Source organism: Nocardia arthritidis (assembly GCF_011801145.1).
Taxonomy (GTDB): domain Bacteria; phylum Actinomycetota; class Actinomycetes; order Mycobacteriales; family Mycobacteriaceae; genus Nocardia; species Nocardia arthritidis_A.
Window position 1 is genome coordinate 5275669 of the sequence record NZ_CP046172.1, and the last position, 56974, is coordinate 5332642.

Below are 56974 nucleotides of genomic sequence, written 5' to 3' on the forward strand. Positions count from 1 at the left end.
CGTCGCGCCGTCGGCGAACTCGAATCTGGCGATCCGGTTACCCTGGGTGACATCTCCGTCGCCGGGCGGCGCGGCATCGGTTTCCGTCCACAGATATGCGGACGACCCTGCGGGCTCCACCCCGATCTGGACGCCGTGGCCGAAGCCCATCAGATACATATGCCCGAGGATCTCCCCGCTCATCGACAGCTTGGTCAGGCACATATCCCCCGCCGCGCCGGAACCCGAGCCGTTCTTCAACTGCACCGCGTAGATATGCCCGTTGTCGTTGTCGAATGCGAAGGACTGCAACACCGTTCGGTCGTGCAACGCCCGCTGCCGGATCAGCATCGCCGAAGGCGCGGTGAGCTCGAAGCGCCCGTCGACGGGCGCGGCATCCGAAAGTCCGCGATCCGCGACGGTCAGCGCGACCGTCGCCGCGCCCAACTTCAACACTCCTCGGCGAGATATGGTCATCGACACGTCCATTCGGAGAGGTTCGTTTCGCTGGCCGAACAAGTCGGATCATGCCCGCCCGCTCCCCGGCGCCACCATCGTCAATCCGCCAACCCACCGCCCGATCACCTGGTCGAACGCACCAACCGGCCGCCGCGTTTGGCCGCTCGGTTCCCGGGGTATCGCGGCCCCGTGGCCCAACCCGCGGATGCTCGACTCGGTTTGCCGGCCGCCATCTCGGTGGCGCTGTTCGATCTAGACGGTGTGTTGACGAATACCGCAGTCGCGCATCGGCGCGCGTGGCGGGAGGTGTTCGACGGATTTCTGGCGCGCCGGTGCGGGGCCGGGTTCCAGCCGTTCACCGACGACGATTACCTACGGTACGTCGATGGGCGGCCGCGGGCGGACGGGGTCCGAGAGTTCCTGCGCTCCAGGAGTATTGCCCTACCGGAGGGCGAATCCGGTGACCCGCCCAGCGATTCGAGCGTGCAGGGTCTCGGTAACCGGAAGAATCGGCTGCTGCTTTCGATCATCGATCGCGAAGGCGTGCACGTGTATCCGGGTGCGGTGAAGTATTTGTCCGCGGTGCGCGCCGCGGGGCTGAAGATCGGCGTAGTGACCTCGTCGGCCAATGCGGTCGCCGTCTTGGCCGCCGCCGGTCTCACCCGATTCGTCGACGCGCGGATCGATGCGCAGGAGATCGCGCGGCGCGGACTGCGCGGCAAACCGGCGCCGGACGCGTTCCGCGCCTGCGCGGAAGCACTCGGCGTGCGACCGCCGCGAGCGGCGGTTTTCGAGGATGCCGTCGCCGGGGTCGCGGCGGGCCGGGCCGGGGATTTCGGCTTCGTGGTCGGCGTCGACCGAACCGGCGACGGTGCGCATGCCGAGGCGTTGCGCGCGGCCGGTGCGGATATGGTCGTCGCCGATCCGGCGGAGCTGGCGCGATGACCGCGGGGTTCGAGATCGCGCCGTGGCAATTGCGCTGGTGCGGAATGGATTTCGACAGGCTGCACCGCGCGGAGTCGATATTCGCACTGGCCAATGGTCATCTGGGCCTGCGCGGCACCCTGGACGAGGGTGAGCCGATCGGGCTGCCCGGCACCTACCTCAACGGATTCTACGAAACACGGCAATTGCCTTATGCGGAAACCGGATTCGGCTATCCGGAACAGGGCCAGACCGTGGTGAACGTGACCGATGGCAAGATCGTCCGGCTGCTCGTCGAGGACGAACCGATGGATATGCGCTACGGCAAGACCATCGATCACGAACGCGTGCTGGACTTCCGGTCCGGCACGATGCGGCGCATGACGGTGTGGACCTCGCCCACGGGTCGCACGGTGCGCATTCGCTCGGAGCGGCTGGTGTCGTTCACCGAACGCGCGCTTGCGGCGATCCGGTACGAGGTGCAGCCGCTCGACGCCGATCTGGAGCTGGTCGTCCAATCGGATCTGCTCGCCAACGAGCCGGTGGAGACCACGCCCGGCGACCCCAGACTCGCTGCGGCACTCGACCGCCCGCTCGTCGCGGATTTCGCCGCGGCGCACGACCTCGCCGCGGTCCTCGCCCATCACACCCGCGGTTCCGGGCTGCGGATGGCCGCCGGTATGGATCATGAACTCGACTTCGCCGGGTCCGCACGATGCGATGTGCGCGCAGGCGAGGATCTGGCCCGGGTGACGATCGCGGCCGACGTACCCGAGGGTCAGCGGCTGTGCCTGACGAAATACTGTGCGTACGGCTGGTCGAGCAGGCGCTCGACGCCCGCGTTGCGGGCCCAGGTGGATGCGGCGCTGGCCGCGGGCCTCGACACCGGCTGGGATAGGTTGCTGGCCCGCCAGCGCGCCTACCTCGACGAGTTCTGGCGCACCGCCGATATCGAGATCGATGGCGATCCGGAACTCCAACAGGCCGTGCGGTTCGCGCTGTTCCATATCCTGCAGGCGGGTGCGCGCGGTGAGACCCGCGCGATTCCGGCGAAGGGCCTCACCGGACCGGGCTACGACGGCCATTCATTCTGGGACACCGAGACTTTCGTACTTCCGGTGCTCACCTACACGGTGCCGAACGCGGCCGGGGACGCGCTGCGCTGGCGCCATGCCACGCTGGACAAGGCGCGACGGCGGGCCCGCGAACTCGGCCAGCCGGGGGCCATGTTCCCGTGGCGTTCCATCAACGGCGACGAGGGCTCCGGCTATTGGCCGACCGCGACAGCAGCCGTGCACGTCGATGCCGATATCGCCGACGCCACCGTCCGATATCTCGCCGCCACCGGTGATGAGCCGTTCGAAACCGACTGCGGCGTAGAACTTCTGGTCGAAACCGCGCGGTTGTGGGCCGGTATCGGCCACTTCGATCCCTCGGGTGATTTCCGGATCGATGGCGTGACCGGGCCCGACGAGTATTCCGCGCTGGCCGACAACAACATCTACACGAATCTGATGGCGCAGCGGAATCTGCACGAGGCCGCACAGGCCTGCGCCCGCCGTCCGGACGTGGCGGGGCGGTTGGGTGTCTCCGCCGAGGAGACCGCCCGCTGGCGCGACCAAGCGAAACGAATGTCGTTGCCCTACAACGAGGATCTCGGGGTGCACGAGCAGTCCGAGAACTTCACCCGTTACGCGCGCTGGGATTTCGCCGCGACCCCCGCCGAGAACTACCCGTTGCTGCTGCACTATCCGTATTTCGATCTGTACCGCAAACAGGTCGTCAAACAGGCCGACCTGACGCTGGCAATGTATCTGTGCCCCAACGCGTTCACCGCGGAAGAGAAGGTTCGCGACTTCGACTACTACGAGGCGGTGACCGTCCGCGATTCCTCGCTCTCGGCGGGCATCCAGGCGGTGCTCGCCGCCGAGGTCGGGCACCTGTCGCTGGCCTTCGACTACTTCACCGAGGCCGCGCTCACCGACCTGCACGACCTGCACAACAATGCGGCACACGGGCTGCACATCGCCTCGCTCGCCGGAACCTGGATCGCGTGCGTCGGCGGCTTCGGCGGCATGCGCGACAACGACGGTGAGCTGCGCTTCGCGCCTCGGCTGCCCACCGCGCTGAACCGCATCTCGTTCCGAATTGTCTGGCGCGGCAATTGCATTCGCGTCGATATCGATGCTGAGACCGCCACCTATCGGGTGTTGTCCGGCGGTGCGGTCGCGCTGCGGCACCACGGCGAGCGCCACACGATCGGCGATGCCTCGACGAGACTCCCGATTCCGCAGCGCCCGCCCCGGCCGGGCCCACGACTGCCACACGGACGCGAGCCCTACCGCAGGCCCTGAACACTTCTCGCAAATCCGGCACTCGGCGAACAACGAATGTTCAGCGATCGACTATCCACGGCCACCGGCGAAAAGGAGTACGGGATGCGCGCTGTCACCGTGTCGTCCTTCGGCGCGCCCGCCGAACTCACCGCGACCGACCGGCCGGCGCCCGGCCGCGACGAACTGCTGGTCCGGGTGGAGGCGGCCGCGCTCAACCCGGTCGACCGGCGCATCGCGAACGGCGATCTGCGCGTTCGGCTGCCGCATCGTTTTCCGCTGGTGCCGGGAACCGACGGCGCCGGTGTCGTCGTCGGAATGGGCAGCCGGGTAACGGGATTCCGCATCGGCCAACGCGTCGCGGGCAGATTCGACACCCCGCCGCTCGGACGCGGCTGCTTCGCCGAATACGCCGTGATCTCGGCGCACGGGCTCGTCGCCGCGATCCCCGATGGGCTGTCGGCGCATATCGCGGCGGCGGTTCCGGTGGCCGGGACCGCCGCGCATTGCCTGTCCCAGTGGGTGGGCACCGAAGGCCGTAAGACGGTGTTGATCGTCGGTGCGGCCGGGGGCGTCGGATCCTTTCTGGTGCAGCTGGCCGCCCTGCACGGCGGCTACGTCATCGCGACCGCACGGCGCCAGGACGTCGAACGACTGCGCGCACTGGGTGCGGCGGAGGTGGTCGAATACACCGAATCCGTTGTGCTCGACCAGGTTACGGCCGGTTACCCGGATGGCGTCGACGTCCTGATAGATCTGGTCGGCACTCCGGCACAATTCCGGGTATTCGCCCGCACCGTTCGCCCCGGCGGCGTCGCACTGAGCACGACCGCATCCGCCGACGCGACCCACCTGCACCGGCTCGACCTCGAAGGCGGCAACTTCCAGAACACCGCTAGCGCAGGAGATCTCGCCGAACTGCTCCGCGATATCGCGGGCAAACGGATCACTGCGCCGATCGAGCACGCGGTCCGTCTCGACGACGTACCCGCCCTCCTCGGGCGGGTGCGCGGCGGCCGGGGCAAGACGATCGTCACGATCTGAAGGGCCCGCTCCCGGCGAATACCTTTGTCGCGAAACGCTCGCCGATGCGCCGGTGGGTCACGGCATCCGGATGCAGGCGGTCGGGCAGCGGCAGCTCCGCGAAATCGGCTTCGCCATACAGCTCCAGACCATCGAGGTAGTGCAGGTTCGGATCATCGCCGGCGCGCCGGGCCACGATGCGAGACAGTTCATCCCTGACTCGGATCAGGGTCAGGCGGGTCGGATCGGCGGGATCGCCGGTGGCGCGGAAAAGCACCGCGCCGTCGACGATTTCGGGTTCGATCGGGCCCGGCGTGTGCTCGTGCATCGGGCACAGGATCGGCGAGACGATCAGCAGCGGCGTGTCCGGGTGGCCGTCGCGGACGGTGTCGAGGAAGCCGTGCACGGCCGAGGCGAGGGTGCGCAGGCGCATGGCGTCGGCGTTCACCAGGTTGATGCCGATGGCCAGGCTGATCGCGTCGGCCGGGGTATCGCGGATGGTGCGGGCGACGAACTGGTCGAGCAGCGCGTTGCCACGCAGTCCCAGATTGATCAGATCGACGCCCGCGGCGCGGGCGGCGATGGCGGCCCATGTCGCGGTGGGGCGTTCGGCGTTGGAGCCGTGGCTGATCGAGCTGCCGTAGTGCAGCCAGGTCCGGTCGCGGACGCGCGCGGGCTCGACCGGCGCGTCGGTGCGCAGGGCGATCAGTTCGGCGACTTCCGTATGCGGCAGCCAGATTTCGATGTCCTTGTCCCCCTCGGGCAGTCCGGCGAAGCGGACGACCCCGGGCGCGCCCACTTCGGTGGCCGTGCCGCCCGCGGCGTCGATCAGATGCACGATCCCGGTGGAAATACTTGCCGCACCGGATAATTCGCCGTCCACGACGAGTTCGTACACACCATCCGGCAGGGCGAGACCATTCGCGAAGGCGATCCGGGTCGGCAGCGCCTCCAGCTCGACAACCGTTGCGCGGGTGCGCAATGCCAGCCGCACCCCGGTGGGCTGGGCCTCGACCATGGTCAGGAAGGTGTCGTCGAATTGCCGCCGCGCCGTCGCGGGCAACCGGTGCGGCAGTACGCCGCGCGGGGTGCGCTCCAGCTCCAGCGCACCGCGCACCAGGCGTTCGTCGATCGGCGTCGCGATCAGGTCGGTCATGATGTCCTCGAATCGTTCAGAGCGTCAATTGATATGTGCGTGAGGCGGTTCCGGAGAACAGGTCGGCGAGTTCGGCGTCCGACGCTCCGGCGGCGAGCCGTTTGAAGGCGTTCCACAGGGTCGCGTAGCCGGTGCCCATCTTCTCCACGGGGAAGTTGCTTTCGAACATGCAGCGCCGCGGGCCGAAGGCATCGATACACACGTCGAACCATGGATGCCACAGGGCAGCAAGCTCTTTCGAGGTCGGCGGCACAGCGGCACCGAGGTAGTCGTACGCGGCGGCACAGCCTAGAATGCCGCCGAGCTTGCACACGACATTCGGCCTGCGGGCGAGCGCGCGAATTCCCCGCTCCCACTTCGCGAAATGCTCCGCGCGCCGGTCAGCGTACGGGCCGAAGCCGAGCGGGCCACCGCAGTGGTCCAACACCAGCCGCACCTGTGGCAGCGCGTCGGCCAGTTCAGCCGCATCATCCAACTGCGGGAAGAGCAACCAAAGGTCCAGCGCCAGATCGAATTCCGCAACCGTGCGGGCGCCCGCACGAACGTCAGGCTCGGCCAGCAGGTGCGGGCGGGCGGTGGGCGGCCCGAGCCGGATTGCCGGGCTCGGATCCCAGCTCGCGTTGTACCGCACACCGCGGAACCTGCCCTGCCCGGCGGAAATATGCGCCTCGAGCACTCGGCCGACGGCGGCCCCGAGGCCGAGGTCCGCCGCGCCGATGATCCCCGCCGCCACCCGCGTCGGACCGTGAGTCTCGGCGGTCCAGGCCGCAATATGTTCGGTCTCCCCCACCGGGCGCAGCTCCGGCGGCCCGTCGGTGCGGTAGGCGCAATGACATTCGGCGTGCACCGTGGCCGTCACCCGATGGCCGCTACCGATATCCGTCGCGAGATCCGAAGTGGTGTAACGGAATCCAAGCGAATCGCCCAGATGGTGGTGCGGATCGACGATGGGCAGTTCGGGTAGCAGGATCTCCTCCGGTTCCTGCCGGGCCAGCCAATGCTCGTCGGGCGGATAGATCCGGCCGAATCGAGTCGGTCGCGTGCTCATAAGACCCCACGGTATTTCAGCTAGAGACTCTAGGCAAATAACTTGATCACCTATACCTTAGGCTTGGGCTCATGGCACGCGCCCGTTTGAACACCGACACATTGATCCAGGCGGCGGCGGAGATGGCCGACGAGGTCGGCTTCGACAACGTCACCGTGATGGCGCTGGCCCGCCGCTTCGGCGTCAAGGACGCGAGCCTCTATTCGCATCTCAAAAACGTGCGCGACCTGCGCGAACGCCTGGCCGGATCGGCACTGACCGAACTCGCCGACCGAGCCGCCGACGCATTGGCAGGCCGCTCCGGCAAGGAGGCGCTCATCGCCTTCGCGGGCGCCTACCGCGACTACGCCAAAAAACATCCGGGCCGCTACGCCGCCTGCCTCCTCGATATCGACGCCGATTCACCCGCCGCCGCGCCCGCCCGCAGGCACGCCGAACTCACCCGCGCCCTGCTGCGCGGCTACAAACTCGCCGAACCCGATCAGACCGATGCCGTCCGATTCGTCAGCGGCGCATTCCACGGCTACGTCGGCCTCGAGAAATCCGGCGGCTTCCGCCACCACCCCCGCGACACCGACGCCTCCTGGACCCGCGCCCTCGACGCCCTCGACTCCGTCCTGCGCAACTGGCCGCCCGCCGACCCGAGCGCGCGCGAATAATCGTTTGGCCGGACGGCTCGCCGAATATAAGCTCCCGACCGTGAATTACCGGTTCTTCCTCTGATTCCCACGGGCACTGCTGCGCCGACGGCGGCGAGCAACCCACATCGATGACCCGGCACCCACCACGTGCCCCCATCGAATCAAGGTGCACCCCTGCGGTTCTCGCGTATCCGAGACACGGGTGTGCCCGGAGGAAGAACATGAACATCTCGACTCACCCTGCCCGCGAACGGGCACAGCTGAGCTGCTCGGGCATCCGTGTCGAACGCGGTGATCGCGTCGTGCTCGACGGCGTGGACATGACGGTGACGCCGCGCTCGCGGTGGGGCATCGTCGGCGAGAACGGCCGCGGCAAATCCACCCTTCTGCATGTCCTCGCCGGTGAACTGGCACCCGACGCGGGCGCCGTACACCGAGTCGGCTCGCTGAGCTTGGCCACCCAGGAAATGCCCGCCGACGACGAACGCACCATCGGCGACGCCATCGACGAACAGCTCGCCCCGGCCCGGGCGGCCCTGCACCGCCTCGATGCGGCCACCGCCGCCCTCGCCACCGAACAGCCTTGCGCGGCAGACGAATACAGTGCGGCCCTCGACCTGGTGCAGCTCCTCGACGCCTGGGACGCCGACCGGCGGGTCGATATCGCGCTGGCGGGACTCGGTGCGATCACCGATCGAGAACGACCGCTCGCGACCTTGTCGGTCGGACAGCGGTATCGGGTCCGGCTGGCCGTAATGCTCGGCGGCACAGCCGATTTCCTGCTGCTCGACGAACCGACCAACCATTTGGACCATGCCGCACTGGAATTCCTCACCACCCAACTGCGCGCCTTCCACGGCGGCGTCGTGGTGGTGAGCCACGACCGAGCGCTGCTGTCCGACGTGGCCGAGACGATCCTCGATCTGGATCCGACGCGGGACGGCGCACCGCGCGTATACGGCGGCGGCTACTCGGGCTACCGCGAAGGTCGCCGCGCCGAACTCGAGCGCTGGGAACACGAGTACAAGCAGCAGCAGACCGAGCGCGCTCGGCTGGCCGACGATCTGTCGGCCGCGCAGAACCGCCTCGTCACCGGATGGCGGCCGGACAAGGGCACCGGAAAACATCAGCGGGCCACCCGCGCCGGCGCGTTGACCAGATCCGTCCATCGCCGCCAGGACGCGCTCGACCGGCATGCGATCACGGCTCCCGTTCCGCCGCAACGCTTCGCCATGCCGGAACTCCCGTCGCGCTCGGGCGTGACGTTGATTCGCGCCGACAAGGTGACCGTCGACGAGCGGTTGCGCCGCCCCGTCGATCTCGCCATCGATTCCGGTGACCGCCTGATGATCACCGGCGGCAACGGTGCGGGCAAGTCGACGCTGCTCGCGGTGCTCACCGGAACGCTCACGCCGACAACGGGTTCGGTGCACCGCGCCCGCAAGGGTCGCCTCCGGCTGCTGCGCCAGGAGTCCGAGCTGCCGCCGCGACGCCGCGCCCGAGACGTATACGCCACGCACACAGCGCAATTGGTGGCCGATGGGCTACTGCCGGAAGGCGAAGTGGTCCCCTTCTCCACCCTAGGTCTGCTCTCCTCTCGGGATGCGAACAAACCCATCGCCGACCTGTCGATGGGCCAGCGACGCCGCCTCGACTTGGCGCTGGCCCTGGCCGCACGCCCGCATGCGCTCCTACTCGACGAGCCGACCAACCACCTGTCCATCGCACTCGTCGACGAACTCACCGACGCGCTGCACGCCACCGCCGCCGCCATCGTCGTCGCCACCCATGATCGCCAATTCCAGCGCGATGTCGGCGGCTGGCCGCGCTTGAACCTCTAGGCACAGTCGATCGGGCCATTGGGGATTACTTCCCCAATGGCTCTCGGCAAGATCGGCCCGCATCGATATCGCGCTGGTGAGGGTGAACCTTGCCGTTCGCGTATCGGTGGATGCCGAACGGGACTTGGACGGGCGGCGATCGAAATTCCTAACGTCTTCTCGCAGGCCGCGGGATATCGACTGTGGGCCAACACATCCCGCAAGCACGGGAAGGATCCTCCGATGGTCAGGGCAAGGAAGTCTTCGGTCGTCGTCGTGGCGCTGGCCGCACTGGTGTGCACCGTCGTCCGGCCGCAAATACACACGGCGGCAGCGGATGTCGTGCGGTTCCAGCATCCCGGCGTGCTGGTCGGCGATAAGCAGCTGACGTTCGTCCAGGATCGGCTGGCCGCCGGCGCCGAACCGTGGAAGTCGGCCTTCGCCGACCTACAGGCCAGCCGATATGCCGCACTCGATTGGCAGGCCAAGCCGCGCGCCACCGTCGAATGCGGCTCGAGCTCCAAACCGAACAACGGCTGCTCCGACGAACGCGACGATTCGATGGCCGCCTACACCGACGCCCTCGCGTGGGCGCTCACCAAGGACCAGCGGTACGCGGACAAGGCAATTCAGATCATGGACGCCTGGTCGGCGACCATTCGCGAACATACGAACACCAACGCGCCGTTGCAGACCGGATGGTCCGGCAACAACTGGTCCCGCGCGGCGGAGCTCATCCGCTACACCGGTGCGGGCTGGGCCGCGGCCTCGATCGATCGCTTCGCCACCATGCTGCGCGACGTCTACGCGCCGCTGCTGACCCCGGGAAGCCCACGCAAGAACGGCAATTGGGAACTGATCCAGGCCGACGCGCTGCTCGGCATCGCGGTATTCCTCGACGACAACGATCTATTCGGACAGGCAATTACACTGTGGCGCAACCGATTACCCGCATACATCTACCTGACCACCGACGGCCCGCGGCCGGTGCCGCCGCCGAACGCGGGCATCACCGACCCCGACGCGCTGATCAAATACTGGCAGGGCCAGTCGACGTTCGTCGACGGACTGGCCCAGGAGACCTGCCGCGATTTCGGCCACACCGGATGGGGTTTCGAGGCCGCGGCGCAGGCGGCCGAAACCGCGCGGCTGCAGGGCGTGGATCTGTGGTCCGAGGGCCGTGACCGCCTGGTCAAAGCGCTGGAGTTCCACACCGCCTACGACAACGGCGCGGATGTGCCGGACTGGCTGTGCGACGGCAGCGTGAAAACCGGACTCGGCCCGGCGGTGCAGCTCGCCTTCAACGAATACCACTCCCGCGAGGGCATGCCGATGCCGCAGACCGAACGATACGTGGCCGCGCACAGCCCGTTCGAGGTCAACTACTTCATCGGCTGGGAGACGCTGACCGACACCGGCGCACCCTGACGGGTGCGGGCAGACTGGAGTCTGTGCGATTCGTGATGCGACAGCGCGTATTGAGCCTCGGCCAGGACTACTGGGTCACCGACAGCGCGGGGAACCGGGTATTCCTCGTCGACGGGAAGGTGCTGACCTTCCGTCGGCGGTTCCAGCTGCGGGGTCCCGGCGGCGAGATATACGCGGTGGCGCATCGCAGACTCATCGCACTGCGCGACACCATGGTGGTCAGGTCCGGCGGACGGCACGCGGCCACCGTGCGCACGAAGCTGTTCAGTCCGGTCCGCCACAGCTTCACCATCGCCCTCGCCAACGGTGAACGGTGGGTCGCGCGCGGCGATCTCATCGAGAAGAACAACACGCTGGAGGGTCCGCAGGGCGTGGTCGCACACACCTCGCACCGGTGGTTCCGGATCCGCGACAGCTACGGCGTCGAGATCTACCACCCCGACGTCCCACTGGCGCTGGCCCTTGTCGTGTGCATCGACGAAATGGTCGCCGCCGAACGCGCTCGGGAGTAGACCCCTGCCAGGGTGCTGCCCGGTTGTGATGCCACTGGATGTGCTCACGGCCGGGCAGCTGGCCAGGAACCCGATACCGCGAGATCAGCTGCGCCACTAGCGAAACGGCTTGCGGCACAACGTGTTATGCACCATCTCGGTGAGCGTCACGATGTCGAAGACGGGTAGGCCGATGCGACTTCGGATGGCGTGGGCGTACGGGACCAGATCGGTGCATTCGATGACGAGTGCGCCCATATCCGGGTTGTGCGCGGCCAGCTCGGTCACCTCGTCGAGCACTTCGCGGCCGAGGCGTTCGGCATCGAGTTCGGTGCGGCGGCCTTCGAGGACGACCTCACGGAATTCGGGATGCTCCGACATGCCCGCGACGCGGACCGGCACGGATTCACCGCCGATCGCCGCCAGATGACGGTGGGTGAGCGACTCCTTCCTGGCGACGAGCAGACCCACCGTGCGATCCGCGGCCAGCATGCGGTGCACCATCGGCAGCTGGATCAGGCTGGAGCTGAACAGCGGAACACGCACGGCGTCGGCCAGTTGCGCCTGAAAGATGACGAGGAAGCCGCACGCGGCCGTAATCGCCGCGACGCCTTCGGATTCCAGTTTCCGCGCGGCGTCGACGAATGGGCGCAGCAGTGCCGGATCGGCCTCGGTCACCACTCGCCGCGGTGTCGCGCCCCGCACCACCTCGTACACGACCGGAAAGTCGAATGTCGCCGGATTCCGGATATGGCCCGGATTTTTGGTGAACGCGGTGTCGAGGCACAGCACACCGATCGCATCCGTCATATCAACCTCGTTTCGCATGACCGCCGCCGAAGCGGTTCGGCCGCAACGGAATCGGATCGGTGACCGGTTGCGCACCGGATAGCAGCTGCCCGACCAGTTCCCCGCCCGCGGGCGCCAGCCCCATGCCGATATGGCCGTGGCCCGCCGCGACGAGTAGATTGCCGAAATCACCGGCGCGCCCGATCAGCGGCAGGCTGTCCGGCGTGCACGGCCGAAATCCGCTCCAGGTCTCCAGGATTCGGGTTTCCTCCAGTGCGGGCAGATAGTCGCGGACAGTTCGCAGCATCGCCCGCACCCTGCGGTCGGCGGCGGCGCCGTTCATCCCGGTGAGCTCGAGCCGTCCACCGACGCGCAGGCGCTCGCCCAGCGGCACCATCGCAATCCTGCCCTCACTCAACAGCACCGGACGACTGGGCGCGCTCGCCGGGCGCTCCATGGTGACGCTGTAACCCTTCACCGGCTGCAACAGCAGGCCGATACCGGCCATCCGGGCGCAGTCGGCCGACCACGCGCCCGCGGCGACAACCACGTCCGCGGGACGGAATTCGCCCCGATTCGTTCGCAGCAGCCGGACCCGCCGCCACTCGGTCTCGAACCCGGTCACCTCGGTGTGCTCACAGATCTCGACGCCCAAATCCCGTAGCATCCGGCCGAATTCGGTGACGAACTCCGGTACGTGCAGATAGGCGCCCTCCGGGTTGTACAGGGCGCCATGGATGTCGAACCGCGTCTTCGGTTCGAGCTCGCCGAGTTCATCCGGGCCGAGTACGCGCAGCGGTATTCCGTTGTCCACCGCGCGGGGTACCGCCCGGCTCGCCTCGGCGAAACCGCGCGCGGATTTGAACGTCAGCACGATGCCCGGTGAATCCAGTTCGGCGGCAAAGTTTTCCGATGAACACAGGGCGTCGAGCAATTCGAGGCTGCGCCGCTTCATCCCGGCCAGCACCCGGAATCCGGCCGCCGCGGCCTCGGCCGAGCACGCCCGGCGGAAATGCCAGAGCCAGCGTAGTAATTCGGCATCCGCGCGCGGTTCGATATACCAGGGCGCGTCCGGGCGCAGCATGCCGAGCGCGCGCAGCGACCGCATGCCCGGCTCGGCCAACGGCGCGGCGCCGTGGCTGCCGACGAATCCGGTATTCCCGTAGGAGCACGACTGCGGCCCGCCGAGCGCGCCGCGCTCCAGCACGGTCACCGACGCACCGCCGAGGCGCAGATAGTAGGCACAGAACAGACCGGCGACCCCGCCGCCGACGACCACCACATCCGGATCGTCGCGCACGGGAGCCGGGTCTCGGTTCACCACGATTCCGGCCTACACGGTGACGACGAAGAAGTTCGTCGGCAGGTTGACCACCACCCGCTCGTAGATCTGGGCCATCAGCGCGATACCCGGCTCGGCGAAGGTGCCCTCGGGCGGTTCGGCGAAGCGGATGACCGAGCGCCCGGCGTCGAAAAGCTGTGCGCCGTGGCCGAAATCGCCGACGATCGCGGTCCCCGGCTCGACAAGGCGGGTGCGCACGATGAACACCCCGTTCTGCTCGAGATCCTCCATCAGCCGACCGCTTCCCATGGCCAGGTAGTAGTCGACGGGGTTGATGATCAGGCCGTCGGCGGTGCCGCCCATCTGCTCTACCTCGTTGCAGGCGCGCAGGATCGTCGAGGCGAACGGCCCCGGCGCGGTCATCCGTTCGATACCGGGCATATTCAGCAGCCCGCCCTCGCCGCTGATGATGGTGTGATTCTCGGCAGTGCACAGCCGGACGATCAATCGATAGTTGATGAAGTTCTCGAAGGTTTCCGGATCCGTCCACAGCTCGGGCGGCACCCTGACCCACGCCGTGGTGGTGAGCAGTTCCGGGATCGGCGACTTGTGGAATCCGCTGGCCAGCTCGCGCCGCACCTCCGCGCCGGCGATCGGCGCGTCACCCGCGCTCTCGTGCCAGTAGAAGTGGCGTGGATCACGGGACAGGTCAATGGTTTTCAGCATATTGCGGGCCGGGTTGCGCGGTTTGCGCCGCGAGCTCGTGAGCGAATCGGTGATGGTCACGTCGTACTCGACGGCCGCGTCGAGCCCTTGTTCCGCACAGCATTCGGCGAATACCCGGCCCGGCGACCGCTCGTTCTTCCGGTCGGCGACCACCTGCGCCAGAGTCTGCTTGATACCCTCTGTTTTCAACATCTTGCCTCCTGAGAAATCCGGCGCCGCTTGCTATTTCGCCGGCGCGTAGGACGAGCCGAGCACGCTCGCGCCGCCGTCGATCAGTTGCACCGTTCCGGTGATGTACGCGGCCCGTTCACTGGCCAAAAAGGCGGCGAGGGCGGCGATTTCGTCCGGCCGCGCGATCCGCCCCACCGCGGTGTGCGCGTCGAGCGCGGCCAATTCCGCATCGATCGCGCCGTCCGCGGATCGCTGTGCCAGGACCCGTTCCAGCAACGGGGTGCGGGTGGAACTCGGCGCGAGCACGTTGACGGTCACGCCGTCGCGCCCGGCCGCAGCGGCGAGGGATTGGGCGAACCGTGTGATCGCCGCCCTGGTCACGCCGGACAGCGCCAGCCCGCCGATCGGTACCGCCGCCGTTTCCGATGCGACGAAAAGCACACGGCCCCAGCCCTTTTCCCGCAAATAGGGCAGTGCCGCCAGCGCCAGTTCGACGGCGGGCATCAGCACCTCGTCGACCGCCGCCCGGTAGGTCGCCGGGTCGAAGGCCACCGCGCTGCCGGTGGGCGGGGTGCCGCCGCTCACCGCGACGATATGCAGCCCGCCGAATTCGGCGGCCACCTCCTCGACCCAGCGCCGGGCCGCGACGCCATCGGTGATGTCGACGCTCGTGGCATGCACCCGGCCCAACGCCTTCTCCCGCACGACGCGCTCGGCCGCCGCCAGCCGGTCCGGATCGCGCGCGCCGATGGCGACGTGCGCGCCCTCGGCCGCCAACTCCCTGGCGATCGCCAGACCTATACCGCTCGAACCGCCGGCCACCAGCGCGACCTTGTTCGTCAGACCGAGATCCACCGCTAGGCTCTTCCGTTGCGGTCGGTGTAGCCGTATCGCCGCAGCAGTGGCCAGGACAGCGTGGCCACCGTCGTCCGCGCGGATTTCGGCAGCGCGGTCCGCCAGGTATCGTCCGTCGGCCGGATGACGGTGACGCCGGTGTTGAAGCGGTCCGGATTGCCGGTCACCGTGTGGTTCGCGCGCAGTTCGATCGTTCGATCGGTCAGCGGATTCGCCGACGGGTCGGTTTCGCACAGCCGCAACAGGTCGTCCACCGTCCCCGCCGGATCGGCGATGAAATCCTCGTACCGCAGGAACATCGACCGCTCCGGATGGCGGCGGGTGATCGCATGCGAGGCCAGATTGAATCCGCTCCAGTAGCCGGTGCTCTTGGCCGGTGACATGGTGTACACGTATTCCTTTGGCCTGCTCCATGATTGGGCGACGGCACGGGGATCGCGCACCAGATGGACGTAGTACGGGACGATGCCGTCGAGGTATCCGAGCAGCGCCGCCTCGCCCGGGATCTTCGTGGTGTCGACGATCACCCGCGATTCGCTGCGCTCCGCGATGGCCCGATAGACCCGCGTCATCAGGTCGGCATGCGCGCGGATTTCTTCGTTGTGCAGGCCGCGGCCGAGTACCTGCCAGGTGTGCCGGGTCCGGACATTGCCGAGCTGCCGCCGGATCACCACATCGGCATGGGCCTGCATGCTGAACCCGGCGGGCCTGCCGATCGGCAGGATGGTGGACCAGAACGGGCATTCAACCAATTTCCGCCCGCAGCCGCAACTTTCGTTCGCGCCGCGACCCGCCGCGTTCTTCCAGAGGAAATGCAGTTCGCCGACGTGGAAGAAGTCCGGGATCTCGTTGAGGATATTGCCCATGATGGTGCTGCCGTTGCGGCACCACCCGGTAATGCACAGAACCTTGAGTGGTGCGTTCGTCATCTGCCGACTTCCTGTTCGAGCGATTGCCGGATCGTGCGGGCCAGCGCCGTTGCGAGCAGCGCGCAACCCGCGCCGACGACGAAGACCGCCGGATAACCGAATCCGCTCGCGATCGCGCCGGTCACCGGACCCCACACGAACAGGCCCAGATCCCAGAACGAGGTGTAGGCGCCAAGGGCCGCACCCTGTTTCGACTTCTCCGTATTGTTCATGACGATCAGCGCGAGCGACGGATGCAGCAGCGAGAATCCGGCTCCCATGACGACCGCGCCGAGCACCGCCACCGGAAGGTTCGGCGCCCAGGCGATGATCAGCAGTCCGGCGGCCTCGCCGACACCGGACCAGGACGCCACCCGCCGCGGCCCGAGCTGGTCCGGCAGCCGCCCGATGACCAACCGGGTGCCCGCGTACACCGCGCTGAAGATGCTCAAAACAACCGCGCCGGAACCTATTCCGCGCAGCTGTAGTTCGCGGATGACGAAGGCGGCCAACCCGACGTAGCCCGCGGCCGCGAGGCAGAGTGCGACACCGGGCAATACCGCGGGCCGCACCAGCAACCCGCCGCCACCGCCGGACGATTCGGCGCGTGCGGGCACCGGCACCACGCTTACGAGTACTAGACCGACCAAAGGCATTGTGGCACAAAAGCTCCACACCGCATCGATGCCGAAATGCCGCAGCGCGGCCCCGAGCGCGGTGCCCGCCGAGATACCACCCCACATGGCGACGCCGTACAACCCGATCAGCTGGCCGCGGCGTTCGTGCGGTGCGAGCGTGACCGTCCACACGGCGCCCGCGGTGAAAAGCGCCGCCTCGCCGACGCCGACCAGCAGGCGCACCGCGATCAGCCCGATGAATCCCAGCGGCACAAAGTAGAGCAGTCCGCCCGCCGCGATGGCCATGGCGCCGGACCGCATCACGAAGCGATGCCCGTACCGGTCCGCGAGCCCGCCGAAAACCGGCCGGGTGAGCAGCGCGGTGAGCGCGGTCGCCGTCACCGCGAGCCCGACCGCGAGATCGCCCGCGCCGAACTGATCCCTGACATAACCGGGCAGCACCGGAATCGCCGCCGACAGACCGAGATAGCCGCAGAACAATCCGCCGTACACCCCGGCGAGCGCCAGACGCGGGTACGCGCCGGTCCCGGAGGAGACCGTCATCGTTGCCCGGCCCACGAGTTCGCTTCGGCGCCAAGGTCTTCCGGGTCCGGTAGCGCGGCGGCCACCTTGCCGACCGCGGCGACGAGATGATCGCAATCCGCCCGCGACAAGGTGGACGAGAGCGGAATATCAACGGCCCCTTGCAGATAGCGGGTCGTACTCGGCAGGAGTTCCTTGACCGCCGCGGTATCCGTCCCGCCGAACAGGAACCGCCAATTCCAGAACGCCCGGATATTGCGATCGGAATCCGAGCCGAGGTTGCGCGCCTCGATCCCCTCGTGGCACAGCGCTCGCGCGAACCACTCCGCGTGGCCGCCGGGGACCTGGAAGATGAACGCCTCGCCCAGATACGCGCCGGGCGCGACCGGGCGGCGGATCCGGATTCCGTCCAGATCGGCCAGCGCCGAGGCGACGTAGTCGTAGTTCTCCCGGAAGGCGGCGAGGCGGATCGGCAGCCGTCCCAGTTCGGAGCGCAGCAGGGCGGCCCGGATCTCATCCATCCGGAAGCTGTACAGCGGCAGCTCCAGATCGGTCACCAGCGGCGGCTCGCGGTCCGGGAAGTGCCGCCGCAACCGGCCCTCGTACGCGCCGGAAAGCACTGTGGCACGGGCGAAAAGGGTGCTGTCGTCGGTGATCAGGAACCCGCCCTCGCCGCTGTTGAGCGACTTGTCCGACTGGGTGCTGAACGCACCGGCCACACCGAAGGTCCCGAGTTTGCGGCCGTCGAGTTCCGCGCCGAGCGCGGGCACCGCGTCCTCGAAGACCGGCACACCCATCTCCTCGGCGAACCGCGTCAGCGCGGCCATATCCCCGGCGAATCCGCGCATGTGCACCACCACGATCGCCCGCACCGCCGGTGTCCACCGGCGACGCAGATCGGCCACGTCGAGGTGCAGGTTCTCGTCGACGTCGACGAGGAACGGCTTACATCCGGCGAGCATGATGGAGCTCGGCGTCGCGGCGAAAGTGAAACCGGGACAGGCGATCAGGCTGCCCGGCTCGATTCCCGCCGCCATGATCGCCAGCGCGAGGGCGGTGGTGCCGCTCGAGGTGGCCAGCGCGTGGCGGCAGCCGAAATAGCGGCACAGCTCCGCCTCGAACATGCCGCATTCGGTCTCGTCCGGCGGGCGATAGTCGTATCGGAAATAGAGGTGGCTGCGGATCGCACGCAGCGCCGCCGCCTCATCGTCGGGGTGGACGCACACCGCACCCCTGTCGTACGTCGGCCAGGCGGTCAGCCGAACCGGATTTCCGCCGTAGATAGCCAAAGGTGAACCGTGGGCCGACCGTGTGCCGGGAAGAACCGGAGCCGATGCCGAATGGTGACTCTCGTTGTCCGCCATCGTATTCCTTGCCGAAAATGCCGGTCCGGGGACCGGCGGGTAACGCTCGATTCGAGCCACGCTACGCCAACATCCCGCCATCCGTGCCCGGAATGTCCGAACCCATTTTTGGGGGCACGGCGAACGCCTCGGCACACATGGGATGAGTGCCGGGCGGCGGGCCTTCTTGTGGGACAAACGATTCCCGTCTGCTATAACGAATATGGCCGTGCCGCAGGCGATTTACTCGTCTCGCTGCTTGCTGTCCTCGAAAACTGTAATGCGCGAGTCGGTTTCGAGTCCGCGAGCAGTTCGCTCAGCGGACCGGCCCCGGGAAGCGGTTCAGCACCGAAACCACCGCCGGTGATACGCCATCGGGTTGCCCGAACGCTTCGACCGAAACCCGCACGCCGGACGGCCCGAACGCCGATAATGGACTGGCGGGGGTTCGATGAGGATGCGGGGAGTTTCCATGCGCGGCATCGTTATTGCTCGGGTCATCGCGCTCGCCGGTGTGGCGGGTTTGGTCGCGTGCGGCGGCGGCACGACACCCAGGACCACGGCGCCCAGCAGCAGCGTCACCACACCGAACCAGGCGCCGGCTATCGCCGGTGAGCCGTTCGGTCAGGTGGGCGGGGCCGAAGTGCTCCGCTACACATTGACCAACGGTCGCGGCATGCGGGTGCGAATCCTCAACTACGGCGGCATCATTCAGTCGCTGGAGGTACCCGACCGCAACGGCCACACCGACAATGTGGTGCTCGGCTTCCCGACGCTGGCCGACTATGTCGCCAAGAACGGCTCGGGCGGGCCCTACTTCGGTGCGATCGTCGGGCGTTACGGAAACCGGATCGCCAAGGGCGCCTTCACGCTCGACGGCACCGAATACCACTTGCCGATCAACAACAACGGCAACAGCCTGCACGGCGGCACCAGTGGTTTCGATCAGAAGGTCTGGCAGGCGAGTATCCAGCAGGGCGGCGACACCGTCGGCCTGAAATTGCAATACATCAGTCCCGCAGGGGAAATGGGTTATCCGGGCACGCTGACCACGACCGTCACCTACACCCTCGACCAGAACAACCGGCTGAATATCGACTACCAGGCGACCACCGATGCGCCGACCGTGCTCAACCTGACCAATCACACCTATTGGAATCTCGCGGGTGAGGACACCCTCGGCATCTACGCGCATAAACTCATGCTCAACGCCGACAATTACACCCCGACCGACGCCACCCAGATCCCGACGGGACAGATCGCCCCGGTCAAGGGAACGCCGATGGACTTCACCACGCCCACCGAAATCGGCGCGCGAATCACCACAGACGATCCACAGCTGATGATCGGCCAAGGCTACGACCACAATTGGGTGATCAACCGCACCGACGACACCTCACTGGTCAAGGCGGCCGAAGTAGTGGATCCGGCCTCGGGCCGCACCCTCACCGTCCGCACCACCCAACCCGGAATCCAGTTCTACTCGGGCAATTTCCTGGACGGAAAATTCATCGGCACCGGTAATCACGCCTATCGGCAAGGCGCGGGACTGGCACTGGAAACCCAGCACTTCCCCGACTCCCCCAACCACCCCGAATTCCCGACCACGAGACTCGATCCGGGCCGAACCTATCATCAGACAACCGTTTTCGAGCTCGGCAGGGGCTAGCTCAGCAACCCTCTTGATCCGGTCCGTCGCCCGGCATGACCGTAACGGATACCTCGGCCGCGCAGCCAGCGACCTTCAGCTCTGCGGCATGCCGCTCGGACACCTGACGACCCCCGATGATCCGGACGTGATACCCGCCCGGATACGACCGGTGCGGCGTGCTGATCACGGTGACCGAACCGTCGGGGAATCGCCCGTCATTGTCGGCGCGCCGGGTGTCCCACCGGTAGGTGAACTCGTGGCCGGATACGTTGTAGCCCCATTCGATCGGGGTGCCCGAGGTCAGCTTCGGGTAGGGCCGCACCAGCGCGTCGAGATTGGATTCGCGCACATTGCCCGGAGTTCGCGGCAGATGTGCGTCGATCACGATCGCCTGGTCGTCCGGGTTCTTGGCGACGGTCGCCGGATCGCCGCCCAAATACGTCCAGTTGAACCAGCCGACGCGGTCCTGGTCGAACAGATCGAGATTGCGCACCAGCGCGCCTCGATCGCCGGTCGCGCCGAATTCGGTGACCACCGGCGGGATTCCGACCGCGTCGGTGTAGACCGCGGCTTGGTTGATATCCGATTCCCACTGCGGATCGCAGCCCCCGCTTCCGCCGCCCTGCAACGCCTGGACCACGCAATACACATTGAATCCGTATGCGGTGCCCGCCACCGGCGGCGCGCCGAGATCCGCCGCGGTGCCGTAGTTCGTCGTGATCACGCCCGACAGCCAGATCGGGGTATCCGGATCGACCGATCGGATGGCGACGCCGACATCGCGGTCGAATGCGCGTAGCGAATCGATGATCGGCGGCGGGCACGCGTTGGCCAAACAGGGCAGGAAGGCCCCGCCCGCCGGCGGCTGATTGAGCGGACCGTAGCCGATAACTCCCAGTTTGCCCTTGAAATAGGCCGCCACGTGCTGCCACATCTGTATGAATCGCGTCTGGATGCCGACGCCATCGGGTCCGGGCGCATTGCCGAAGAAGTTCTGGGTCGCGTTCCAGAACGCCGGATTGCCCAGGTTCGCGGCCACCAGATCGTGCGAGGTGTCGGGTGCGCCGTCGGTGATCGTCGCCCAGGCCGGTGCGCCCTCCCCGCCGATCACGCTCGACCAAAGGTCTTGGTGGAATTCGATTTCCACGCCTATGCCATACCGATGCAGCGTGGCGACGGTGTCCGCGATATCGGCGAGATACCCGTCGTCGTATTGTCCGGGCCGCGGTTCCACCGCCTCCCAGACAATCGGCATGCGCACCGCGTCGAAGCCCTCGTCGGCCAGCAGTTCGGCATCGGGTTCGCCGAATCCGGTGGCCGACGGCGTATATGGCGGCTTCTTGTTCGCCACGTTCTCGCCGTGGAATACGACGACGCGTCCGGCGGCGTCGGTGAACCATTTCCCGGCGGTGCGGACCGCTCCGGCCACCGCCGGATCCGCGGCGCCGTGCCCGCTCGACAGGAATGTCGCGGCCACGGCGACGACCACACCGAGCACTGTCCTGCGAACCACCCGGGGCTGCGACATTCCGACAAGATACAACGCGCCTTCGCCCGGAATCGATATGCGGCGGTGATCCGATAATTTCGTCGCAGCTCGCGAATTTCCCCCGCTATCCGGTGAAATGAAGTACATCACACCGAAACGGCGTGCCCGAGGATTAACCTCGTTCGGCATGAGCACTCGTCTTCTGCTCGTGCTGACCACAGCGCTGCTGGCCGGTGCGCTGATCGCGCCGCGGGCGAATGCGGATGATTATGTCGAGCGCGTTTACGCCAACGCCGCGGGCGCTCGGCACTACTACCTGCATCTGCCGCCCGGCGATGCCACCGGGAAACCGTTGATGATCTTCCTACCCGGCTGTATCGATCCGGTCGAGGAGAATCGGCCCGCGGTCCTTCCGCTGATTCCGCAGTCCGATCAGATGGGATTCGTGCTCGCGTATCCGCTGCAGGATCAGGCCGCGAATCCGGGCTGGTGCTGGAATCCGTGGAATCCGGACGACAATCGGCGCGACAGCGGCGAGCCATCGATAATCGCCGGAATCACCACCTCGCTGATCGACGAATTCAAGCTCGACAGGTCGCGCGTCTACGTCGGCGGATATTCGGCGGGCGGCGCGATGTCGACGGTCATGGCCGCGGCCTATCCCGACCTGTACGCGGCGGCCGCGCCGTTGGCGGGTACGCCGTACCAGCTGACCGGGGACGGCGGCGCGATCATCGCCCAGATGGGCCCGCGGGCACGGGCGGTGCCGACATTCTTCATGCAGAGCCTGTTCGACGAGGCGAGCATCTATCCGGTGGGCCGGATCAACCTGTCCCAGTGGCTGCAGGCCGACAATATGATCGATCCGGGATCCGTTACGCCCCAACCGACTTCGACAGAATTCAGCGGCCCGCCGCAGGGTGTGCCCATTCCCGCCGTCGTCGAGCGCTACCGGAGTCCGGCCGGGTGCGAACTGGCCCAGTTCTGGACGCTCACACTGTCCGAACATCAGCTCGGCGCGCTGCTGGTGCAGCAGCCGTGGGGCGACCAGTTCCGTCGGGACATGATGACCTTCCTGCTCTCGCATTCGATGACGCAACCGCACCATCCGTGCGGCTGACCGGACCGGTCAGCGGGCCGCGCGGCGTCTGCGCTTGGTGGCGCGCCGGAACAGCCAGCTCGACAGTCCGGTGACGGCCAGCGCCAGCGGCGTCAGGCCGAACGCCAACCAAATGAGCCGCCACCAACCGTTCACCAGCCAGCCGAAGTGTGCGGGCTCGAAAACTTTGGCGTAGAACGTATTTGCCAGCGGCCGGTCGCGACCGGCATCGACCACCTTCAGATCGGCGGCGTCGGTGGCATTGATGTAGACCAGGACATCGCCGCTGTAGAACGCGCGGTGTTCGTAAGGCGAGTACGCGCCCGCGATCGCCGCGCGGTAGTACGGTGTGGCTTCGGTGGGCAGCATCAGATACGCCAGCCGTCCCGGGGCCGCGCGCAGCGCGATCTCACCGGCGTCGGTGATCGACACCGGAGCGCCGCGATCGGTCGCGCGTGGTGTGAAAACATCTTGCGGCCGTTCGAGATTCGTATCGCCACCGGTCGCGCCGAGCCAGGCCCGTTCGACGGCGGGCCATTCGATCGCGGTCCCGGTGATGCCCCACATCAGCAGGAACGGCACGCTGATGATTCCGATCACATCGTGCAGATCGCGGTCGCGGGCGAATCGGCCCTTGCGCAACCGGACCCGGAATCCGTGCCGCAGACGCCGGATCGATGGCCACCAGATGATGGCGCCGGATACCGCCAGCAGCACCAACAGCAGCCCCATGATGCCGAGAATCACTGCGGCCCAGGTGATACCGATCAGCGGCGGCTGGTCGTTCATGATGGGCAGCGCACCGGAGTAGCGCGGACAACCGAATGCGCAGTCGTGCAGGTTGATCAGCCAGCCGAGCACACCGTCGGTCAGCCGCACCCGGCCGTTGAGCAGGCCGGTGCCGGGATCCACCGCGTAGACGGCGGTGAAATCGCTGTTGCCAACCACGATTACGCCGCCGTCCGACCCCGCCCAGCCGATATCGAAACCGGGATCCTCGGCCCGCACCAGCGCGACCGCCCGTTCGGTGTCGATCACCGGCGGCCCATCGGTGTGCCGGTAGAACGACGCGTGCCCCGCCCGGAACAGCTCCGCGTGATAGAGCAGGATCGCGCCGGACGTCGACTGGACGACCAGCACGATCCCGAGGATCAACGCGGACCAGCGATGCAGCGCTATAAGACCGCGCCGCAACGGCTTACGTGCACGCCGCGGCGACCGGACCGGCCCGCGGCCACCTGCTCGCACCTCCTCTAGAGTCATAAGGGTAGGCTAAGCTAAATGATACCCGCCTGTATATCGGCCCCGGTTTCAGCCCGCCACGAGGGCACGAGGCACCAGTGCGGCGACGACCGGTGCGAGCGTCTCGGCATAGGTGACGGTGAGGTGGTTGTCGTCGCGGTAGATCAGGTCCTTGGCGGCGATCAGCGGGCAGCGATCGGCGGTGCAGAACAATGCGGTGAGATCGGCGTAGCGCCCGCCACCCGCCTCGGTCGCCGCCACCTCGTCCGCGATACCCGCGTCGTTCACGGCCACCGATCGGGTCGGCGCACAGGCGAGTGCGTCATCGAGGTGACCGGACAGGCAGGTCGGCACGGTGGTGTGCGGATCGGGAATCGGACCGAGCACCACAACGGCCGCACCGGTCGCGCGCAACCGCGCCACCAGCCGCCGGAGGCTGTCGAGCCAGGCCGGATCGTAAGCGGTGAACCCGAAATCCGCGCCGTAGCGCCGCGACATGCTCATGACGATCAGCCGTGGACGTTCGGTGCGCAACCGATCCATGACGAGCGTGCGCCACTGCTCGCATTCGGTGTATTCGCGACCGAGGTACGGGCTGTCGATGGGTAATTCGAGCAGCGGGCAGGTGACCTTGCTCATCGTCTCCAGGCGCCAATTTCGCTGCGCGGCAATCTTTTCGAATGCCGGACTCCACATGGCCGCGTGCGAGTCGCCGACCAGGGCCACCGTGGTGGCCGATCCGGCGTCGCCCGCGACGCATTCGGGCTGACCGAGATCACGCCAGGAACGCACGCATCCGTTGTCGAATACCCTCGCCCGGTCCCCCGGCGCATCCGCCAGCGCCGGGGTGAGATTCGAAGGGACGGCCCGAGTTTCGGCCGAGGCGACGATCGCGGCCTGCACCTGCGCGATCAGCCGTGCGGCCGGATCGGCGGTGGGCGACGGTCCGACCGTCGGCGACGATTCGCCCGAGGGCGTGGGTTCGGCCGTGACAGTGAGCGCCTCCGCCGCTGCGCCACGGCCGACCGGGGCGGGTACCAGGACGAGCAGCGCTGTGCTCACCGCACCCGCGGCGACCGTCACCGCGGCGCCGCAGGCGAGACTGTGCGCCGCCGAACGCCGCAGCGGCGCCGCGAAACGAATCGGGTTCTCGATCAGCCGCAGCGTCAGGACCGCCAGCGCACCCGACAGTCCGACCGCGCCAACGGAATCCATCGGACCGAGCGGATGGCCGAGCGCCGCGGGCGCGAGAGTCAGCACCGGCCAGTGCCACAGATACCAGGAGTAGGACAACCGCCCGAGCGCCCGCATCGGCGGCAGCGCGAGCATTCGGCCGACGCCGAAATATGGTGCGCCACAACCACCGACGATGACGAGCGCGGTTCCGGCGACGGGTAGCAGCGCGGCGGTGCCCGGATACGGCGTCGCACTGCCCAGGTGTACGCAACCGAAGACGATCGAGCCGAGTCCGAGCCAACCGGCGACGGTGCTCAGCGGCGCGGGCAATCGGCGCCAGACCGGTACCGATAGCGCGATCAGCCCACCCGCCGCCAGCTCCCAGGCCCGTGCGGGCAGGGCGAAGAAGGCCCAGGGCGGCGACGTACGCGTCCAACTCAGCGAGATCGACCAGGATGCCGCCGAAATCAGCACGAGCACCGCGAAATACGGCAACGCCGTCCGCCGCGCATGCCGCCCGCCTCCGCGCCTGAGCAACCAGGCGATGCCGAGAATGACCGCGGGCCAAAGCAAATAGAACTGCTCCTCCACGCCCAGCGACCAGTAGTGCTGGAACGGCGACGGCGGCGCATCGGCATTCAGATAGTCGGTGCCGCGCACGGCCAGCCGATAGTTGCCCGCGTAGAGCGCGCTCGCGATACCGTCGCCGAGCACGGCACGGGCCCGCAACGGCGGCAACAGCGCCGCGGCCGTAATTCCCGTGACCACCAGGACAATTCCCGCGACGGGCAGCAGCCGCCGCGCCCGAGCACCGTAGAACCGCGCCAAATCAACCCGGCCGGTATCCCGCACTTCCCGCCACAGCATGCCGGTGATCAGGAATCCGGAAATCACGAAAAAGGTATCCACACCGACGAATCCGCCGCCGATTCCGGGCAGCCCCGCGTGGAACAGCACGACCGCGAGCACCGCGACCGCCCGCAACCCCTCGATATCGGACCGGAAGACCCGCTCCGGCCGAGCACCGGCCGCCCGTGACTCGGCCCGCCGAATTCCCGGCCCCCGATCCACGGCTGCCACCATGGCAAGCATGGTGTCGGCCGATTCGGTGGTACCGCAACAACTTCAAGCCTGTCTAACAGCGATTGCGGACGCCCTTACGAGCGGAGTCGTTCAGGCGGCTCCGGCGATCACCTGGACGGCCCGCGGGCCACCGTCGGCCGGACCGCGCGTACCGTCGGCGATCAAGATCGCGAAAAGGGTTGGAGTGGAATTGAACAGGGACAGGGCACTGATCGCGGCGGCGCTGGGCGTGATCCTGATGACGGGATCGGCGTTGCCCGCGCACGCGGATACGGGCGCGACGGTCACGATCGACTTCAACGCGGCGGGCATGCCGACACCGGCGACCTCGATCGGAACCTCGATTACCGGCTACGGCCAGGGCGATTACATCACCAACAGCCAGAACCACCGCGCCAGGATGGCCGCGCTCGCGCCGCGAACGCTGCGGATGGAGCTGGCCTACGCGACGCCCGGCGATCCGGCCAGCCATCTGCAATGCGGCGGCGACCACTGCGCGACCGACCAATCCGCCGACGACTGGGTGTCCGCCATGGTCGGATTGGGCGCCGCCCCGACCATCGTCCTGCCCTTGGACGGCAGGCATGCCGCGCAGCTCGACGTCACCGACGCGGTGAACATCTACAAGCATTTCGCCGCGACCGCCACCCCGGTGACGCGGTTCATCGTCGGCAATGAGCTGGACAACAGTTACAACCCGAAGCATATGGCCGCCACCGAATACAGCTCGCGGTTCAATCAGATCAACGACGCGCTCAAGGCGATCAACTCCAATATCACCATCGGTGGTCCGGCCTTGGCCTCCTACAACACCGGATACCTGGACACCTTCCTGGCCAACTCCGGCCAGCGCGCCGACTTCATCGATATCCACGATTACGGACAGGGCGGCGACACCAACTACTCCGACGCGGATCTGCTCGGCAAGGTCGTGCGCGGCTACGGCACGACCCTGGCCGATATGCGCGCCAGGATCGACGCCGCGGTGCCCGGCCGCGCGATCGGCATGCAGATCGGCGAATTCAACCTGTCCTGGTCGGGCGACCCACGCACGCTCACCCATTTCAACACCGTCTGGGGCGCGGCCGTGCTCGGCACCATCCTCGGAAAGGGCGCTGTCGCACTGCAATACGGTGACAAGAACGGGCAGCTCGGCCTCACCAGCGAGAACGGCGAAGGAGGATTCGCACGGAATCAGCCGCTGCCGATCTACCACGGGATCGGCATGTTCACCGGCGAGGGGCTGTTCCGCTCGTTCGGCGCGAGCATGATCCCCACCAAATCCGATACGGCGACCCTTTACGCATTCGCATCGACCAATCAGCGAAATATCGTGCTGGTCAACACCGCGACGACCACCCAACCGACCACCGTCAACTATCAGGGTCTGTCGGCGGGCAGCGCCGTCGAATGGCAGAGCACCGACACGAACGCCAACGCACCCCAGAACATCGGCACCATCACCATCGACGGCACCGGCCCGATATCCCTCACCCTGCCCCCGATGTCGGTGACCACCATCCTCATCGGCTGATCCGGAGTACTCAACGAAAGCGCCGCGCGATCGCCGTCGCGATCGCGTCCGGTGCGTGTTCCTGGATGAAATGCCGAGCGTTCGGCAGCTCGACTATGTCGAGATCGGTGAAGGCGGAGCGCATTCGGGGGATGCAGTCGTTCGGACGGAACACCATGTCACGCATCCCCCACACCAAAAGGGTCGGCTTATCGCCGAGTTGGGCGGGCACGTCGCGGGCGAGTTGGTCCAGCAGCGGGCGGGCGGCGCGAATCTCCTTGGGCATCACGGCAAGTCCGCGCCGGGCGGCCGCAGTTGGCTGCACGGCGCGATAGTGGTCGGCCTCGGCCGGGGTGAGCGTGTGCCCCAGCTCCCCGAGCAACACGCGCTCGATGAGGAAATTCCGCTCGAGGATCCGCCGCTGCATCGGACGACTGCTCATGACCATGCTGAAGGCCCGATTCGCGAGCGCTTCGATCGGCCAGAATACGGTGTTGCCCAACACGATTCCGCGCACACGGTCCGCGCGCTCGGTGACCGCGCCGAGACCGATCGGCCCGCCCCAATCGTGTCCCATCAGTACGAAGCCGTCCAGCCGCAGATGATCGATCAGCTCGCCGAGGACCGCGGTGTGTTCGGCGACGGTGTAACCGAAACCCGCAGGGCGCTCGGACAATCCGAAACCCAGGTAGTCGACGGCGACACACCGATACCGGTCGCGCAGCCGCCGCACGATATGGCGGTAGAGGAAACTCCACGCCGGAGCGCCGTGACAGAACAGGATCGTCGGCCCGGTCCCCTCGTCGATGTAGTGCACCCGGCCGACGGACGAGTCGAACCACCGCGACTCGAACGGATACAGGTCCCCGTCGGGAACGAAATCAATCAGCATTGGTCCCTCCTTCGGGCGCTATACTACATATGTAGTACGCGCCGGGCGTAATGGTCCCGTATCGAATCGGGCGAATGCGGCGAAGCGCCCGTAGGATCCGCGGGGTGAGGAGAGCGATCGTTGCTGTCGTGATGCTGTTGTCGGGTGCTGTCGCGGGGTGTGCGTCCCCGCAGACGAACCCGGCCGGGCACAACCCGGCCGGGCACCCTGCGTATCCGACATTCCTGTCGGCACCGGACCGGGACACGGTCGCCCTGCGCGATACCTTCCGCCCGCTGGATCCGTGCGGTTACGTCGACGACGCGGTGATACAACGGATCGGGACACCGGCATACTTCGGTGCCACGGATTTTTTCGGCGACTGTGCTGTAGTCTTCCGTACCCCTGACAGTCCCAACCGTAGCTGGATCAACGCCGGGCCCGAATTCCCCCTGCTGCCGCCGACGCCTCAGCCCGACATCGGTCGAATCTTTTCTACGGCCTACCAATCCGAAAAAGACAGCTGCCAGGCGAGCGTGACCCTCGACGAAAAGCTGCGTTTCGACGTGGACGTCAGGCATCTGCCCGATGCGTGCACGGTGGCGCGGGATCTCGCCCAAGCGGCTCGACCACCGGGCCGAGCGTCCGCTGCGAGCGACATCGCAACGCGCATACATGAACTCGCGACTCGCCACCCTCGACCCCTGCGCCGTGCTCGGCAAACTCGGGCAGGGACACCGCCCTTCGCTGATGACGCAAGACAACGACCACCCCGCGCGGACCGGAGACGTCTACTTCAGGGCGCAATGGAATGCCGATCCGTGGGTATGTGCCTTCCAGTTGGACGATGGCAACCCCTCGACGTTCCAGAACATCCAGTACAAGTTCGTCAACGACGAATACAAGTACGCCGTCAGCCACGTCGTGCAAGAGGGGCACCCGCGATGGGAAGGAAGTCGAGATCGGCGGACTGCGGGCCATCGAGAACGCCAAGGACGGCGACGCTTCTTCCTCCCTCGATGGCGTGTCTTACGGTTACTGCTCGATCGAAGTCACGGTCCCGCCGCAGCCGCCCGTGCCCGGTCTCGACCGCGACAACCCCGGGAAATTCGAGAAAATCCGGATCACGGCCAACAGCGGTTGCACCGCTGCTCGGGCCACTGCCGAAGAACTCCTGCGGCTCTACCATCAGCTCCCAGGCTGACCTGCGCAGTTGATCCGCATCCGCGAGCGGACGCCCGATATGAGTCCGCGAGACGGTCGGATCACCGAGGAACCGACCGGGCGCTACCGTTCGGAATACGGTAGCGCCCGGCCGATTTCGGCGACGGCCGCGATCAGATCACCGGCGTGAAATCGCGGCTGGCGAAATAGGTGGGGCGGGGAGCGTCCGCCGCGTACGGCGCGTCGAGGGTGTTCTCGACGCTGTTGAACACGATGAACAGGTTGGAACGCGGGAACGGCGTGATGTTGTTCGCCGAACCGTGCATGATGTTCGAGTCGAACAGCAGTGCCGCACCGGCCTTTCCGGTGAACTGCGCGATGCCGTGCCGGTGCGCGAGCTCGGTGATGTCGGCGGGCGCGGGCACACCGATCTGCTGCTCGCGCAGCGACTCCTGGTAGTGCTTCGCCGGTGTGCGGCCCTGACACGGCACGAACGTACGATGCGATCCCGGGATCAGCATGAGGCTGCCGTTGTAGGGAACGTTGTCGCACAACGCGATCGAAAGGCTCACCGCGCGCGGTGACGGCATTCCGTCCTCGGCGTGCCAGGTCTCGAAATCGGAGTGCCAGTAGAATCCGGCGCCGCGGAATCCCGGCATATAGTTCACCCGGCTCTGATGGATGTACACCTCCGAGCCCAGCACCTGCCTGGCCAGCCCGGCGATCCGCGACTCCCGCACCAGATCCGCGATCAGCGGGCTGATCCGGTGTACCTCGAAGATCGAGCGCACCTCGTCCGAAGTCTTCTCGGTGATCACCCGCTCATCTCCGCGCAGCGCGGGATCGCTTGCCAGTCGGTCGATTTCGGCGGAGACCCGATCCACTTCGCCGATGGTCAGCAGACCGTCGATGATCGCGAAGCCGTTATCGCGGAAGCCGGCCAGCTCCGGGGTTTCCACGGCGCCCCACACCGTAGGGTCGGGCCGCTCGACGGCGACGGCCCGGTCCGCGGTGCGCGTCGGATACCGATCGACGGCCGACTCCGCGAAACGATTGTCACTCATGGTCATTCGGCAGCACTCCCATTTCCGACGGCGACCAGCGGATAGACGCCGTCCTCGTCATGAACCTCCTGCCCGGTGACCGGCGGGTTGAATACGCACATCATCCGCATGCCGACGCGGACCTCCAGCCGGTGCCGCTCGTGTCCGTCCAGCAGATACATCGAGCCGGGCCGCAGCTCGTAGCGGACGTCGTTGTCGAGATCGGTCAGCGTCCCTTCGCCTTCCACCAGCCAGACCGCCTCGATGTGGTTGCGGTAGTGGAATTCGTGTACGGTGCCCGCCTCGATGGTCGTCTCGTGGAAGGAGAAGCCGACCCCGTCGCCGCCGAGCACGATTCGCTTACTGCGCCAACCGGTTCCGGCCACATCGCGCTCGGTTCCGGTGATTTCCTCGGTGCTGCGCACGATCATGTCAGCGCCCCGCTCCGATGGTGGTGGTCACGGCCGCGCTGAGGATATCGAGGCCCTCGGTGAGCTCCGCGTCGGTGATCGTCAGCGGCGGAAGCAGTTTCACCACTTCGTCGCAGGGACCCGACGTCTCCAGCAGCAGGCCGTTCTCGAATGCCCACTGGCACACCTTGCCCGCGACCGATGCGTCGTCGAAGGCCAGGCCGTGTACCAAACCCCTTCCGCGCGTGGTGATTCCGTCGGACAAATCGGCCAGACCACGCAATGCTTCGCCGACGATCGCACCCTTGCGCAACGTGTCCTGCTCCAGCCGGTCATCCGCCCAGTACTGGTCGAGGGCCGCCTGAGCGGTGACGAAGGCCGGGTTGTTGCCGCGGAAGGTGCCATTGTGCTCACCGGGCGCCCACTGGTCGAGTTCCGGCCGCATCAGCACCAGCGCGAGCGGTAAACCGTAGCCGCCGATCGACTTCGACAGCGTCACGATATCCGGTGTGATGCCCGCGGTCTCGAAGGAGAAGAACGGCCCGGTGCGACCGCAGCCCATCTGCACGTCGTCGACGATGAGCAGAATGCCTCGGGCCGAGCATAGTTGGGCGAGATGGCGCAGCCACTCCGGACGGGCCAGGTTCACCCCGCCCTCACCCTGCACGCATTCGACGATGACCGCCGCCGGGGTGTCGATGCCCGAGGACGCGTCGTCGAGGGCGCGCTCGATCCACGCCAGATCGATATCGCCGGTGTCGAAATATCCGTCGTAGGGCATCGGCGTCGCGTGCACCAGCGGCACCCCGGCGCCCGCCCGCTTGGCGGCATTGCCGGTCACCGCGAGCGAGCCGAGCGTCATCCCGTGAAATGCGTTGGTGAAGTGGACGATTCCGGTGCGTCCGGTCACCTTGCGGGCCAGTTTCAGCGCCGCCTCCACCGCATTCGTTCCGGTGGGTCCGGGGAACTGCACCTTGTAGTCGAGCCCGCGCGGCGCGAGCACCACTTCGTAGAGCGTGCGCAGGAAGTCGCGCTTGGCCACGGTGGACATATCGAGTCCGTGGGTAATGCCGTCGCGCGCAATGTATTCGAGCAGAGCCGCCTTCAGTCGCGGGTTGTTGTGCCCGTAGTTGAGCGCGCCCGCGCCGGCGAAGAAGTCGAGGTAGTCGCGGCCGTCCTCGTCGCGCAACCGCGCGCCACGGGCGGTGTCGAAGACGGTCGGCCAGGCGCGGCAGTAGCCTCGGACGTTCGATTCCAGCAGTTCGAATATCGTCACTTCAGCAGTTGTCATCGGTGTATCTCCTGTCGGTTCAACGGCGCGATCCGGTACAGCTCTTCGGCGGCATGCCGGTCGGGGAAATCGGCGGCTTCGAACAGCGGGCGCTGGGTCAGTTGCGCACCGTGGCGGCGGGCCAGCGACGTGAACATCGCGATGGACGCCCGATTGTCCGGCGAGATGGTGGTCTCGAGCTTCGAAACACCCTGGCGCACAAGGCTGCCGACCAGATGGTCGAGCATGGCCGCGCCCGCGCCGCGCCCGCGGCAGCGGTGCTCCACCGCGACCTGCCAGACGAAAAGGGTGTCCCGCGCCGCGGGCCGCAGGTAGCCGCTGACGAAACCGACTACCTCGCCGGCCATTTCCGCGACGACGGATGTGGTGCGAAAGTCGCGACACCACAGCACATATGCGTAGCTCGAGTTCAGGTCGAGCACCCGGGAATCCCGTGCGATCCGCCACATCGCCGCACCGTCCGCGGCGACCGGATGCCGGACGACCGGCCTCGTGTCGATGGAATGCGAAGGCGCGGTAGTGGAAATCGGCGCGCTCCGCGAGGATTGCTGCGTTTGCGTGCTTGATTCGTTGTGCATGACGAATCCAGGCTTGCCGACGAACTTTGAGATCATCGGGGCGAGAACATTACAGTCGTGTGACATCCGGGTCACGAGCTGCGAAATCATGTGTTCTCGGACACGAAAGGTTTGAACCATCCGGCGAATGGCTAAGGAACTCAGGGAAATTCGGGTCGATCAGTCCGGCGGGTCGAGCCGATAGCCCAGACCGCGCACCGTCACCACGATGCGCGGCTCCGACGGATCCCGCTCGATCTTCTTGCGCAACCGCCGGACATGGACGTCGACGATCCGCTCGTCGCCGAAATACTCGCCACCCCAGACACTTTCGAGCAGGGCCGGGCGGCTCACCACCCGCCCCGCATTCCCGGCCAGCTCGCACAGCAGCCGGTACTCGGTCAGCGTCAACTGCAGATCCTTCGTGCCGCGGCGTACCGTGCCGCGGTCCTGCGCCAGCTCGAGCGGCGCCGCCGGGTGCGCGTCGAGCACCAGACGCTCCCGGTCCGCCTCGCGCGGCATCGCCCGCTCGGCGCGGCGCCGCAGCGCCCGCACCCGCGCGGTGACCTCCTTGACCTCGAACGGCTCGGAGACGAAATCATCGGCGCCCGCCTCCAGCGCGGCGACGACGTCGTGTGTGTCGTCCCGGTCGGTCACCACCATGATCGGCACGTCGTGATCGCGCCGGATCTCCCGGATGCAGCTGAATCCATCCATATCCCCCAGCACCAGATCGACGAGCACCACGTCCGGCGCGCCGTTGGCCCGCAGCTGGTCGAGCGCGTCCGCCCCCGCCGCTGCCGCCGCGATCCGGTATCCCTCCCCCGCCATCGCATCCCGCAATTCGGCACGGGCCCGCCCGCCGTCCTCGACGAACAACACCCTCGCGAGCATGCCTCGACCCCAATCCCTGCCCGCACCGCGGCACGCACGGACAGCGCAACAATCAAGCCAACACCGCTCTTCGGGTTACCACCCCGGCAATCCCGCCAAACACCGGCGACCGGGCGATATCGGCCACATCGGGGCAAACGACGCGCGCGAGCGATCGGCGTGTCGCATGACACCGAGCCAACCGGATCAATCGGACCTACCATCAGCTATCAGACAGCTACAGAATCTCGCTTCACCAAGATCACCGGTGGCGGTCGGTATTCCATACGGGCCAGCACAACGCCGGGGGCGCAGGCAAACATCTCGTTCGGCTCACCCCGACAGAGGAGGCGGCACCTTGAACGTCCTCGGCGGCGCGATTATGGTCAACGTCCCCGATCCGGACGCATCGGCGGCCTTCATGATCGATCTCCTCGGCTTCACCGAGACGATCACCGACGACGGCCTGGCCGTGATCTTCAGCGCCGAGGCGGATCTGCACATCGCCTACCTGCGTGTCGGCATGCAGGACTTCAAGCCCGAATCCGTGGCCGGCCCGCTGACCAGGGGCATGATCATTGTGATGGTCGTCACCGGCGTCGACGCCGAATACGACCGGCTGCGGGCGGCGGGCGCGGAAATCGTGACGCCGCTCGACTATTCGGAGTGGGCCGAGAATTCCGGCGAACGCTACTTCCAGATGCGAGATCCGAACGGGATCATCGTCCGCCTCACCGAATGGGTTTGAACTCGGCCGGTTTCAGGACGCATACCCGCGAATGAGCGGCAGGTACACCGTGTCGACGATCTCGACGAGCACCTCGTCGGGCACGCTGGGCACGCCACGCGTGACGAATTCATTGCGCAACAAGTCGATCGGAACCGACGCCACCTGCGGGTGCCGGGCCGCAGCGGGGGCCTGCCCGCGCGCGATGGCGCGGTCGAGAATCATCAGCCAAGGCGCTTCACCGGATCGTTCGCGCAGCTGGGCCAGCAGTCCCGGCTCCGGTGCGAGTTCGGCGAGCAGGTTGCGCAGGATCTCGCCGAGGGGTGAGGCGAGATGAGAGTTGGCTCCCCGCAACAACTCCAGCGCGTCCGTGCGTAGGTCGCCGGTGTCGGGGACGATCAGCGCTGCGGCGCTGAGCTGCTTATATGCCGCGACGCCGAGTGCGGCGCGGTGCGGCCAGCGGCGGTAGATGGCGTTCTTGTTGGTGCCGGCCCGCCGGGCGACGGCGTCCATGGTCATACCCGGGTAGCCGGATTCCAGGAGTTCGTCGACGGCCGCGCGCAGGATGGCCTGTTCGAGTTCGGCACCGCGGCGGCGAGTTGATCGAGTGTCGTCGGCCATAACGGTACTCAGCGTACCTTGCGGAGCCGTCGGGGCCTCGCTATGGTCGAAATTAAGGTACTGAACGTACCTTAACCATTCAGGAGGTACCGATGCGCGCCATCGGCGTGTGCTACGACACCGGCTTCGTCCACCGCGGCAACACCACGCACGAACCGTTCGATCCGGATGCCGTGCTCCGGGATATGCGAGCCATCCACGACGACCTGCACTGCGACGCGGTCCGCATCACCGGCGGATACCTCGAGCGGCTGAAGCAGGCGGCCGCACTCGCGGCGGATGTCGGATTGGAGGTGTGGATCTGCCCGTTCGTCAACGGCGTCACACAGGACGAACTGTTCGAAATGGTCGCCGACATCGCGGAATTCGCCGAACGCCTACGGGTCCAGGGCGCGAATGTCGTGCTGGCCGTAGGCTCCGAGCTGAGCCTGTTCGTCGACGGCTTCTTCCCCGGCGACGATTTCGAACAGCGCGCCGCCGCGCTGCCCACCCCGGCGGGCCGGACGGCGATGGCGGCGCTGCCAGGGCCCTTCAACGAATTCCTCGCTCGCGCAACCGCAATCGCGCGGGCCCGCTTCCGCGGCACGCTCACCTACTGCTGTCTGCCGTTCGAGCAGGTGAACTGGGAGATTTTCGACGTACTCGCCACCGATGCCGGATACCGGTCCGCAGCGCTCGCCGACCGCTATCCCGACCTCATGCACACCTTCGTCGCTGCGGGCGCGAAACTCGGAAAGCCGGTGGCCGTAACGGAATTCGGCTGCGTCACCTACCGGGGCTCGGCGGACCGGGCCGACAAAGGCGCGGACGTCATCCAATGGGATCCCGACACCGCAACGCCGCTACGCCTCGACGGCGAATACGAGCGCGACGAGGAAGGGCAGGCCGCGCATCTGCTCGAAATGCTCGCCATCCTCGACGAATCCGGTATCGACGCCGCCTTCTGGTACTGCTTCGCCCGCTCCGACCTCGTCCACCGCGACGAGCCGGTGCTAGACCTCGATCTGGCCAGCGGCGGCCTGGTCAAGGTGTTCGACAGCGTCGGCGGCGCGGCCAAGACCTGGGAACCCAAGCTGGCCTTCGCGGCGATGGCGAACCGCCCCCGCTGACACCGCGCTCACGAAATGGCTTGGGCCAGAGCAGTTCCGGTGTAGTAGGCGCCCAGCCCGCCGATGATGGTCGCGGCCAGGTTGGCCACGGCCTGGAAGCGGGCTCGAGTGCGGGCCAGTTGCAGGGTTTCGTAGCCGAAGGTGCTGTAGGTGGTCAACGCGCCGCACAGGCCGGTGCCGACGAGTACCTGAACGTGCGGGTCCGCCGCCATGCCGCTCAGCGCGCCGAGGATCAGGCTGCCGACGATGTTGACGGTGAAGGTGCCCCACGGGAAGATCGTGTCGTGCCTGGTCTGCACCGCGCGGTCGGTGAGGTACCGCAGGGGCGCGCCGACGGCGGCGCCGAGAATCACCAGCAGCCAGTTCATTTCCGATGCTCCGTCCGGCCGACATAGCGGATGACGTCGACCTCGTCGAGGATGACCAACCCCTCGGTCACGAGCTCGTCGAGCTGCGGCAGGAATGCGCGGACGCGATCGGCGTCGTCGACGATCACGATCGCCACCGGCAGATCCTCCGACAGCGAGAGCAGCCGGGTGGTGTGGATGTGCGACGACGCGCCGAATCCCTCGACGCCGCGAAAGACGCTCGCGCCCGCCAGGCCCGCGCGGTGGGCGCGGTGCACGATCTCGCTGAACAGCGGTTTGCGATGGTAGGTGTCGCTCTCGCCGATGAACACCGTCAGGCGCAGGGCGGGTCCGGTGAGCCGGGTCATGACATCCTCCTGGTGAGCAGGCGGCGAGTGAGGGTGGCGGTGGTCCAGGTCGCGGTGAGTGCCGCGATCGGGGTCGCGGCGAGATACGCCAGCGCGGGTGCGGCGTGCCCGAGGCCGACGAGACGTTCGATATCGGCGGTGTAGGTGGAGAAAGTGGTGTAGCCGCCGAGGATGCCGGTGCCGAGGAACGGGCGCAGCAGCCGGTGACCGGCCCAGATCTCGGTGATCAGCACCATGACGATGCCCATCAGCGCGCATCCGGTGACATTGACGGCGAGGGTGGTCCACGGGAACGCGGCGCCCGCGGTCGGCCACAGCAGGCCCGCGGCGTAGCGGGCGGTCGCGCCGAGCGCGCCGCCCGCCGCCACGACCGCCACCACCGGGGCCTGTTCGCGCGACCGATTCGGCCGCGCCCGCGCGGCGAACGGAGTGCGGGTGGTGGTGTCGGGGTGCGGTGTCGGCATATCCACTCCTACTCGATCGTCGAGGCGCTGCCCCGGGCCTGCCGGGATGGTCGAGTAGGGACCGTTGGCGGCCGATCGCCGCGGTTGGGTACGGCGGGCCCCACCGCCGCGCGAGCCACCCACCGGGGTGGACCCACTGGCCGGACAGCATACGACACACCGGCTTCCGCCTGTTCGTCACCGTGCGGGTTCCGTCAGGCGACCGTTCGGCCCGGGTGGCGACCGCGCTCTGTTCGAATTGCGAGCCGCGCTGCTGCGCGCGTGGATCGCGGAGCTGGTCAGCGGGCGTAGTCGAAACGGACGCCGGATGCGAGTAGGGCGGTGGCGGACAGGCCGAACATGCGGTGGAAGTCGGCGCTGAAGTGGGAGAGGGAGGCGTAGCCCGCGTCGACGGCGCTGCGGGTGAGGTCGTGGCCCGCGGCGAAACCGGCTGCCGCGCTGAGCATTCTCGCCCATTGCCGATAGCGGCGGAAGGTTGTTCCGGTTTGCTCGGAGAAGGTGCGCAGCAGATGGGAGGTGGAGACGCCGACGATGGACGCGGCGTCGACGGCGCTCATCTCGCGGGCCGGGTCGTCGCGAATCAGCTGGGCCACCTTGGTGATTCGCGGATCTATGGCGTTCGGCGCGGGCAGGCTCGCGCGCCGCAGCACCGCTTCGACATCCAGTTCCGCGGCGACGCAGGCCTCGATCAGTTGCCGTTCGTTGCGGTGATCGAAACCGAAACCGGCCCGCGTGCATCGCATTTCGGCCATATCGCGCTCTCCGGCGAGCGGATCGATGAATAGGTACAGCATCCGTCCGCCGGGTGCGGGGATCCGGTGGGTGACCCGGGCGGGCGCATAGGCACTGCGGACACGCACCGCTCCCAGCGCGTCGGCCCGGAATTCGAACGGCCCGTCCAGGCCGACGGCCAGGCAGCCGATGGACGTGGAATGTGGATCGATGGCCAGCCCGGGCCCGACGTATCCCGCGTGCCCGTGCCGGATCCACATGACGGCCCGATCCGCACCGCACGTTTCTGAAAGCGCGACACCCTCCATCCCTGCCAGGCTAATCGCACAGGTTCGAGCGAAGGATGGTGACGTTGTCGACAACCACAGCAGCGGCCCCGCCGGGCGAAATGACCCGCGACGTGGCGGCATTGGCCCGGCTGGACCGGCGCACCACCCGCCCGGGCGAACGCGACTCGGCCGAATTACTGGCGGCGCGGTTGACGGAATCCGGTGCGGTGGCGGTCGAGGTCGCCGAGTTCCGTGGCCAATCATCCTGGGTGCCAGCGCATCTGGCACATCTCATCGGAGCGGTGGCGGCAAGTGCGCTGCCGGGAACAGCGGGACGGCTCGCGTCGGTCGCGGTCGCCGCCTCGTACGAACTGGAGGTCGGCGGCCGCTGCCAGTGGGTGCGGCGACTCCTGCCCGCGGGGCGCGGCGTATCGGTGTCGGCGCGGGTGCCCGCCGCGAACCGGCCGCGCCGCACCCTCGTGCTGATCGCGCACCACGACGCCGCGCACAACGGTCTGGTCTGGCATCCGAAAACCGTTGCGCTGAACCGGTTCCGGTCACACCGCACGGGACGTTCGGCGCCGAGTCACGCCCCGGTCCTGCTGGCGATCCTCGCCTCGGCGGTACCGCATGCCGGTGTCCGGCGCGTCGCGCGACTGGTGTTGGGCGGGCTCGGACTGGCGATGATCCAATCGATGCGCAGCCCGACCACACCCGGCGCGAACGACAATGCCACCGGTGTCGCCGCCGTGCTCGAACTCGTCCGGCGGTTGCGGGCGGCGCCGCTGGCCGACACCGAGGTGCTCATCCTGCTGCCCGGCGGTGAGGAGGCCGGGAATGTCGGCATGCTGGCGTTGACCCGGCGCGACCGATTCGACCCCGCCCATACGCTGGCGATCGGCCTCGATTCCCTCGGCAGCGGTGAGCATTTGGTGGTCGCGCGCCGCGAAGGGCTCACGGGCCGGATGGCCGAACGCGATATCACCGCGGCACAGCGCGTCGCCGCGCGGGCCGGAATCGAGTTGCCCGCGGTGACTTTCGCCAACGTCTGCGATACCACCATCGCGAAACGCGCCGGTATGCGCGCGATCTCGCTGCTGTCCTACGAACGCGGCTGGATCCGCCATCTGCACCTGAAATCCGACACCGCCGACGCCGTCGGCTGGCGCACCGTCATCGACGCCGTCGAACTCACCGAACACCTCGCCCGCGCCTGGGATCGCGGCGAGATCGATTGAGGGGCTGGAGATATGGATCAGCGAAAGACCATCGCCGTCTACGGCGCGACCGGCTACTCCGGCCGCGCGATCGCGAAGGAACTCGTGGCGATGGGTCACGACGTGCTGCTGGCCGGCCGTTCGGCGCAGGCGCTGCGGCGGCTATCGGCCGAACTCGGCGATATCGACCAGTACCCGGTCGCGCTGCACGATCGAAATGGTTTGGCGGACTTGACAGCAGGGGTCCGCACGCTGGTCAATGCCGCCGGGCCGTTCGCCGACACCTACGCCTCGGTGGCCGCCGCGGCGATCGCGGGCGGCTGCCACTATGTCGACATCAGCGGCGAACAGCAGGCCATCCGAGGCCTTTTCGACGATTACGGATCCGCCGCCGCGGCGGCCGGTGTCGCGCTGGTGCCGTCGGCCGCCTTCTACGCCGCGCTGGCGGACCTGCTGATCGCGCTGGCCGCAACCGAATTCGAGCAGGTGGACGATCTCGACATCGCCTATCACATCACCGATTGGGTGCCGAGCGGCGCGGCCTTCGAGGCACGGCTGCGCGGGCTCACGCAACCGGTGCTCCAATTCGACGACGGCCTGGTGGAACTCACCACTCAGCCAGCGGCACGGTGGGTGGACTTCCCGGCGCCGATCGGCCGCCGCCGGGTCGTCGCGTATCCGCTTCCCGACGTGCTCACGATTCCGCGGCATGTGCCGGTGCGCCGCATCCGGCCCGCCATGACGGCATCGACCGTACTGCCACCCTTCGCCGTCCGGTTCGTTCCGCAACTGTCGCGGTTGTATCGGTGGGGTACGCGGACGCCGCTGTCCCGCATCTTCGAACGGGCCGGGGCGGCCGCCACCGGCGGCGTTCGCACCCGAATCGCGAACGATCCCACGCATTTTCATATCGTCGCCCGGTTGTCCGGTGGCGGTGCGCACCGCACCGCGACGCTCTCGGGCCCGGGCATCTTCGATATCACCGGTCCCATCGCCGCACGCATCGCCGCACGCACGATCGAGGCCGATTTCACGGCGTCCGGACCGTTGGCGGCCGCACAGGTCGTCGATCCGGCGGAATTCCTGAACGCACTGCGCGACAGTGGGGTTCGCTACCGGATCGATGCACGCCGATGAACGACTACCGCGGGTTACGCATCGAACAACAGGGCCCGGTGCTGGTGGTGTGGTTCGACAATCCGCCCCGGCACTTCTTCGACGAGCGGATGAGTGTCGAGCTCGACGACCTGACCAGGCGGTTGCGACACGATCGGACGACGCGCGCGGTGGTGTTCACCGGCCACGGCGACAACTATCTGACCCACTTCGATGTGCCCGAACTGCTGCGCGGCTCCGAGCGTCTGCCTTTTCGGGTGCCGTACCCGGTGGCGAAAGCGGTTGTCGCGGACGCCATGCTGGGTCGCCTGCGACCTGCGGACCGGCTGCTGCGCCGCACCCCGGCCCGCGAATTGCTGCTGATGACAAGGACATACGCCGCGCTGCGCCGAATGGACCGGATGGACAAGGTTTTCCTCACCGCCATCAACGGTCTCGCGCTCGGTATGGGCTGTATCTTCGCGCTCGCCTGCGATATTCGGTTGATGGCCGACGATCGGCGGCTCGGCCTGCCCGAATCCGGGCTCGGCATACTCGCGGCGGCGGGCGGTACCCAGCGTCTGGTTCGGATGGTGGGCCCGGGACGCGCCCTCGAACTGCTGCTCGACGGGCGCGCGCTCGATGCGGCCGAGGCGGCCGATCTCGGCCTGATCCACCGCGCCGTACCCGCAGCCGAACTGATGCCCGAGACGTTGGCGATCGCGCGGCGTCTCGCCGACAGACCGCCGCTGATCGTCCGCGAGATCAAGCGCATGGTCTACGACGCGGGTACCCGGCCGTTCGCCGCGGCCACCCGGATGGAGGCCGCGAGCCTGCTCACCACGTTGACATCCGCCGCGGCCGGAGATCGCCTGCGCACCTACCGCGATTTCCTGGCCGCCGCCGATCCGATAACGGACGACGTTGTGCGCCAAGGTTTTTCCACCCTGCTCGACGGCGAACGACTCGAGACACCGGAGGCGTGACGACCACCGGCCACCGCACGGTGTGTATCGAGGCCCCCACCGGGTAGGCGACGCATGAACCTTGTGGTCGACACCACATTCTACTACAGTTTGTAGTATTCAGGCGATCCGTGGAGGGGAATCATGCCGGATTCACATGCCAACAAGCCGATTTCGGACCAGCACCGCCATCGGGCCCGAGGATACGTCCGCCACCTGGCCACACTCCTCGGTCCGGATACTGCCGCCGGTATGCGAGTGGCGCTGAGCCGGGACGCCGGACCGCGGCTGAGCCGCGGCTACCGCCTCGCCACCGATTCGATCCGGGAGCGATGGCGGCCGACCAGGGAGCGGATGCGGGCGTTGATGGTGTCGCCGGGCGGTCGCGTCCACTGGCGCGATGTGCCGGTACCGCCACCACCCGCTCCCGGCGGCGCGATCGTGCACCCGATCGCGGTAACCACCTGCGATCTGGATCGGCCACTGGCGCTGGGCATGTCCCCGCTGCCGTTGCCGCTGTGCCCCGGGCACGAGTGCGTCGCCGAGGTGGTGTCGATCGGCGACGGGGTGCGAACCGTCGCACCCGGCGACCGTGTCGTGGTCCCCAGCCAAATCAGTTGCGGCACTTGCACTTCCTGCGCCAAGGGATATACCGCACACTGTCTGTCCGTACCCCCGGTCTCGATGTACGGACTCGGGGTGACCACCGGCAGCTGGGGCGGGGCCATCAGCGATCTGCTCGCGGTGCCCTACGCCGACGCCATGCTGGTACCGCTGCCAGACGGCATCAGCCCGGCCGCCGCGGCCGGGCTGGGCGACAATGTCAGCGATGCCTATCGCCGCATCGCGCCGCATGCGGCGGGCCTGCTCGCCCGCGGCGACGACGCGCGGGTGCTGATCCTGTGCGAACTCGGCCGTCGCCCACCGTACGGGACCGGATTGGCCCTCTCCACCGGGCTCGTCGCCAAGGCGCTCGGCCTGCCCGACGTACACCTGGTCGACCGTCGCCCCGCACTCCGCCGCCAAGCGGAAGAGCTTGGCATACAAGCACATTCACCGGACGAGCTGACCAAGCTTCCGCTCGCGCCACTGGTCGTCGAGGCGACGGGCACCCGCTCGGGCATGGCCACCGCCATCCGGCACACCGCACCCGACGGCGACTGCACCAGCATCGGCAGCCTGCACAGCGGCATTACCATCCCGGCCTCGCTCATGTACCTGCGCGATATCTCGCTGCACATCGGCCTGCCGCCCGCCCGCACGCTCATCCCGGACGTCCTCGACCTCATGACATCGGGCCGATTCCATCCCGAACATGTCATCACCGACGAGGGCAGCCTCGACGACGCCGAAAACACCATGCGCCGCTACATCTTCGGTGACTCGGTGAAAACCGTCTTCGTCGAGTAGCCGTGCGGGCGCACGGATCCGGGAATAGTTCACCGTCCGGATCGGCTGACCTTGGTCGGACCCGAACCCGAGATCGACTGGAGGACCCACATGACGGTGCGGATCGGCTTGATACTGCCCACCTCGACGCCCGATCCAGCACGGCCGATCATCGGTGACGTGCGGGCCGCGGCGCGGCTGGCCGAGCGGATCGGCGTCGAATCGGTGTGGGCCACCGATCATCTCATCGCCAGCGCGCCGATTCTGGAGACCACCGTCGTGCTGGCGACGGCCGCGGCGGTGACCGAGCGAATCCTGGTGGGGTACAACGTGATGCTGCCCGCGTTACGCGGGGTGGCCTGGGCCGCCAAGCAGATCGCGTCGCTGCAACTGGTATCGGGAAATCGGGTGCTGCTCGGGGTCGGCACCGGGAATCCGGCGCACGGGGATATCGGCTGGCGGGCGGCGGGTGCGTCGTTCGAGGCGCGCGGGAAACTCACCGACGAGGCATTGGCCGCCTTGCCCGGGCTCGTCGAGGGCAGGCCGACTACGCTCGCCGACGGCCTGGAGGTGACGCTCTCACCCGGCGCTCCGATGCCACCGGTGCTGGTGGCGGGCACCGGGAATCGGGTGCGGCGCCGGGCCGCGGCGCACGGTGACGGGTGGATTCCGATCGCACCCGACCTGACGCGGCTGCCCGCCGAAATCGCCCGGCTGGGCGAGCTCGCGGCGGAGTTCGGCCGCCCGGCGCCCACGGTAACCGTTGTGGCACCGGCATTGTCGGACGATCCGCGCCGGGCCGCCGAGCAGTTGACGGAGTACGGGGCGGCCGGTGTCGAGCGAGTGATCCTGCGGTCGTCCGGGCCGGATTGGGAACGGAATTACGCCTTCGCCGCGGATGTCGTTGCCGCGCGGTAGATAACGGTTCGGCCCCGGCGGTCTATCCGCCGGGGCCGACTCACGCTACCGATACGAATGCCGAATTACCCTGCCATAACTCGTGATTCGCGATATCTCGTACCGATGTGGGCGTCACCGAGCAAGGCATCCACGCCGATGCCGAGCCGTCCGGTGACCGTCGATAGCGCGGTCCGCACGGTTTGCGGCACCGTAGCCGATCGCGCCTGCAGCCGCACCGGATGCGCTGCCCACCCTTCGATACCGACATGGCATAGGTAGCCGATACCGGTCGATTCCGAAATCCGTTGCGGCGTGTTGATCGTCACCCGAACCCGTCGCCCACCCACATCGAGCTCCCGCACCACGAGCACATCACCTGTCATAGCTGAACAGTATTTGCCCAGCTCTTCATGGTCGAATCCGGGTGCGCGTGTCGCTCGCGGGCGTGTTCGAATCGATACGTGACGAACCTTGGCGCGAACGCTCATCGGCCGCGGTCGCCGCCACCACTGCGCGTATGAGCAAGACTGGAACCGGCCGGAAGGGTTACCAGTCATTCACGGTGAATGTAGTACGAGGTCGGTGTTCAATTCTATTGTCTTGCAGAGCATATGCGACATTGTCGCCATCCGACGGTGATATTAAGTTACTATCTATTCTTCGTAGACTACTGGAGATCCAGCACAGTGAAGGAACCGGGTCCATGACTGCCGCTGCGAATTCGCGGGAATCCATTGCGCACGAGCCGGCGCTCACCACGGAGCGGACGCGCATCCGCATTCCGGCGGTCCACCGCTCGGCGACCAAGCGCCCGCCGCGACTGCCGGACGCGCTCGACTTCTGGCAATTCGCCGGGGCCGCCGCGAATGTCGCCATGCAGATGGCGCGGCCCGGCGTCGGCCACGGCGTCGCGGACAGCAAGGTGGAATCCGGCGCGCTGCTGGTGCATCCGTGGAAGCGCCTGCGGACTACGGCCTCGTATCTGGCGGTCGCGATCCTCGGCACCGAATCCGATAAGGAGGCGTTCCGCGAGGCCGTGAACGTGGCGCACCGCCAGGTACGGTCCGAGCCGGGCGCGCCGGTCCGGTACAACGCATTCGACCGCGACCTCCAGTTGTGGGTGGCCGCCTGCCTCTACATCGGTTTCGAGGATTCCTATCAGCTGCTGAACGGCCGGATGAGCCCGGAACAGGCCGAGGCGTTCTATCGAACATCCGCGACACTCGGCACCACGCTCCAGGTGAGTCCGGATATGTGGCCCGCGACCCGCGCCGAATTCGAAACCTACTGGAATCGCGCGGCCGAACAGGCGGTGCTCGACGACAAGGTGCGCGCCTACCTCGACGAGCTACTGCACCTGCGGATGATCCACTGGTACCTGCGGGTGCTCTTCGGCGGGTTGCTGCGATTCCTCACCGCGGGCTTCCTTGCGCCGCACTTCCGTGCGCAGCTGGGTATCGAATGGTCCGATACCGATCAGCGGCGGTTCGAACACCTTTTCCTGTTCGTCGGATTCGTGAACCGCTTCATCCCGCGCTTCATCCGCTTCTACCCGACCCACTTCCTGATCCGGGATGTGCGCCGCCGAATTCGCAAGCGCAAACCGCTCATCTGATCCGCACGGGCCGTCACTGCTGTGGCCGCGGCGCGAGCGGCGCGTCGACCTTGTTCACCAGCCACCGATCGCCCGACCGCTCCAGCCGCATCACCATCGACAGCTGCCCGGGCGCCGGTTTGCCCTTGGTGCCCAGGCTCGTGATGGTCTGCCCGATCACCACGATCGCCTCGGCGGAATCGGTGTCGCCGCCGCGAATCGCGCACTGGACCTCGTTCACCTTCGACACCACCTCGCCCTGTGCGAGCACATCGCGCAATTCCTTACTGGTCGAATCGAATTGCTTACGCCAGTCGCCGGTCGCCCCGTCGAGCACCGCGCTCACGTAGCCGTCGAGATGTTTCGCGTCGTAGTCGGCCAGGACCGGCGCGTACCGGCACGCCGCGGCGCGCGCCTGCTCCTGCGCGGACAGCAGGTCCTCGTGCTTCTTGTTCTGGAAGAACAGATATCCGGTGCTGCCGAGCGATGCCACGAGCAGCAGCGCGGCCGCGGCACCCGATGCGATGCGGGTGCGGCGGCTGAATGATGGGCGAGTTATCAAGCGGCGGAATCCTTTTCGTTCGGCAATCGGTTCTGTCCCGGTCGCCGGATCGACCTCAGGTGCCGTGTCTGCCTGGACGGCGGGGTCCGCGGCCGCCGAGTCCACCACGGCCACTGCTGGTTTCGCCGCAGCCGCTACCTCCACCGGTTCCGATTCGGCCGCCGATTGCGGCGACATCTCCGCTTCTCCTGCGGCCGAGCTCGATTCCGCCGACGCACCGTGCGTCGACTTATCGATCGCCGGATCCGTGGCGTCGGCGCGCTCGTCCTTGTTCACCATGTCGCTCATAGCTTTTCACCTCTATCGAGTGGGTGCGGGTTGGGACAGCTCGTTTCCGGTCACGCCGGGCGGCGGGCCCGATCCGTTGTCGGGCACGTCGGGGCGCGGGGCATTGGCCGAGCCGCGGATCTGCAGGGCCGGGTTGCTGGTGACGCAGTAGTTGTAGAGCCGGACCCGGGTGTCGGTGGTCTTCTCGGTGGGGACCACGGGGATGGTGTCGTATTCGCACCACGGTCGCGGCCACGGATCGACCAGCGTGTAGAACTGGCCGTCGTGTGCCGGGATGCCGAGCGCCTCCGATCCGGTGCGCAGCGCGGGGAACAGCGCGGCGATCGCGGGCGCGCGCAATTTCGCCGCCTTGGTGATCGCGACGAAGTTCGTCACCAGATCGGTGATCGGATCCTGTGTGCGCGAAACGAATTCGTTCAGCGTGGCCAACTGTCCCGGCCCGGCGTCGATCAGGTGGCGCAGTTCCCGATCGGCCGCGGTCGTCTGCTCGAACAGCACGCCGCCCGCTCTGGTGAGCGTGGCCAGGTCGGGTTGCGCGTGCGAGGTGGTTTCGGCGATCACCTCGAGGTTCGCGATGAGGGCGCGGGTCTGCGGCAGCAGGCCGTCCAGCCCGGCCATCGCCCGGCTCATCCCGGATATCATGTCGCGCAACCGATCCGGGCCGCCGGCCAGCGCACGGTCGAGCTCGTCGATGATCGTGTCGAGCCGGTCCGGGTTCATCCCGCCGATGAAATCGCTCAGATTCGCCAGCACCGATTGCACCGGTACCGGCACGGTCGTACGCGCACGCTCGACGACGGCGCCGTCGCTCAGATACGGCCCGGTTTCGGAGTCGGGGCGGAAGTCCAGATACTGTTCGCCGGCCGCGGACAGCCGCCCGACGGCGACGGTTCCGCCGACGGGAATGCGGGCCGCCGCGTCGATTTCGGCGATCGCCGTCACACCGGCGCCGGAAATCCGGAGCTCACGCACCTTCCCCACCCGGACGCCCCGGAACGTCACGTCGTTGCCCCGCGACAATCCGCCCGACGACGGCAGCTCCACCGTCACGGTGTAGCCGCGCGCCAACGGATTCCACCGCAGCACGCCGGCGGACAGGTAGGCCGTGCCGAGCACCAGCGCGACGATCAAACCGATATTCGCGACCGCTATCCGGTGGCGCACCAACCATTGCCACAGCGGCGGATTCACCGCTCGCCCCCGGGCCGAGGCGGGCTGGTCAAGCGCCCGATGACCTTTTCGATCACCTGGGCCAGACTCCCGATGAATGCTGCGGCGTCACCGAATTCGGGCCATCGGCTGCCGTTCGGATCCGTCAACGCGCCGACGCTGAGGTAGGAAACGGTCGCCGCGACGGCGAGCGTCGGACCACTCATGCTGGCCATCACCGGCGGATAGATTTCGTGTAATCCTTCGAGGGTGCCCGCCAGATCGTCGCCCATTCGGGTGAAGCCCGACATCAGCCGCTGAATGCTCTCGAACAGGCTCACCGCCTGCGGCCCGGTGCTGTCGGCGAAATCCCCGAGCGCCGCCATGGTTTCCGAAACCTTCCGCAGCAGTGTGACGATGCTCTGCGTGTTCTCGCTGAGCAGCGCCAACAGTTGCGGGAACGAGTCGGCGGCCGCGCCGAGTTCGGCCTTGCGCCTGGACAATTCGCCGCTCAGCACGTTCAGCCCGGTCAGAGTGCTGTCGATATCGGCGGTTCGCTGGTTCAATGCCGCTATGGCATCGGTCATTTCGCCGATCAGGTGGGCCAGCTGCGGAGCCCGGCCCGCGAACATCGAGTTCAGTTCCGCCGCGATTTTCGCCGCCTGGTTGATGCCGCCCCCGTTGATCAGCATGGACACCGACATCATCAGCTGCTCCACCGATGCGGCCGCCGCGGTGTGCTGAAGATCCAGTGTGTCGCCGGGCCGCAGCGGCGGACCGCCCGCACCCTCCGGCGGCAGCGTCATCGCGACGAAGATATCGCCGAGCGGCGTCGCCTGGCGCAGCTCGGCCGTGGTTCCCTGGGGAAGTGAGATGTCCTCGCGGATAAGCATTTCCACATCGGCGACGAAGTTCGTCGTGGTGATGCGGGTGACGACGCCGATATCGGTTCCGCCGATCCGGATGTGGGCGCGCTGCGGCAGATTCAGCGCATCGCGAAAGGCGGCGTGAATGGTGTATCCCGGCGCGCCGAGACCGGGTTCCGGCATCGGAACGTCCTCGACGGTTACCACGCATCCGCTCGCGCTCACCGCTACCGCGAGCACGGCGGCGACGATTCGAATTCGCTTGATCCGCAACGTCATTTGGTGATTCCCAGCAGTGCGGCGGTGAGCCCGAAGTCGGGGCCGAAATCCTGGATGCGGCCGGTGCGGCAGCCGTCGAGGCGCAGCTGGATACGCTCGCAGAACAGCGAAAGCGCCTCGCTGTCCAGCACCGTCTTGTCGAGCAGGCCGTGTAATCGCAACGCCTGGTCCTCGCGGCTCACCGCATTGGACAGGTTCTGGAACAGCAGCGGGCCGACGTCGACGATTTCGGTGAGCCCGCGCGCGTTCGCCCGCATCTGCGCGGTGACCTCGGCGAACCGGTTCATGGCCCCGGCCAGCTGATCCCCATTCTGCCCGACGAGCGTCGCGGTGTTGGTGACGAATTGGTCCAGCTGGTCCAGCACCGCCTGCAGCCCGGGCGCCTGATCGCCCATCAGCCGGACCAGTTCGGTGAGCCTGCCGCTGAAATCGCGGACGGTCTGGTCGTTTTGGGCGGTGATCTCGGTGACCTCGTTGAGTTTGACGATGGTGTCGCCGATCTGGTCCTTGTTCGCCAGGGTGACCTGGAATGCGGCGGAGAGCGCGTCGAGGGTCTGTTTCAGCTTGTCGCCGTTGCCGTTCAGCAGCGGGAACAGCACCCGGCTCGCCATCGGCCCGGTACGGTCGTCGCCTTTGAGCGCCGCGCCGAGCTGATCGAAGTTCTGCAGTATCCGGTCCAGCTCCACCGGAGTCCTGGTGTGCGCCAGCGGGATATGCGCCCCGTCCGCGAGCACCGGCCCGTTACCCGGATAGGCGGGCGCGAGCTCGATGTGCCGATTGGTGATCAACTGCGGATTCACCAGCGCCGCAATGGCATCCGCTGGGATGCGGACGTCCTTGTCGATACTCATGGTCACCTGCACGTAACTGCCCTTGGCCTCGATCGTGTCGACCCGCCCCACCGGGACGCCGAGCACGGCGACCTCGTTGCCCGCGTACAGCCCGGCGACGTTCTCGAAATCGGCGCTGATACGCAGATGTTCACCGAGATACTGTCCGGGCAGTGCCGTCAGGCTCGCGGGCAGCAGTCCGCATCCGGCGGTGAGCAGCATGCTCGCGCACAGCGCCATCATCTTCATCGCGACGCGCGCCATCAGCCGCACCCCTGTACCGCTCGGGCGAAACACAACCAGTTGTCCGGAAAGATCCACGGCGCGTATACATTTCCGTACGGACCGTCGCCGAGAACATTGTTGAACTGCCGCAGCGCCACCGGCATGATCTCGTAGAGCCGGTCGAGGTTGCGCCGGTTCTTCGTCAAACCCTCGGACATGGTGTTCAGGTCGTTGATCAGCGGGGCCAGCCGATCATTGTTCTCCAGGCCCATCTCCTGGAGCACCTTCGAGAGCGCCGCCACATTGTCCAGCAACTGTTTCAGCAGTTCCTGCCGTCGCTGCACCGCCGTCCCGATCGCGTCGCCGCGGGTGATCAGCAGCAATACGCTGTTCTGGTTGTCCGACACCAGCTGTGCGACCTGATCCATACCCTTCAGCAGGGTGTCCACCTCTTCGCGGCGATCGCTGACCACCTTCGCCAGCGCACCGATGCTGTCGAGCGCCTGCACGGCCAACTGCGGGGAATCGCCCATCTGCTGGTTGATCACGTCCAGCGCCTGCCGCAACTTCCCCGGGTCGATCCGCTCGATCCGCTCGAACGAATTCTTGTACTGCGGATCCTGAATGACCTTGCTGAGGTTGTACGGTACCGCCGTGTTCTCGATTCGAATACGGTTGCCCGGCAGGCCCTTTCCATTGCCGGGCACCAGATCGATGTGCAGCTTGCCCAATATGGTCGACATCTTGATGGCCGCGTGCGCGTCCGGCCCGAGCCGCAGATCGCGGCGGATCTTCAGCTCGGCCACCACCTTGTCGCCGTCGAGCCGGATCGAACGCACCTGGCCCACTTCGATTCCCGATACGTCGACGGTCGCGCCGGGCCGTAATCCGGCCGCCTGCGCGAATTCCGCCTGGATCGTCCGGTCGCCGACCCGCACCTGTTCGAGCACGCTCGAGCCGACCAGCAGCAGCGCGACCAGCGTCGCCGCGGTGATGCCGAGCCGCAGATATCGGTTGCCGAGAAAGCCCGGCGGCCTTCGCTTTACCGTCATCGGCACACCTCCGATTGCGAATCGCCGCCCACCTGGGAGAACAGCCCAGGCGGTAGCAGCACGCCCCACAGCGAGACGTCCAGGCGGCAGATGTAGGCATTCCCGTACGCGCCGTAGCTGGTGAAACGGGCGATGCCGTTGAGGATCGTCGGCAGCTCGACCGCGGCCCGATCCAGCGACGCGCCGTTGAGCAGCAGCAGCGCCACACCGGATGTCGCATCGCCCTGCGCCCGCGCCAGCCCCGGCTCGAGCTGGGTGATGAGGCGGGTGAGCGAATCGGTCGAACCGGCCACCCGATCGACCGAACTCTTCAGCGATTCCCCTTGGCTGTAAAGCGCTTCCACCAACGCACGGGCCTGGGTGAGCAAGGTTTCGAACTCGCCGCTGCGGCGCGCGAGGCCGGAGATCACACCGCTGAGGTTGGTCAGCACCTCGCCGAGGATCTTGTCGCGCTGCCCGAAGGTGCCCGCGAGCTCGGCGGCCTGCGTCACCAGCGCGCCGAGCGAGACCTGATTGCCCTGCAATGCCTGAATCAGCGTCTCCGACAGCGAATTCACCTGATCCGGTCGCAGCACATCGAACAGCGGCTCGAATCCGGACAGCAGCGCCGACACGTCGAACGACGGCTCGGTGCGGGCGAGCGGGATCTCGCCGTCCGGCGGCAGCGGCGTCCCCGGATCGGCGCCCGGCAGCAGTGCGATATACCGTTGTCCGATCAAATTCTGGTATCGGACAACGGCTTTCGTTGTCGAGGTGAGATGCTGGCCGTCTTGGATGCGGAACCCGACCCGCGCCTGGTAGCCGTCCCCGAAACCGATGGTGTCCACCCGGCCGACGCGCACACCGGCCATCCGCACATCGTCGCCGACCCGCAGCCCCAGCACATCGGAGAACACCGCGGAATACGATCGGGTGCCACCGGCGACCGGTCGCTGCAGCGTCGACCAAATCGTATAGGTCAATACGACGGCCACGACCGCGAACAAGCCGAATCCCACCGTCGCCCTGGCCGATTTCATCGCGGACCGCCTTCCTGGTCGTAGACGGTGACCGCGCCGCCCGCCAGCAGCGGACCGATCAGCAGCAGTTGGGTCGCCGTAGGCCGGTCGCCGACGACGGCGGCTACCGCGGCGGGCCCGCGCACTGCCGCCGGATCGCGGTCCGCGGCGGGCACGGTGATCCCCGGAATCGACGGCAGGCCAGGGATACCCGCGAGCGGAGGCTGCACAACCGGCGGAGGCGGTCCGGCCGAATCCAGCCACCCCGGTCGCAGCGATTCCGGAAACTCTTGCGGCGGTGCGGAATCCGGGACCGTAGGACCACCGCAGCGCGGGCCGCTCAGCTCGCCGTAGTGCGGGCAATCCCGAGCGGTGTATTGCTGGAAGGGCGTGAACGACACATCCATTCGCCACACCATCTGGCGGTGCGGCCCGAAATTGAATGTCGTGGCCAGCTTTCGCAGCGCGGCATTGAAGTTGGCGGCCGTATACGGGATCGCGTCCGGATCCCGCGCCAGGCTGCCGAACAGCTCATCGGTCCCCGCGACGAGGAATTTGCCCGCGTCGGGGTTGCGCGCGAACAGCGAATTCACCGCGTCGACGGCCGCATTGCCGTTCGTCAGCAGCGCCACCAGCCCGGCCCGGCGTTCGGCGAGCGTGCGCGCGGTGGTGACGGATTCCGAAAGCACCCCGACCAGATCCGGCGCCGATCGGCTCAACGCCTGTGCGGCGCGGCCGAGATCGCCGAGCAGAGTTCCGATTCCGGGAATCGAGCGCACCGCGGTGAGCCACGCATCGAGCCGCTCGACGGTCGAACCCGGTGCGCGCGCGGCGGGATCGAGGGCGGCCGCCAGGGTGGCGAGCACCCGGCCGAGCTTTTCCGGTTGGATCTTGTCGAGCACGTCGCGCAGCACGTTCAGCGTGGTCTGCAGTTGGACGGTGCCGCCGCTCGTATCCTCGGCGATCGTCGCGCCGGCCCGCAGCCTGCCCGGCGCGGGCCCGTTGTCGACCAATTCGATCGCGGTCACGCCGAAGAGGTTGTTGGGCACCACCCGCGCCGTCACATTGTCCGGAATCGAGCCCGCCAGGTGCGGATCCAGGTCGACGCTCGCGTGCTGGCGCGCCCCCTTCGCGACGACCTCCACCCCGGCCACCCGGCCGACCAGCAGGCCGCGGAATTTCACATCCGCCCGCGCGGGCAGGCCGTCACCGGTGCTGGTCAGGGCGACGGTGACCGCGACGCGTCGTTCGAAGGCGCCGGTGTATCGCAGGGTCAGCAGGCCGAGCAGCACCGCGACAACGGTAAGCATCGCCAGTCCGGCCATGCTCAGTTGACGGCCGGTCGGGCCGCGGCCACTGGGATCGAGAAGTATCGCCATACCGCTACCCCGAGATCCGGAATCCCGGATCTATTCCCCAGATCGCCAGTGTGAGAAACAGATTCGCGAAAACCATGACGACGATCACCATCTTGATCGCGCGTCCGGCCGCCATGCCGACACCCTCGGGCCCGCCGCTGGCGACGTATCCGTAATAGCACTGGATGAAGGTGGAAAGCAGCACGAACACGACGACTTTCAGCAGCGACCAGAACACGTCGGGTCCGATGAGGAACTGGAAGAAGTAATGGTCGTAGGTGCCCGCCGAGGTGCCGCCGAGGAATAGCACCGACAGTTTCGTCGCCAGATACGCTGCCGCGAGGCCGATTCCGTACAGCGGGACGATGGTCAGCGTCGCCGCGACCATGCGGGTGCTCACCAGGTATGGAAGTGGCCGGATGGCAAGCGATTCCAGCGCGTCGATCTCCTCCGCGATCCGCATCGCGCCGATCTGCGCGGTGAACCGGCATCCGGCTTGGATGGCGAACGCCAGGGTGCCGAGAATCGGCGCCAGCTCGCGCGTGGTCGCGAACCCGGAGATGGCACCGGTCAACGGGCTCATCGTGAGCAGGTTCAGCGCCGTGTACGACTCCATCCCGACGATGATTCCGCCGAAGGCGCACAGGATGAATACGACGCCGATGGTGCCGCCGCCGACGATGAGCGATCCGTTGCCCCAGCCGACATCGGCGGTCAGCCGTAGCACTTCCTTCCGATAGTGCCTGAGCGCGAAGGGAATTGCCGCCACCGCCCGGACGAAGGTGATCGTCTGGTGACCGAGCCGCTGATTGGCGTGCACCGGAACCATGGCGGCGCCCGCGACCGCGCGGAAGGGTTTCAGTGGCGGCGGGACGTACGTGCTTGCCATGCTCAGACCACCTTCGCGGGCAACAGCGTGTTGTAGAGCTGGGTGAGAATGATGTTGGTGGCGAACAGCATCAGGGCCGAGCTCACCACGGCGGAGTTCACCGAATTCGCGACGCCGCCCGGGCCGCCGCTGGTGTGCAGGCCGATATCGCAGGCGATGATCGCGGTGAGCGCACCGAAGATCGCGGCTTTGACCAGGGCGACGACGAGATCGTTCGCCACCGCGAAGGAGGCGAACGAGCCGATGAAGGATCCCGGCGTGCCCGACTGGGCGTAGACGTTGAACAGATACGCGGTGGCGAAACCGACGAAAACGACGAAGCCGCACAGCAATACGCTCACCAGCACCGCCGCGGCCAGGCGCGGGGCCACCAGGCGGCGCACCGGGTCGACACCCATCACCATCATCGCGTCGATCTCCTCGCGAATGGTCCGCGAGCCGAGGTCGGCGCAGATCGCCGACCCGACGGCGCCGGCGATCATGAGCGCCGAAACCAGCGGTGCGCCTTGGCGAATGATGCCGAGACCGGCCACCGCGCCGACGAAGGTGGTCGCACCGACCTGATTCACCAGCGCACCGACCTGGATCGAAACCACCACCGCGATCGGAACCGCGACGAACACCGTCGGGGCCGCCGACACACCGGCCATGAAGGCGCACTGCTTGATGAACTCCTGGAACGGAAACCGGCCGCGGACGATCGAAATCACCAGCTGGACAAGCGTTTCCCGGCCAAGCAGCACCTGTCTGCCGAGGGTTTCGAGCGAGCGTTGCGGGTGACGGCGCCACAAACCCATGGCAGCGCCCGCGATTCGCTCCAGCTCCCCTGTCTCCGACTCCGGATCGGATCCCGTGACGACCGCCATCTCAGCTCCCCAACCCGACGAGCCAGTGTTGCAGCGCGACGAGCAGCCCCGCGACCACCGCGAATCCGGCCGCGAGCACGGTCAGGACGGCCAGCCACAGCCCGAACCGAAGGACCGGATGCACCCGCATCCGGCCACCGAGGATCTTGACGCCGATCACCAGGACGTCGATGAACCACACCAGCGCCATCATCAGGTCATGCACACATTCGAGAAGGTGAGCACCGGCCAGCACACGATCGAACCGAGAAATGAGATCAGCACATCGATTCCGTGCATATTCCGCAGATGACTCGTGTGCGTCAGGGACCAGACCACCCCGACGAGACCGTACGGCACCGCGAGAATGATCAGCGTCCCGAGGAATTCCGAGACCTTCATCTCGTAGCTCAGCAACCGATCCAGCCTCTTCAGCATCCGCCGCCGCATCCTTTCGTCCCGAATCCGATGCCCGGCGCATCGCCGAGACACCGGAACCTGGGCCAGTATGTTACGCACGATTCTTCTATGTGTGGAGCGCTTTCGAGCAACTTTCCGAGCGATTTACTCGACTAGGTCTGCTGTAACGCCCCATAACCGATCGGTCGTTCCCCAGTAAGTTCATGTCGATTTACACGGGACTCGACTCCCCACTTCCGGACTGGGGAGTTCGCGGGCGCGGCTTTCGTGTCAGAATTCATCCGGTTGTCCACACATGGCGGGAGACCACAACCGGCGGCGAATCTTATTGCGCGGCTGGTGATTTGGTCGGCGTGCTGACGCGCGCGACGGTTCGGCGCGGGCCGCGATCGGCACTGCCGCGCTCGACGGCTACGAGGGTTTGGTGTTGCCGATGCGCATATCCGGTCCGATTACCGCATCGGCTCTGGTGATGGCGGGATTGCTGGCCGCGGCGTCGGCCCCGCGCTCCGACAGACCAGCACCCGACTCCATCGCCGCGCAGCTGGCGGCCGTGACCGCGCAGGTGGCACAGACCAGCCCGACGACCGACCAATCCATCGGCCTGCTGCCCGCCACGCCGGAACCGCCGCGGCAATTGCGCGCGATAACACCCCCGGCCAATGGTGCGCTCACCTCGGGAGCCGTACCGCTGCACGATATCTCGCTGCCGCGCGGCGGCACCCTCGGAATTCCGGAGATCGTGCTCGCCGCCTACCGCAATGCCGAACTCGCGCTGCAATCCTCGCTGCCCACCTGCGGTCTCACCTGGTACCTGCTCGCCGGCATCGGCAAGATCGAATCCGATCACGCGAGCAATGGACGCACCGACGCCGACGGCACCACCATCGGCATCATCTACGGTCCGGCACTGGACGGCACACTGCCCGGCAACGAGGTGATCAAGGCCACCGACGGTGGTTATGTGCGCGCCGTCGGGCCGATGCAATTCCTGCCCGCCACCTGGTTCCAATACGCCTCCGACGGCAACGGCGACGGCCGGGCCGATCCCAACAACGTCTTCGATGCCGCCCTCGGCGCGGGCAAATACCTCTGCTCCGGCGGCTCGGATCTGCGCGATCCGCAGCAGGAACTACAGGCGATTCTGCGCTACAACAACTCGATCGACTATGCGACACAGGTGCTGAGCTGGGCCAATGCCTACCGTACCGGCGGTGTTCCGCAACGAATGCCCATCTCCCCCAACCCAACTCGGCCCGATTCCCGGCCGGGCCGAAACATGCTGACGGGTGCGGGGTCGAGTATGGGCATACCCAAGTCGGCCACCCCGACGACGACCGCGCCACCGACTTCGCCGACCTCGCCGCCGAGTTCGCGGACCTCGCCGCCGAGTTCCCCACCGAGTCCGCCGACCGCGA

General features: G+C 67.2%; 55 protein-coding genes (2 of these 55 running past the window's edge). 19 read left to right on the plus strand and 36 right to left on the minus strand.

The genetic code is table 11. The features are described 5' to 3' along the window. Nucleotides 1-456, minus strand: the 5' end (the start) of a protein-coding gene (locus tag F5544_RS23755) for a hypothetical protein (RefSeq protein ID WP_238846610.1). Its footprint begins 498 nt before the window's first position; 456 of the gene's 954 nt are visible here — the first part of the coding sequence; its start codon is at nt 454-456; the stop codon falls past the left edge of the window. A gap of 171 nt (nt 457-627) precedes the next feature. On the opposite strand from F5544_RS23755, the gene F5544_RS46000 reads away from it, so the two are divergent. The 3 genes from F5544_RS46000 (at nt 628) to F5544_RS23770 (ending at nt 4739) form a co-directional block, all read left to right on the plus strand. Continuing rightward, a complete protein-coding gene (locus tag F5544_RS46000) occupies nt 628-1383 on the plus strand; it encodes a beta-phosphoglucomutase family hydrolase (protein WP_238846611.1) in 756 nt (251 codons plus the stop codon). Continuing rightward, nucleotides 1380-3716 carry a glycoside hydrolase family 65 protein gene (locus tag F5544_RS23765; RefSeq protein ID WP_167475241.1) on the plus strand — a complete coding sequence of 779 codons (2337 nt, stop codon included), beginning with the start codon at nt 1380-1382 and terminating at the stop codon, nt 3714-3716. The genes F5544_RS46000 and F5544_RS23765 overlap by 4 nt, the downstream gene beginning before the upstream one ends. 84 nt (nt 3717-3800) lie before the next feature. Continuing rightward, on the plus strand, nt 3801-4739 hold the full coding sequence (locus F5544_RS23770) for an NADP-dependent oxidoreductase (RefSeq protein ID WP_167475242.1): 939 nt from the start codon (nt 3801-3803) through the stop codon (nt 4737-4739). Here the strand turns inward: F5544_RS23770 and F5544_RS23775 are convergent. Next, on the minus strand, nt 4729-5874 hold the full coding sequence (locus F5544_RS23775; RefSeq protein ID WP_167475243.1) for an SGNH/GDSL hydrolase family protein: 1146 nt from the start codon (nt 5872-5874) through the stop codon (nt 4729-4731). The genes F5544_RS23770 and F5544_RS23775 overlap by 11 nt on opposite strands. A 16-nt stretch (nt 5875-5890) precedes the next feature. Further along, nucleotides 5891-6922 carry an amidohydrolase family protein gene (locus tag F5544_RS23780; protein WP_167475244.1) on the minus strand — a complete coding sequence of 344 codons (1032 nt, stop codon included), beginning with the start codon at nt 6920-6922 and terminating at the stop codon, nt 5891-5893. 71 nt (nt 6923-6993) lie between these two features. On the opposite strand from F5544_RS23780, the gene F5544_RS23785 reads away from it, so the two are divergent. The 4 genes from F5544_RS23785 to F5544_RS23800 all read left to right on the plus strand — a co-directional run bounded on the left by F5544_RS23785 (nt 6994) and on the right by F5544_RS23800 (nt 11323). Continuing rightward, the gene (locus F5544_RS23785) at nt 6994-7581 is read left to right on the plus strand and encodes a TetR/AcrR family transcriptional regulator (protein WP_167475245.1); all 588 of its coding nucleotides are present in this window, start codon (nt 6994-6996) and stop codon (nt 7579-7581) included. Between the two features lie 203 nt (nt 7582-7784). Further along, entirely contained in the window at nt 7785-9404 is a 1620-nt protein-coding gene (locus F5544_RS23790; protein WP_167475246.1) for an ATP-binding cassette domain-containing protein, read from the plus strand. Nucleotides 9405-9626: 222 nt separating this feature from the next. Next, the gene (locus F5544_RS23795) at nt 9627-10811 is read left to right on the plus strand and encodes an alginate lyase family protein (RefSeq protein ID WP_167475247.1); all 1185 of its coding nucleotides are present in this window, start codon (nt 9627-9629) and stop codon (nt 10809-10811) included. Nucleotides 10812-10834: 23 nt separating this feature from the next. Beyond that, nucleotides 10835-11323: an LURP-one-related/scramblase family protein gene (locus tag F5544_RS23800; protein ID WP_167475248.1), complete on the plus strand. Its 489-nt coding sequence runs from the start codon at nt 10835-10837 to the stop codon at nt 11321-11323. A gap of 96 nt (nt 11324-11419) precedes the next feature. On the opposite strand, the gene F5544_RS23805 is transcribed toward F5544_RS23800, so the two are convergent. Genes F5544_RS23805 through F5544_RS23835 form a run of 7 tightly spaced genes read right to left on the minus strand, consistent with a single transcriptional unit; the run spans nt 11420 to nt 18482 of the window. After that, on the minus strand, nt 11420-12112 hold the full coding sequence (locus F5544_RS23805; protein ID WP_167475249.1) for an aspartate/glutamate racemase family protein: 693 nt from the start codon (nt 12110-12112) through the stop codon (nt 11420-11422). A 1-nt stretch (nt 12113) separates the two neighbouring features. Continuing rightward, nucleotides 12114-13415: an NAD(P)/FAD-dependent oxidoreductase gene (locus tag F5544_RS23810; protein ID WP_238846612.1), complete on the minus strand. Its 1302-nt coding sequence runs from the start codon at nt 13413-13415 to the stop codon at nt 12114-12116. Between the two features lie 9 nt (nt 13416-13424). Beyond that, nucleotides 13425-14291 carry a family 3 encapsulin nanocompartment shell protein gene (locus F5544_RS23815; RefSeq protein WP_167475250.1) on the minus strand — a complete coding sequence of 289 codons (867 nt, stop codon included), beginning with the start codon at nt 14289-14291 and terminating at the stop codon, nt 13425-13427. 30 nt (nt 14292-14321) lie between these two features. Further along, nucleotides 14322-15125 (minus strand): SDR family NAD(P)-dependent oxidoreductase, encoded by an 804-nt coding sequence (locus F5544_RS23820; RefSeq protein ID WP_167475251.1) that lies wholly within the window; start codon nt 15123-15125, stop codon nt 14322-14324. 2 nt (nt 15126-15127) lie between these two features. Further along, nucleotides 15128-16054: a sulfotransferase gene (locus F5544_RS23825; protein WP_167475252.1), complete on the minus strand. Its 927-nt coding sequence runs from the start codon at nt 16052-16054 to the stop codon at nt 15128-15130. Next, a complete protein-coding gene (locus F5544_RS23830) occupies nt 16051-17214 on the minus strand; it encodes an MFS transporter (protein WP_167475253.1) in 1164 nt (387 codons plus the stop codon). Before F5544_RS23830 ends, F5544_RS23825 begins: the two co-directional genes overlap by 4 nt. Further along, nucleotides 17211-18482: a DegT/DnrJ/EryC1/StrS family aminotransferase gene (locus F5544_RS23835; protein ID WP_238846613.1), complete on the minus strand. Its 1272-nt coding sequence runs from the start codon at nt 18480-18482 to the stop codon at nt 17211-17213. The genes F5544_RS23830 and F5544_RS23835 overlap by 4 nt, the downstream gene beginning before the upstream one ends. A 526-nt stretch (nt 18483-19008) precedes the next feature. On the opposite strand from F5544_RS23835, the gene F5544_RS23840 reads away from it, so the two are divergent. Next, nucleotides 19009-20205, plus strand: coding sequence for an aldose epimerase family protein (locus F5544_RS23840; RefSeq protein ID WP_167475255.1), 1197 nt, complete (start codon nt 19009-19011; stop codon nt 20203-20205). Between the two features lies 1 nt (nt 20206). On the opposite strand, the gene F5544_RS23845 is transcribed toward F5544_RS23840, so the two are convergent. Then, on the minus strand, nt 20207-21715 hold the full coding sequence (locus F5544_RS23845) for a cellulase family glycosylhydrolase (RefSeq protein ID WP_167475256.1): 1509 nt from the start codon (nt 21713-21715) through the stop codon (nt 20207-20209). Between the two features lie 148 nt (nt 21716-21863). Between F5544_RS23845 and F5544_RS23850 the strand changes: the two genes are divergently transcribed. Next, a complete protein-coding gene (locus F5544_RS23850; protein ID WP_167475257.1) occupies nt 21864-22796 on the plus strand; it encodes an alpha/beta hydrolase family esterase in 933 nt (310 codons plus the stop codon). A gap of 9 nt (nt 22797-22805) precedes the next feature. Here F5544_RS23850 and F5544_RS23855 read toward each other — a convergent pair whose 3' ends face one another. Both F5544_RS23855 and F5544_RS23860 read right to left on the minus strand, forming a co-directional pair. Further along, the gene (locus tag F5544_RS23855) at nt 22806-24038 is read right to left on the minus strand and encodes a PepSY-associated TM helix domain-containing protein (protein ID WP_167475258.1); all 1233 of its coding nucleotides are present in this window, start codon (nt 24036-24038) and stop codon (nt 22806-22808) included. Between the two features lie 48 nt (nt 24039-24086). After that, nucleotides 24087-26276 (minus strand): acyltransferase family protein, encoded by a 2190-nt coding sequence (locus F5544_RS23860; RefSeq protein ID WP_428847067.1) that lies wholly within the window; start codon nt 26274-26276, stop codon nt 24087-24089. 190 nt (nt 26277-26466) lie between these two features. Between F5544_RS23860 and F5544_RS23865 the strand changes: the two genes are divergently transcribed. Next, nucleotides 26467-27810: a hypothetical protein gene (locus F5544_RS23865; protein WP_167475260.1), complete on the plus strand. Its 1344-nt coding sequence runs from the start codon at nt 26467-26469 to the stop codon at nt 27808-27810. 10 nt (nt 27811-27820) lie between these two features. Here the strand turns inward: F5544_RS23865 and F5544_RS23870 are convergent, their stop codons facing one another. From F5544_RS23870 to F5544_RS23895, 6 genes are all read right to left on the minus strand, one after another. Beyond that, entirely contained in the window at nt 27821-28681 is an 861-nt protein-coding gene (locus F5544_RS23870) for a haloalkane dehalogenase (protein ID WP_167475261.1), read from the minus strand. Nucleotides 28682-29997: 1316 nt separating this feature from the next. Then, nucleotides 29998-30888 (minus strand): ectoine hydroxylase, encoded by an 891-nt coding sequence (gene thpD, locus F5544_RS23875; RefSeq protein WP_428847068.1) that lies wholly within the window; start codon nt 30886-30888, stop codon nt 29998-30000. A 2-nt stretch (nt 30889-30890) separates the two neighbouring features. Further along, nucleotides 30891-31298: an ectoine synthase gene (locus tag F5544_RS23880; RefSeq protein WP_167475263.1), complete on the minus strand. Its 408-nt coding sequence runs from the start codon at nt 31296-31298 to the stop codon at nt 30891-30893. 1 nt (nt 31299) lies between these two features. After that, a complete protein-coding gene (gene ectB, locus F5544_RS23885) occupies nt 31300-32568 on the minus strand; it encodes a diaminobutyrate--2-oxoglutarate transaminase (protein WP_167475264.1) in 1269 nt (422 codons plus the stop codon). After that, entirely contained in the window at nt 32565-33017 is a 453-nt protein-coding gene (ectA, locus tag F5544_RS23890) for a diaminobutyrate acetyltransferase (RefSeq protein WP_238846614.1), read from the minus strand. Before ectA ends, ectB begins: the two co-directional genes overlap by 4 nt. Nucleotides 33018-33305: 288 nt before the next feature. Then, nucleotides 33306-34019, minus strand: a complete 714-nt coding sequence (locus tag F5544_RS23895; RefSeq protein WP_167475265.1) for a response regulator transcription factor — start codon at nt 34017-34019, stop codon at nt 33306-33308. Between the two features lie 337 nt (nt 34020-34356). Between F5544_RS23895 and F5544_RS23900 the strand changes: the two genes are divergently transcribed. Next, nucleotides 34357-34746, plus strand: coding sequence for a VOC family protein (locus F5544_RS23900; RefSeq protein WP_238846615.1), 390 nt, complete (start codon nt 34357-34359; stop codon nt 34744-34746). Nucleotides 34747-34758: 12 nt separating this feature from the next. Here the strand turns inward: F5544_RS23900 and F5544_RS23905 are convergent, their stop codons facing one another. Beyond that, the gene (locus F5544_RS23905) at nt 34759-35346 is read right to left on the minus strand and encodes a TetR/AcrR family transcriptional regulator (RefSeq protein ID WP_167475266.1); all 588 of its coding nucleotides are present in this window, start codon (nt 35344-35346) and stop codon (nt 34759-34761) included. 92 nt (nt 35347-35438) lie between these two features. On the opposite strand from F5544_RS23905, the gene F5544_RS23910 reads away from it, so the two are divergent. Beyond that, on the plus strand, nt 35439-36455 hold the full coding sequence (locus F5544_RS23910) for a hypothetical protein (RefSeq protein WP_167475267.1): 1017 nt from the start codon (nt 35439-35441) through the stop codon (nt 36453-36455). Between the two features lie 8 nt (nt 36456-36463). Here F5544_RS23910 and crcB read toward each other — a convergent pair whose 3' ends face one another. The 4 genes from crcB to F5544_RS23930 form a co-directional block, all read right to left on the minus strand. Continuing rightward, on the minus strand, nt 36464-36823 hold the full coding sequence (gene crcB / locus F5544_RS23915; RefSeq protein WP_167475268.1) for a fluoride efflux transporter CrcB: 360 nt from the start codon (nt 36821-36823) through the stop codon (nt 36464-36466). Next, entirely contained in the window at nt 36820-37170 is a 351-nt protein-coding gene (locus F5544_RS23920; protein ID WP_167475269.1) for a DUF190 domain-containing protein, read from the minus strand. The genes crcB and F5544_RS23920 overlap by 4 nt, the downstream gene beginning before the upstream one ends. Next, nucleotides 37167-37634: a fluoride efflux transporter FluC gene (locus F5544_RS23925; RefSeq protein WP_167475270.1), complete on the minus strand. Its 468-nt coding sequence runs from the start codon at nt 37632-37634 to the stop codon at nt 37167-37169. Before F5544_RS23925 ends, F5544_RS23920 begins: the two co-directional genes overlap by 4 nt. Nucleotides 37635-37912: 278 nt before the next feature. Next, entirely contained in the window at nt 37913-38674 is a 762-nt protein-coding gene (locus F5544_RS23930; protein WP_167475271.1) for an AraC family transcriptional regulator, read from the minus strand. A gap of 44 nt (nt 38675-38718) precedes the next feature. Between F5544_RS23930 and F5544_RS23935 the strand changes: the two genes are divergently transcribed. From F5544_RS23935 to F5544_RS23955, 5 genes are all read left to right on the plus strand, one after another. After that, on the plus strand, nt 38719-39873 hold the full coding sequence (locus F5544_RS23935; protein ID WP_167475272.1) for a M28 family peptidase: 1155 nt from the start codon (nt 38719-38721) through the stop codon (nt 39871-39873). Nucleotides 39874-39885: 12 nt separating this feature from the next. Beyond that, complete coding sequence (locus F5544_RS23940; RefSeq protein ID WP_167475273.1) at nt 39886-40989, plus strand: saccharopine dehydrogenase NADP-binding domain-containing protein; 1104 nt, start codon at nt 39886-39888, stop codon at nt 40987-40989. Then, on the plus strand, nt 40986-41933 hold the full coding sequence (locus tag F5544_RS23945) for an enoyl-CoA hydratase/isomerase family protein (RefSeq protein ID WP_167475274.1): 948 nt from the start codon (nt 40986-40988) through the stop codon (nt 41931-41933). Before F5544_RS23940 ends, F5544_RS23945 begins: the two co-directional genes overlap by 4 nt. Nucleotides 41934-42056: 123 nt before the next feature. Beyond that, entirely contained in the window at nt 42057-43322 is a 1266-nt protein-coding gene (locus F5544_RS23950) for a zinc-dependent alcohol dehydrogenase (RefSeq protein ID WP_167475275.1), read from the plus strand. A gap of 90 nt (nt 43323-43412) precedes the next feature. Continuing rightward, on the plus strand, nt 43413-44219 hold the full coding sequence (locus F5544_RS23955) for an LLM class flavin-dependent oxidoreductase (protein ID WP_167475276.1): 807 nt from the start codon (nt 43413-43415) through the stop codon (nt 44217-44219). A 65-nt stretch (nt 44220-44284) separates the two neighbouring features. Here the strand turns inward: F5544_RS23955 and F5544_RS23960 are convergent, their stop codons facing one another. After that, nucleotides 44285-44584 (minus strand): hypothetical protein, encoded by a 300-nt coding sequence (locus F5544_RS23960; protein WP_167475277.1) that lies wholly within the window; start codon nt 44582-44584, stop codon nt 44285-44287. Nucleotides 44585-44904: 320 nt separating this feature from the next. On the opposite strand from F5544_RS23960, the gene F5544_RS23965 reads away from it, so the two are divergent. Beyond that, nucleotides 44905-45816 (plus strand): oxygenase MpaB family protein, encoded by a 912-nt coding sequence (locus F5544_RS23965; RefSeq protein WP_167475278.1) that lies wholly within the window; start codon nt 44905-44907, stop codon nt 45814-45816. A 13-nt stretch (nt 45817-45829) separates the two neighbouring features. On the opposite strand, the gene F5544_RS46485 is transcribed toward F5544_RS23965, so the two are convergent. The 11 genes from F5544_RS46485 to F5544_RS24020 form a co-directional block, all read right to left on the minus strand. Further along, on the minus strand, nt 45830-46645 hold the full coding sequence (locus F5544_RS46485) for a hypothetical protein (protein WP_238846616.1): 816 nt from the start codon (nt 46643-46645) through the stop codon (nt 45830-45832). Nucleotides 46646-46657: 12 nt separating this feature from the next. Then, a complete protein-coding gene (locus tag F5544_RS23975) occupies nt 46658-47836 on the minus strand; it encodes an MCE family protein (RefSeq protein ID WP_167475279.1) in 1179 nt (392 codons plus the stop codon). Then, the gene (locus F5544_RS23980) at nt 47833-48939 is read right to left on the minus strand and encodes an MCE family protein (protein WP_167475280.1); all 1107 of its coding nucleotides are present in this window, start codon (nt 48937-48939) and stop codon (nt 47833-47835) included. Before F5544_RS23980 ends, F5544_RS23975 begins: the two co-directional genes overlap by 4 nt. Beyond that, the gene (locus F5544_RS23985; protein ID WP_167475281.1) at nt 48936-50033 is read right to left on the minus strand and encodes an MCE family protein; all 1098 of its coding nucleotides are present in this window, start codon (nt 50031-50033) and stop codon (nt 48936-48938) included. The genes F5544_RS23980 and F5544_RS23985 overlap by 4 nt, the downstream gene beginning before the upstream one ends. Beyond that, complete coding sequence (locus F5544_RS23990; protein ID WP_167475282.1) at nt 50033-51046, minus strand: MlaD family protein; 1014 nt, start codon at nt 51044-51046, stop codon at nt 50033-50035. Before F5544_RS23990 ends, F5544_RS23985 begins: the two co-directional genes overlap by 1 nt. After that, on the minus strand, nt 51043-52065 hold the full coding sequence (locus tag F5544_RS23995) for an MlaD family protein (RefSeq protein WP_167475283.1): 1023 nt from the start codon (nt 52063-52065) through the stop codon (nt 51043-51045). Before F5544_RS23995 ends, F5544_RS23990 begins: the two co-directional genes overlap by 4 nt. Beyond that, on the minus strand, nt 52062-53417 hold the full coding sequence (locus F5544_RS24000; RefSeq protein WP_167479430.1) for an MlaD family protein: 1356 nt from the start codon (nt 53415-53417) through the stop codon (nt 52062-52064). Before F5544_RS24000 ends, F5544_RS23995 begins: the two co-directional genes overlap by 4 nt. Nucleotides 53418-53427: 10 nt before the next feature. Next, nucleotides 53428-54291, minus strand: a complete 864-nt coding sequence (locus F5544_RS24005) for an ABC transporter permease (protein ID WP_167475284.1) — start codon at nt 54289-54291, stop codon at nt 53428-53430. Nucleotides 54292-54293: 2 nt separating this feature from the next. Beyond that, on the minus strand, nt 54294-55088 hold the full coding sequence (locus tag F5544_RS24010) for an MlaE family ABC transporter permease (RefSeq protein ID WP_238847482.1): 795 nt from the start codon (nt 55086-55088) through the stop codon (nt 54294-54296). A gap of 70 nt (nt 55089-55158) precedes the next feature. After that, entirely contained in the window at nt 55159-55362 is a 204-nt protein-coding gene (locus tag F5544_RS24015) for a hypothetical protein (RefSeq protein WP_428847069.1), read from the minus strand. Beyond that, on the minus strand, nt 55350-55574 hold the full coding sequence (locus F5544_RS24020; protein WP_167475286.1) for a hypothetical protein: 225 nt from the start codon (nt 55572-55574) through the stop codon (nt 55350-55352). The genes F5544_RS24015 and F5544_RS24020 overlap by 13 nt, the downstream gene beginning before the upstream one ends. Before the next feature lie 415 nt (nt 55575-55989). On the opposite strand from F5544_RS24020, the gene F5544_RS46490 reads away from it, so the two are divergent. Beyond that, on the plus strand, nt 55990-56974 hold the beginning of the coding sequence (locus tag F5544_RS46490; RefSeq protein WP_238846617.1) for a lytic transglycosylase domain-containing protein. The gene runs 1130 nt beyond the window's last position; only the first 985 of its 2115 coding nucleotides appear in the window; it begins with the start codon at nt 55990-55992; the stop codon falls past the right edge of the window.

What these genes read in the sequence shown, in the direction of transcription:
- F5544_RS23765 (WP_167475241.1), top strand. Translation starts at nt 1,380, where the DNA reads ATGACCGCGGGGTTCGAGATCGCGCCGTGGCAATTGCGCTGGTGCGGA.
- F5544_RS23770 (WP_167475242.1), top strand. Translation starts at nt 3,801, where the DNA reads ATGCGCGCTGTCACCGTGTCGTCCTTCGGCGCGCCCGCCGAACTCACC.
- F5544_RS23775 (WP_167475243.1), bottom strand. Translation starts at nt 5,874, where the DNA reads ATGACCGACCTGATCGCGACGCCGATCGACGAACGCCTGGTGCGCGGT.
- F5544_RS23780 (WP_167475244.1), bottom strand. Translation starts at nt 6,922, where the DNA reads ATGAGCACGCGACCGACTCGATTCGGCCGGATCTATCCGCCCGACGAG.
- F5544_RS23785 (WP_167475245.1), top strand. Translation starts at nt 6,994, where the DNA reads ATGGCACGCGCCCGTTTGAACACCGACACATTGATCCAGGCGGCGGCG.
- F5544_RS23790 (WP_167475246.1), top strand. Translation starts at nt 7,785, where the DNA reads ATGAACATCTCGACTCACCCTGCCCGCGAACGGGCACAGCTGAGCTGC.
- F5544_RS23795 (WP_167475247.1), top strand. Translation starts at nt 9,627, where the DNA reads ATGGTCAGGGCAAGGAAGTCTTCGGTCGTCGTCGTGGCGCTGGCCGCA.
- F5544_RS23805 (WP_167475249.1), bottom strand. Translation starts at nt 12,112, where the DNA reads ATGACGGATGCGATCGGTGTGCTGTGCCTCGACACCGCGTTCACCAAA.
- F5544_RS23815 (WP_167475250.1), bottom strand. Translation starts at nt 14,291, where the DNA reads ATGTTGAAAACAGAGGGTATCAAGCAGACTCTGGCGCAGGTGGTCGCC.
- F5544_RS23825 (WP_167475252.1), bottom strand. Translation starts at nt 16,054, where the DNA reads ATGACGAACGCACCACTCAAGGTTCTGTGCATTACCGGGTGGTGCCGC.
- F5544_RS23830 (WP_167475253.1), bottom strand. Translation starts at nt 17,214, where the DNA reads ATGACGGTCTCCTCCGGGACCGGCGCGTACCCGCGTCTGGCGCTCGCC.
- F5544_RS23840 (WP_167475255.1), top strand. Translation starts at nt 19,009, where the DNA reads ATGCGCGGCATCGTTATTGCTCGGGTCATCGCGCTCGCCGGTGTGGCG.
- F5544_RS23845 (WP_167475256.1), bottom strand. Translation starts at nt 21,715, where the DNA reads ATGTCGCAGCCCCGGGTGGTTCGCAGGACAGTGCTCGGTGTGGTCGTC.
- F5544_RS23850 (WP_167475257.1), top strand. Translation starts at nt 21,864, where the DNA reads ATGAGCACTCGTCTTCTGCTCGTGCTGACCACAGCGCTGCTGGCCGGT.
- F5544_RS23855 (WP_167475258.1), bottom strand. Translation starts at nt 24,038, where the DNA reads ATGACTCTAGAGGAGGTGCGAGCAGGTGGCCGCGGGCCGGTCCGGTCG.
- F5544_RS23860 (WP_428847067.1), bottom strand. Translation starts at nt 26,276, where the DNA reads ATGGTGGCAGCCGTGGATCGGGGGCCGGGAATTCGGCGGGCCGAGTCA.
- F5544_RS23870 (WP_167475261.1), bottom strand. Translation starts at nt 28,681, where the DNA reads ATGCTGATTGATTTCGTTCCCGACGGGGACCTGTATCCGTTCGAGTCG.
- thpD (WP_428847068.1), bottom strand. Translation starts at nt 30,888, where the DNA reads ATGAGTGACAATCGTTTCGCGGAGTCGGCCGTCGATCGGTATCCGACG.
- F5544_RS23880 (WP_167475263.1), bottom strand. Translation starts at nt 31,298, where the DNA reads ATGATCGTGCGCAGCACCGAGGAAATCACCGGAACCGAGCGCGATGTG.
- ectB (WP_167475264.1), bottom strand. Translation starts at nt 32,568, where the DNA reads ATGACAACTGCTGAAGTGACGATATTCGAACTGCTGGAATCGAACGTC.
- ectA (WP_238846614.1), bottom strand. Translation starts at nt 33,017, where the DNA reads ATGTGGCGGATCGCACGGGATTCCCGGGTGCTCGACCTGAACTCGAGC.
- F5544_RS23895 (WP_167475265.1), bottom strand. Translation starts at nt 34,019, where the DNA reads ATGCTCGCGAGGGTGTTGTTCGTCGAGGACGGCGGGCGGGCCCGTGCC.
- F5544_RS23905 (WP_167475266.1), bottom strand. Translation starts at nt 35,346, where the DNA reads ATGGCCGACGACACTCGATCAACTCGCCGCCGCGGTGCCGAACTCGAA.
- F5544_RS23910 (WP_167475267.1), top strand. Translation starts at nt 35,439, where the DNA reads ATGCGCGCCATCGGCGTGTGCTACGACACCGGCTTCGTCCACCGCGGC.
- crcB (WP_167475268.1), bottom strand. Translation starts at nt 36,823, where the DNA reads ATGAACTGGCTGCTGGTGATTCTCGGCGCCGCCGTCGGCGCGCCCCTG.
- F5544_RS23920 (WP_167475269.1), bottom strand. Translation starts at nt 37,170, where the DNA reads ATGACCCGGCTCACCGGACCCGCCCTGCGCCTGACGGTGTTCATCGGC.
- F5544_RS23925 (WP_167475270.1), bottom strand. Translation starts at nt 37,634, where the DNA reads ATGCCGACACCGCACCCCGACACCACCACCCGCACTCCGTTCGCCGCG.
- F5544_RS23930 (WP_167475271.1), bottom strand. Translation starts at nt 38,674, where the DNA reads ATGGAGGGTGTCGCGCTTTCAGAAACGTGCGGTGCGGATCGGGCCGTC.
- F5544_RS23940 (WP_167475273.1), top strand. Translation starts at nt 39,886, where the DNA reads ATGGATCAGCGAAAGACCATCGCCGTCTACGGCGCGACCGGCTACTCC.
- F5544_RS23945 (WP_167475274.1), top strand. Translation starts at nt 40,986, where the DNA reads ATGAACGACTACCGCGGGTTACGCATCGAACAACAGGGCCCGGTGCTG.
- F5544_RS23950 (WP_167475275.1), top strand. Translation starts at nt 42,057, where the DNA reads ATGCCGGATTCACATGCCAACAAGCCGATTTCGGACCAGCACCGCCAT.
- F5544_RS23955 (WP_167475276.1), top strand. Translation starts at nt 43,413, where the DNA reads ATGACGGTGCGGATCGGCTTGATACTGCCCACCTCGACGCCCGATCCA.
- F5544_RS23960 (WP_167475277.1), bottom strand. Translation starts at nt 44,584, where the DNA reads ATGACAGGTGATGTGCTCGTGGTGCGGGAGCTCGATGTGGGTGGGCGA.
- F5544_RS23965 (WP_167475278.1), top strand. Translation starts at nt 44,905, where the DNA reads ATGACTGCCGCTGCGAATTCGCGGGAATCCATTGCGCACGAGCCGGCG.
- F5544_RS46485 (WP_238846616.1), bottom strand. Translation starts at nt 46,645, where the DNA reads ATGAGCGACATGGTGAACAAGGACGAGCGCGCCGACGCCACGGATCCG.
- F5544_RS23980 (WP_167475280.1), bottom strand. Translation starts at nt 48,939, where the DNA reads ATGACGTTGCGGATCAAGCGAATTCGAATCGTCGCCGCCGTGCTCGCG.
- F5544_RS23985 (WP_167475281.1), bottom strand. Translation starts at nt 50,033, where the DNA reads ATGGCGCGCGTCGCGATGAAGATGATGGCGCTGTGCGCGAGCATGCTG.
- F5544_RS23990 (WP_167475282.1), bottom strand. Translation starts at nt 51,046, where the DNA reads ATGACGGTAAAGCGAAGGCCGCCGGGCTTTCTCGGCAACCGATATCTG.
- F5544_RS23995 (WP_167475283.1), bottom strand. Translation starts at nt 52,065, where the DNA reads ATGAAATCGGCCAGGGCGACGGTGGGATTCGGCTTGTTCGCGGTCGTG.
- F5544_RS24005 (WP_167475284.1), bottom strand. Translation starts at nt 54,291, where the DNA reads ATGGCAAGCACGTACGTCCCGCCGCCACTGAAACCCTTCCGCGCGGTC.
- F5544_RS24010 (WP_238847482.1), bottom strand. Translation starts at nt 55,088, where the DNA reads ATGGGTTTGTGGCGCCGTCACCCGCAACGCTCGCTCGAAACCCTCGGC.
- F5544_RS24020 (WP_167475286.1), bottom strand. Translation starts at nt 55,574, where the DNA reads ATGCTGAAGAGGCTGGATCGGTTGCTGAGCTACGAGATGAAGGTCTCG.